At 33.7% G+C, this 57,671-nt stretch carries 46 protein-coding genes and 2 pseudogenes (1 of these 48 running past the window's edge); 33 read left to right on the forward strand and 15 right to left on the reverse strand.

What is annotated here, in order from left to right; genetic code table 11:
• From COJ46_RS24255 to COJ46_RS01275, 9 genes and pseudogenes are all read left to right on the forward strand, one after another.
• Nucleotides 1-1,295 (forward strand): annotated as a pseudogene (locus tag COJ46_RS24255) (peptidase); the annotation flags it as partial.
• 1,044 nt (nt 1,296-2,339) lie between these two features.
• Nucleotides 2,340-2,792, forward strand: coding sequence for a JAB domain-containing protein (locus COJ46_RS01240; RefSeq protein WP_097974404.1), 453 nt, complete (start codon nt 2,340-2,342; stop codon nt 2,790-2,792).
• A gap of 1,142 nt (nt 2,793-3,934) precedes the next feature.
• Nucleotides 3,935-6,169, forward strand: a complete 2,235-nt coding sequence (locus COJ46_RS01245; protein ID WP_286133468.1) for a YhgE/Pip domain-containing protein — start codon at nt 3,935-3,937, stop codon at nt 6,167-6,169.
• 794 nt (nt 6,170-6,963) lie between these two features.
• A complete protein-coding gene (locus COJ46_RS01250) occupies nt 6,964-7,368 on the forward strand; it encodes a helix-turn-helix domain-containing protein (RefSeq protein ID WP_097974401.1) in 405 nt (134 codons plus the stop codon).
• 260 nt (nt 7,369-7,628) lie between these two features.
• Nucleotides 7,629-7,997 carry a hypothetical protein gene (locus tag COJ46_RS01255; RefSeq protein WP_097974399.1) on the forward strand — a complete coding sequence of 123 codons (369 nt, stop codon included), beginning with the start codon at nt 7,629-7,631 and terminating at the stop codon, nt 7,995-7,997.
• On the forward strand, nt 7,998-8,579 hold the full coding sequence (locus COJ46_RS01260; RefSeq protein WP_097974397.1) for a hypothetical protein: 582 nt from the start codon (nt 7,998-8,000) through the stop codon (nt 8,577-8,579).
• 1 nt (nt 8,580) lies between these two features.
• Entirely contained in the window at nt 8,581-9,459 is an 879-nt protein-coding gene (locus COJ46_RS01265) for a ParM/StbA family protein (protein ID WP_097974395.1), read from the forward strand.
• The gene (locus tag COJ46_RS01270) at nt 9,459-9,776 is read left to right on the forward strand and encodes a hypothetical protein (protein WP_097974393.1); all 318 of its coding nucleotides are present in this window, start codon (nt 9,459-9,461) and stop codon (nt 9,774-9,776) included. The genes COJ46_RS01265 and COJ46_RS01270 overlap by 1 nt, the downstream gene beginning before the upstream one ends.
• A gap of 329 nt (nt 9,777-10,105) precedes the next feature.
• Complete coding sequence (locus COJ46_RS01275; protein WP_097974391.1) at nt 10,106-10,540, forward strand: hypothetical protein; 435 nt, start codon at nt 10,106-10,108, stop codon at nt 10,538-10,540.
• Between the two features lie 314 nt (nt 10,541-10,854).
• Here the strand turns inward: COJ46_RS01275 and lhgO are convergent, their stop codons facing one another.
• From lhgO to COJ46_RS01295, 4 genes are all read right to left on the reverse strand, one after another.
• The gene (gene lhgO, locus COJ46_RS01280; RefSeq protein ID WP_097974389.1) at nt 10,855-12,069 is read right to left on the reverse strand and encodes an L-2-hydroxyglutarate oxidase; all 1,215 of its coding nucleotides are present in this window, start codon (nt 12,067-12,069) and stop codon (nt 10,855-10,857) included.
• A 49-nt stretch (nt 12,070-12,118) separates the two neighbouring features.
• Nucleotides 12,119-13,054: a glutarate dioxygenase GlaH gene (gene glaH / locus COJ46_RS01285; protein WP_097974387.1), complete on the reverse strand. Its 936-nt coding sequence runs from the start codon at nt 13,052-13,054 to the stop codon at nt 12,119-12,121.
• A gap of 253 nt (nt 13,055-13,307) precedes the next feature.
• The gene (locus tag COJ46_RS01290) at nt 13,308-13,622 is read right to left on the reverse strand and encodes a DUF3870 domain-containing protein (RefSeq protein ID WP_353615937.1); all 315 of its coding nucleotides are present in this window, start codon (nt 13,620-13,622) and stop codon (nt 13,308-13,310) included.
• A 132-nt stretch (nt 13,623-13,754) separates the two neighbouring features.
• Nucleotides 13,755-14,486 carry an IclR family transcriptional regulator gene (locus COJ46_RS01295; RefSeq protein ID WP_286133461.1) on the reverse strand — a complete coding sequence of 244 codons (732 nt, stop codon included), beginning with the start codon at nt 14,484-14,486 and terminating at the stop codon, nt 13,755-13,757.
• 451 nt (nt 14,487-14,937) lie between these two features.
• On the opposite strand from COJ46_RS01295, the gene COJ46_RS01300 reads away from it, so the two are divergent.
• The 12 genes from COJ46_RS01300 (at nt 14,938) to xerS (ending at nt 31,213) form a co-directional block, all read left to right on the forward strand.
• Entirely contained in the window at nt 14,938-16,737 is a 1,800-nt protein-coding gene (locus COJ46_RS01300; RefSeq protein ID WP_098565622.1) for an acyl-CoA dehydrogenase family protein, read from the forward strand.
• Nucleotides 16,738-16,783: 46 nt separating this feature from the next.
• On the forward strand, nt 16,784-17,974 hold the full coding sequence (locus COJ46_RS01305) for a CaiB/BaiF CoA transferase family protein (RefSeq protein WP_097974382.1): 1,191 nt from the start codon (nt 16,784-16,786) through the stop codon (nt 17,972-17,974).
• A 281-nt stretch (nt 17,975-18,255) separates the two neighbouring features.
• The gene (locus COJ46_RS01310) at nt 18,256-19,524 is read left to right on the forward strand and encodes an MFS transporter (RefSeq protein ID WP_097974380.1); all 1,269 of its coding nucleotides are present in this window, start codon (nt 18,256-18,258) and stop codon (nt 19,522-19,524) included.
• Nucleotides 19,525-19,588: 64 nt separating this feature from the next.
• Entirely contained in the window at nt 19,589-20,461 is an 873-nt protein-coding gene (locus COJ46_RS01315) for a 3-hydroxyacyl-CoA dehydrogenase (protein ID WP_097974378.1), read from the forward strand.
• Nucleotides 20,458-21,663 (forward strand): acetyl-CoA C-acyltransferase, encoded by a 1,206-nt coding sequence (locus COJ46_RS01320; RefSeq protein ID WP_097974376.1) that lies wholly within the window; start codon nt 20,458-20,460, stop codon nt 21,661-21,663. Before COJ46_RS01315 ends, COJ46_RS01320 begins: the two co-directional genes overlap by 4 nt.
• Before the next feature lie 55 nt (nt 21,664-21,718).
• Nucleotides 21,719-22,495 (forward strand): enoyl-CoA hydratase-related protein, encoded by a 777-nt coding sequence (locus COJ46_RS01325; protein ID WP_097974374.1) that lies wholly within the window; start codon nt 21,719-21,721, stop codon nt 22,493-22,495.
• A 104-nt stretch (nt 22,496-22,599) separates the two neighbouring features.
• Nucleotides 22,600-23,811 (forward strand): acyl-CoA dehydrogenase family protein, encoded by a 1,212-nt coding sequence (locus tag COJ46_RS01330; protein ID WP_097974494.1) that lies wholly within the window; start codon nt 22,600-22,602, stop codon nt 23,809-23,811.
• A gap of 659 nt (nt 23,812-24,470) precedes the next feature.
• The gene (locus tag COJ46_RS01335; protein ID WP_097974373.1) at nt 24,471-28,571 is read left to right on the forward strand and encodes a S8 family serine peptidase; all 4,101 of its coding nucleotides are present in this window, start codon (nt 24,471-24,473) and stop codon (nt 28,569-28,571) included.
• Between the two features lie 255 nt (nt 28,572-28,826).
• Nucleotides 28,827-28,949, forward strand: a complete 123-nt coding sequence (locus COJ46_RS24835) for a hypothetical protein (protein WP_286133460.1) — start codon at nt 28,827-28,829, stop codon at nt 28,947-28,949.
• Nucleotides 28,950-29,179: 230 nt separating this feature from the next.
• Nucleotides 29,180-29,584 (forward strand): type VII toxin-antitoxin system MntA family adenylyltransferase antitoxin, encoded by a 405-nt coding sequence (gene mntA, locus COJ46_RS01340; protein WP_097974371.1) that lies wholly within the window; start codon nt 29,180-29,182, stop codon nt 29,582-29,584.
• Complete coding sequence (hepT, locus tag COJ46_RS01345) at nt 29,577-29,993, forward strand: type VII toxin-antitoxin system HepT family RNase toxin (protein ID WP_097974370.1); 417 nt, start codon at nt 29,577-29,579, stop codon at nt 29,991-29,993. Before mntA ends, hepT begins: the two co-directional genes overlap by 8 nt.
• Nucleotides 29,994-30,076: 83 nt before the next feature.
• The gene (gene xerS / locus COJ46_RS01350) at nt 30,077-31,213 is read left to right on the forward strand and encodes a tyrosine recombinase XerS (protein ID WP_097974368.1); all 1,137 of its coding nucleotides are present in this window, start codon (nt 30,077-30,079) and stop codon (nt 31,211-31,213) included.
• A 349-nt stretch (nt 31,214-31,562) separates the two neighbouring features.
• On the opposite strand, the gene COJ46_RS01355 is transcribed toward xerS, so the two are convergent.
• From COJ46_RS01355 to COJ46_RS01370, 4 genes are all read right to left on the reverse strand, one after another.
• Nucleotides 31,563-31,958 (reverse strand): hypothetical protein, encoded by a 396-nt coding sequence (locus tag COJ46_RS01355; RefSeq protein ID WP_097974366.1) that lies wholly within the window; start codon nt 31,956-31,958, stop codon nt 31,563-31,565.
• Nucleotides 31,959-31,961: 3 nt separating this feature from the next.
• On the reverse strand, nt 31,962-33,104 hold the full coding sequence (locus COJ46_RS01360; RefSeq protein WP_097974365.1) for a ParM/StbA family protein: 1,143 nt from the start codon (nt 33,102-33,104) through the stop codon (nt 31,962-31,964).
• Nucleotides 33,105-33,406: 302 nt separating this feature from the next.
• Entirely contained in the window at nt 33,407-33,865 is a 459-nt protein-coding gene (locus COJ46_RS01365; RefSeq protein WP_097974363.1) for a ribbon-helix-helix domain-containing protein, read from the reverse strand.
• Nucleotides 33,837-34,631 carry a ParA family protein gene (locus tag COJ46_RS01370; protein ID WP_286133459.1) on the reverse strand — a complete coding sequence of 265 codons (795 nt, stop codon included), beginning with the start codon at nt 34,629-34,631 and terminating at the stop codon, nt 33,837-33,839. Before COJ46_RS01370 ends, COJ46_RS01365 begins: the two co-directional genes overlap by 29 nt.
• Before the next feature lie 2,142 nt (nt 34,632-36,773).
• Between COJ46_RS01370 and COJ46_RS01380 the strand changes: the two genes are divergently transcribed.
• On the forward strand, nt 36,774-37,604 hold the full coding sequence (locus COJ46_RS01380; protein ID WP_097974358.1) for a hypothetical protein: 831 nt from the start codon (nt 36,774-36,776) through the stop codon (nt 37,602-37,604).
• 1,473 nt (nt 37,605-39,077) lie between these two features.
• Here the strand turns inward: COJ46_RS01380 and COJ46_RS01390 are convergent.
• On the reverse strand, nt 39,078-39,260 hold the full coding sequence (locus COJ46_RS01390) for a hypothetical protein (RefSeq protein ID WP_097974354.1): 183 nt from the start codon (nt 39,258-39,260) through the stop codon (nt 39,078-39,080).
• Between the two features lie 671 nt (nt 39,261-39,931).
• Between COJ46_RS01390 and COJ46_RS01395 the strand changes: the two genes are divergently transcribed.
• The 3 genes from COJ46_RS01395 (at nt 39,932) to COJ46_RS01405 (ending at nt 43,365) form a co-directional block, all read left to right on the forward strand.
• On the forward strand, nt 39,932-41,176 hold the full coding sequence (locus COJ46_RS01395) for a hypothetical protein (RefSeq protein ID WP_097974353.1): 1,245 nt from the start codon (nt 39,932-39,934) through the stop codon (nt 41,174-41,176).
• 174 nt (nt 41,177-41,350) lie between these two features.
• Complete coding sequence (locus tag COJ46_RS01400; protein WP_097974351.1) at nt 41,351-42,148, forward strand: alpha/beta hydrolase family protein; 798 nt, start codon at nt 41,351-41,353, stop codon at nt 42,146-42,148.
• Nucleotides 42,149-43,161: 1,013 nt separating this feature from the next.
• Nucleotides 43,162-43,365, forward strand: a complete 204-nt coding sequence (locus COJ46_RS01405) for a hypothetical protein (RefSeq protein ID WP_097974349.1) — start codon at nt 43,162-43,164, stop codon at nt 43,363-43,365.
• A gap of 368 nt (nt 43,366-43,733) precedes the next feature.
• Here the strand turns inward: COJ46_RS01405 and COJ46_RS01410 are convergent, their stop codons facing one another.
• A complete protein-coding gene (locus COJ46_RS01410; protein WP_141437762.1) occupies nt 43,734-43,994 on the reverse strand; it encodes a DUF4190 domain-containing protein in 261 nt (86 codons plus the stop codon).
• A 575-nt stretch (nt 43,995-44,569) separates the two neighbouring features.
• On the opposite strand from COJ46_RS01410, the gene COJ46_RS01415 reads away from it, so the two are divergent.
• The 7 genes from COJ46_RS01415 to COJ46_RS01440 all read left to right on the forward strand — a co-directional run bounded on the left by COJ46_RS01415 (nt 44,570) and on the right by COJ46_RS01440 (nt 51,010).
• Complete coding sequence (locus COJ46_RS01415) at nt 44,570-45,337, forward strand: hypothetical protein (RefSeq protein WP_097974346.1); 768 nt, start codon at nt 44,570-44,572, stop codon at nt 45,335-45,337.
• 407 nt (nt 45,338-45,744) lie between these two features.
• Nucleotides 45,745-45,861 (forward strand): hypothetical protein, encoded by a 117-nt coding sequence (locus COJ46_RS25180; protein ID WP_176522461.1) that lies wholly within the window; start codon nt 45,745-45,747, stop codon nt 45,859-45,861.
• 357 nt (nt 45,862-46,218) lie between these two features.
• Nucleotides 46,219-46,626 carry a hypothetical protein gene (locus COJ46_RS01420; RefSeq protein ID WP_097974344.1) on the forward strand — a complete coding sequence of 136 codons (408 nt, stop codon included), beginning with the start codon at nt 46,219-46,221 and terminating at the stop codon, nt 46,624-46,626.
• Nucleotides 46,623-47,192 carry a hypothetical protein gene (locus tag COJ46_RS01425; protein WP_097974342.1) on the forward strand — a complete coding sequence of 190 codons (570 nt, stop codon included), beginning with the start codon at nt 46,623-46,625 and terminating at the stop codon, nt 47,190-47,192. The genes COJ46_RS01420 and COJ46_RS01425 overlap by 4 nt, the downstream gene beginning before the upstream one ends.
• A 303-nt stretch (nt 47,193-47,495) precedes the next feature.
• Complete coding sequence (locus COJ46_RS01430) at nt 47,496-48,254, forward strand: FtsK/SpoIIIE domain-containing protein (RefSeq protein ID WP_097974340.1); 759 nt, start codon at nt 47,496-47,498, stop codon at nt 48,252-48,254.
• Between the two features lie 540 nt (nt 48,255-48,794).
• On the forward strand, nt 48,795-50,240 hold the full coding sequence (locus COJ46_RS01435) for a spore germination protein (RefSeq protein WP_176522460.1): 1,446 nt from the start codon (nt 48,795-48,797) through the stop codon (nt 50,238-50,240).
• 569 nt (nt 50,241-50,809) lie between these two features.
• Entirely contained in the window at nt 50,810-51,010 is a 201-nt protein-coding gene (locus COJ46_RS01440) for an alpha/beta-type small acid-soluble spore protein (RefSeq protein WP_097974336.1), read from the forward strand.
• Between the two features lie 385 nt (nt 51,011-51,395).
• Here the strand turns inward: COJ46_RS01440 and COJ46_RS01445 are convergent.
• The 4 genes and pseudogenes from COJ46_RS01445 to speB form a co-directional block, all read right to left on the reverse strand.
• Nucleotides 51,396-52,718, reverse strand: a pseudogene (locus COJ46_RS01445) (IS1182 family transposase).
• 55 nt (nt 52,719-52,773) lie between these two features.
• Nucleotides 52,774-54,399, reverse strand: coding sequence for an amidohydrolase (locus COJ46_RS01450; protein ID WP_097974335.1), 1,626 nt, complete (start codon nt 54,397-54,399; stop codon nt 52,774-52,776).
• A gap of 23 nt (nt 54,400-54,422) precedes the next feature.
• Nucleotides 54,423-55,778 carry an APC family permease gene (locus COJ46_RS01455; protein ID WP_097974333.1) on the reverse strand — a complete coding sequence of 452 codons (1,356 nt, stop codon included), beginning with the start codon at nt 55,776-55,778 and terminating at the stop codon, nt 54,423-54,425.
• 39 nt (nt 55,779-55,817) lie between these two features.
• Nucleotides 55,818-56,759: an agmatinase gene (gene speB / locus COJ46_RS01460; RefSeq protein WP_097974331.1), complete on the reverse strand. Its 942-nt coding sequence runs from the start codon at nt 56,757-56,759 to the stop codon at nt 55,818-55,820.
• A gap of 196 nt (nt 56,760-56,955) precedes the next feature.
• Between speB and COJ46_RS24270 the strand changes: the two genes are divergently transcribed.
• On the forward strand, nt 56,956-57,105 hold the full coding sequence (locus tag COJ46_RS24270) for a hypothetical protein (RefSeq protein WP_176522459.1): 150 nt from the start codon (nt 56,956-56,958) through the stop codon (nt 57,103-57,105).
• A gap of 195 nt (nt 57,106-57,300) precedes the next feature.
• On the opposite strand, the gene COJ46_RS01465 is transcribed toward COJ46_RS24270, so the two are convergent.
• Nucleotides 57,301-57,671: the 3' portion of a tyrosine-type recombinase/integrase gene (locus COJ46_RS01465; RefSeq protein WP_097974329.1), read on the reverse strand. 796 nt of this gene lie beyond the right edge of the window; only the last 371 of its 1,167 coding nucleotides appear in the window; its start codon lies off the right edge, out of view; it ends in the stop codon at nt 57,301-57,303.

Consider the following 57,671-nt stretch of genomic DNA (forward strand, 5'->3'; position numbering starts at 1 on the left):
ATTATAATGGTCTAAATGTGAAGGGAAAGGCTGTAATTGTTGATCGTAATGACGAATTGTCTGGACCTGAGCGTGCTGCAGCAGCATATGCAGCCGGTGCAAAATTATTAATAACTGTAAATGATGGACCAAAAGAACTTAGTGAATTTGTAGGCATAATAAATGCAAATAATTCGCTTTCAGATTCACCTCTTGCGGTCGCTGCAATTAGTGGAACAGAGGGGAAAGATCTGATTGAATCTGTGAAAAATGGAAAGGTGAGACTTAACGTAAAAGGTAATCCTGATACTGAATACGTTTACGATCTTGTCGATCATCATGATAACAATATTCCAAATGACGTAACTTATTCGCCTACATCGAGAGATCTTGTAAAAATAAATTCCCAATATAAATCAGACCGCCCAGCTCAAGGTGCTGAGTTCCGATGGGATATACCGTCATATGCCTCGAATGGAATTGGCTTAACCTTTAAATTATCACTACCATCTGTAAGAACCGAGTGGGTATCCGCACAGGAAGGTACATCCTGGTATCATCAAGCTAGCGTACTCGACAGTGCTTGGGAAGTGCGACAGCCAGTAGCAAAATACAAACCAGGTCTAAATTTAAATGAAGAATGGTTCTCACCAGTAGCACGTCCTCGTTTAGGTGAGGGATTCTGGAAACCATATCGTACAGGAAATTACTTTATAATGAACATACCTACATGGGCTGATTCAGGAATTGGAAGCACGGGTGCAGATACTAATTATCCAGGCACACAATCACTAAAACTCTATCAAGGTTCAAACCTTGATAAAGAAGTAAATGGACAAGGACTCAATTCATTTAATAATCACCCAGTTGAAAACACCGAGTACCGACTTGTTAGCGATGCTTGGCGTGACGCAAAACGATGGAATACTTCCGTTCGTACACATACGGAATGGACATTCTGGTCTAAAAAACATGAAGAAAATAACACAGAACTTCCATTAATATCACTTGATTATAAAGTGGATACTGACATGAGCGGTAACGCAAAATCAGGCCGATGGACCGATTTAGGTTTGAATGCTATCCAGGTAACTGGCGCACCAGAAAACGGGAAAATTAATGGTGCATCTCTAGAAGTTTCATATGACGAAGGTACGACATGGGAAAAAGTAGAATTAGTTTCTGAAGGGGATGGCTGGACAGCGAGAATTGAGAATCGCAAAGGTGCAACTTCTGTTTCACTTAGAGCTAGTGCTTGGGATGATGCAGGCAACAGCATTAAACAAGAAATTATTAAGGCATATGGCCTAAAATAAGTTAGTATAAATATTGTCTACTTTACATGAAATGACTTAATATGAAGCCTTGCTCATTCATTTAAAATTGCATTACAAAGGGAGATTGTCTTTTCAGATAATCTCCCTTCACGCTGTTGAAAAGAAATCTTCAAGAAAAATGCCACAAATTAACAAAGGAAGGGTGAATTTAAACTCGAATAACTAATTACTCAAAGACGTAATCATTGATTTATCAACAATGTGATTAATCCAGCATAACGATAAATGTCCATAAAATGAACCCAATCCAATTCTTCATTTTGAGAGTCATTAGTAGTGGTCTAGGGTAGTTTTCATCATCTTTAAAGCCTTTTTTAAGTTGGTATCCATTCAAGTAAAAAGAACCTTTCTGATTCATTCAAACTCGAAGAATAATATTATCTACTTCTTTAAGGCATGAGCCTTCAAGCAATCTATTTTTATAAGGAATATGAGAAGGAAGAACGTTTAGAATAGAATCTGGTCGGACAGCACAACGGACTGATCAGTAAGGAAAAGTACACCTTATTGTCATTTCCGTACGTGTCGCTTCGGTATTAAATGGACCGATAACCACGGTCTGTACGGTTGTTACCTACATGCCGTAGGTTCCTGTTCCATTTACGGCAAGGCCGCCATACCGAACGAGCCTAGAAACCGTAAAATCAAATGATTAAAAGAATAAGAGATAAAAGGAGAGCAGCCATTACGGCTGCTTTTTGTTTATGATTTTTCCCATTTGCCTTCCGAATCGTAAAACAGCGCAAGCCGACTAACTTTCCTCACCGGTAGGACACCCGAACCTTTCCGGCAGGAAACTAAGTCGGCTAGTCAATCGATCAAGGGGCAAAAAACTTTTTCGACTAACGACGCTTTCGCAACATCAAAAAACTTTTTGTGCTGTTTCCCTTGACCGATTGCCTATGCGTGTTTTTCGTTCTCCTTGCAAAAGGGGAAAAATCCTCCCCTTTTGGGGAACATGGTCGTTTCGTCAGGCAAAAGAAAAAAATGAAGAAAAAAACAAGGGAAAAGGAGTGTTGAAAAATGGAATTAACGTCAATCATTGAAGTGGTACGAATTAAGCAGGAAATTAGGGAAGTATCAGAAACGTTTGCCTTCGGTCGAATTACTTCGCCACAAGATGCTCAAACATTAGCGGCTTCTTTCATCGCAGACGAAGATAGAGAAGTATTTCTTGTCCTCATGCTGAATACAAAAAATGAAGTTGTTGGGTTACATAAAGCCCATGTAGGAAGCTTAAATGCAAGCGTCGTCCATCCAAGAGACGTGATGAAATGCGCCATTTTAAATAATGCGGCTTCCATTATTGTCAGTCACCAGCATCCTAGCGGAGATAGTACACCGAGTAGGGAAGACATAGAAGTTACAAAGCGACTTGTTGAAGCAGGAAAAATCATGGAAATTGAAGTCCTTGACCATATCATCGTTAGTTATAAAGGAAATCATTACAGCTTGAAAGAACACCGGAAGATGTAACAAAAGGGGGGGGATTTTTCCCTCTTTTGTTTAATAAAAAAAGTTTTTATTTAGGATGGAGATCAGAATGGCAATTTTTAACGCATGGTAGAAAAGCATACACTTTTCTTTGAAGAAAGCAGGCATCGATCCTGCTGGGGGCTGCTGCGCATCCTTTTAAAAGGAAATTCATAAGAAGATTCGAAAAAAAGTAATGAAGCAGATTGAAAATCATCAATTAAACAAACGTTTGATTAGGAAGATATGTTTTAATTTTGTTCAAACTTTGATGCGTTTCGGTAATGCTGGATAATAATTTTTTAAGAAGAAAAAATTTAATCAAAGAGTAATAATTACTCATAATTACTCAGTATTTAGCAGGGGAGAGGGGATTCTAACGAAATAAACCGGCCGAACCAGAGATAAGAGTGGAAATTTAAATATTGTTAGAAAAGGGGAAAGAGAATAAAATCTAAATTTGATTATAAAAGATGAAAAAGGACAATCAGAGAGTATGGTTCTTAGTTTGTGTAAGTATTTGTTTTTTACGGATTTCCTAGATAACGGAGTTTACAAAGATTTAGATTTGATAGTCATGAACATTAAAAATGTAAAGATTAAAAGTAAAGAATAAACGGTTGAATGAAGTCAGGAGGTAAAGTGAGATAAGTTATTATTTTGAAATGAGTACCGAGTGAAAAATATAACTTCCAGACCGAACAGAGTGAAGGGCTTAACTTCGAAGAGGGATATGATTATCAGCAATTCAACTACACGATTACTGATGAGATCGTTCATGTGATGAGATGGTAAAAGAGTTTAATCATCATCATTAGTATCAATATAAACGTTGTTAATGTTAAAATTATGAATATTGTTATTATTAACATATGTTTTGATGTTCTCTGGAAATGTTAATAATGCACTTATTGTAGATTTTAATTTAATTTCATCAATACTTCTTTAAATCGTACGGTTATTAAGCAATCTATTTCTTATGGAGTATGACCTGTAAGTACATTAAGAATAAGTATCGGTAATCAAAATGGAAAAATAAAGTATCTAACACTAAAGGATATTATATAGTAAAATTAATCTTTGAATTAAGGGTCCTACAAAATATAATTTGTAACCGGAAACATTGGAGGATAATATAGTTGAATATGATAAAGGGCGAGTGGAGAAATATTTTCAGCCATCGCAAAACTGGATTAACATTGATAGCCATTCTTTTTGTACCGTTGCTTTATAGCAGCATTTTTCTATCTGCTTTTAGAAATCCTTATTCTAAAACTGGAGACCTTCCTATTGCAGTAGTAAATGAAGATAGGGGATCAGCATTTGCTGATCAGAATTTACAGCTGGGAAAAGACTTGGTTCATGATTTGAAACAGAACCACTCGTTTAAATGGAAATTTACCAGTCGTAAAGAAGCGTTTAAAGGGTTAAAAAATGAAGATTTTTACATGGTAGTTGAAATTCCAAATGATTTCTCTAAAAATGGAGCTACATTGTTAGATGAACATCCTAGTAAAATGGGATTGAGATATTACACAAATCCAGGGAAAAACTATACTGCATCAACAATAGCAACCTCTGGAATTAATAAAATCAATGAGAAAATATCAAATTCAATCACAAAACAATATGTAGTCACATTATTTAATCGCATAAATAAAGTAGGCGATCATTTACAAAATGCAAGTACTGGGGCTAATAAAATAGATCAGGCTGCAAACAAAATTACAAATGCTTCTAAAACTCTACAAGACTATTTGCAGAGTTTTGCTACTGGTACCTTATTATTTAAAGATGGCTCACAAAGAATTTACAATGGAACGCAGGAGTTTCAAACGGAAATTGGCCGTCTTTCTAATGGGATACAAAAACTTAATGATGGGATGAATCATTTAGAAAATGGCTTGGGTGTTTTAAACAAGACAGGTGAAAATCTTGCTAAAGGTTCTAAAGAATTAGAACAAGGAGCTAACGATCTAAGTGTAAGCTCACAGCAATCATACAAAAGAGCAATTAGATTTCAAGATCAAATTGACCCACTATTGATTGCATTAGAGGGTGTAAATGAAAAACAGCCTGAAATAGTTAGTCAACTGAACTCTTTACAACAAACAATTCAAGTTCAGAATCAGCTAGTAAATGAACAAAAAGAACTGATTAATAATAGCAAAAGTCTTTCAGAGCAAGAGAAACAAGATTTGCTTTCGAATTTGGATTCTTTATTGTCTCCTTCCAATGCAGGAGCGACGATTGAGTTAGAACAAGGAATCACTGACTTTGAGTCTATGCTGTTTACCGTTTCACAAGGTTCACAGGCAGTGCAAAGTCAACTTGATCAGTTTGTAAAAGGACAACGATTGATGTACGAAGGTACTAAAAAGTTAGCAGAAGGGCAACATGCCTTTAGTTCAAATCTAGGAACATTTAACAAAATGTTAGGTGAAGCACATAATGGTGCTAACAAACTAACCGATGGAACAAGCGCTGTTTCTGACAGTATTTTAAAGATGGATAATGCAAGTAATCAATATGCAAAAGGGATTGAAAAGCTTAACTCTAGTGCCAATCAATTAAGTGAAAGCTCTCAAAAACTTGCAGATGGTTCCGCATCATTATATAAAGGAGCATCCCATCTATCTGATGGAACAAATCAATTACGTTCTTCCTTACAATCCGGTGCTGCTAAAACGAATGAACTGAATATGAATAATAAAAATTACGACATGTTATCTAATCCAATAAAGTTAGAATCTCACAAAATTAGTGAGGTAAGTGATTATGGAGCAGGATTAATTCCTTATATATTGGCTATTGGCTTAATGGCTAGTGCATTATTTTTCTCTTCTACTTATCAACTTAAAGAAACAACTTTAGAACCTTCATCTGGTGCGTCTTGGTTTCTCAGTAAGCACAGTGTAGTTATTATGGTTGGGTTGGTTCAATCAATTCTAGCAGTAACTATACTTATCCAAGGCATGGGCCTAGATGTTAAACATGCATGGGGGTTATATCTTTTTACAATTTTGACGAGTCTTACTTTCCTATCGTTGGTGCAAATGCTCTGTACCATTTTTGGGAAAATAGGACAGATCCTTGGATTCATTATACTCTTACTACAAATTGGCGGTAGCTCAGGTATATTCCCTATAGCTTTAGCACCACCATTTTATCAACATATCCATGCATTCCTTCCAATGACATACGCTATAAAGGGATTTAGGGATCTTATCTCTATTGGAAATGGCCTGCACGATGTATGGAACCAAGTACTGATGTTAGCTGTATTTGGATTGGTCTTTAATGCTAGCACTTTCTTATTTTTTGTTTTTCAATTAAAACATAAAAAAACATCTCAGTCACTTAAGCAAACATTAAATTAAAATGAATGCCCATTATTTCTTTAATAGAGATAGTGGGCTTTTTTATATTGACTTTTTTTCTAATTGATAGAAAATAAAGATTTTAAAAGAATCGATTGCTACATTCAATCATGTTAAAATGCATGTTCGAACTTGGATGTGTAAAGACCAATAATGCTGAGAAAATGATATTTTAAGTGGAAAGATTTTAATTTCAAAGAGTAAGAATTACTAATTTTTACTCACAAATACTCAGTATTTAGCAGGGGGAGGTCTTCTAGCGACATAAACCGACCGACCCAGAGATAAGTGGGGAAATCTTAATCCGATTTTCAAAGATGAAAAAGGAGAATCAGGAGTATGGTTCTTAGTTTGTTTAAGTATTGGTTTTTACGGATTTCCAGATAGCTGAATTTACAAGGATATCTGAGTTAAGAGCGTTATAAATCAAAAGATTAAAAGTAAATATAAACAGTTGAATGAAGTCAGAATATAAAGGACTTAAATTTATAGTAAGAAGGCAAGTGGAATCGTCAAAAAAAGGAGAGTGTATATTTGGTAACGAATAAGTACGTAAAGGACTCATATTTGTTTAAAACATTTAAAATTTTTTCAAAATCGATCAAATAAAAACGCATCGAATAAATAGATATTAATATCCATTTAAATTCGATACGTTTATTAATATTAAACTTTTCTACCTTTTTCAATACTTTCTTCTAATCGATTGTCAAAGTCTTTATCAGCCATAATATACATAAAGTAACACCAACTTTTTTTATTCACATTATGAACAGAAAAGGAGATTTCTATTCGTGGAAATAACAATAAATCTGTCTGAGGAAACTGTTGCTGAATTAGAAAAGTTAGTAAAATACTATAAGCATAATAACCTTTTACATGGGAAGGAGAATGATGCAACAATAGAAGATGTCATTAAAGGTGCAATCGCAATGTACCTCTCATGGTTACCAGCAAAAGGTAGACCGTTGATATCTAATCAATCTTTTATTATAGAGAATAAGATTCAAAGTATATTTGAGAATCAAGGTAAAAACCAAAAAGAGGTTACAGAATTAACTGGTGTAGGTAGAAGCACTATAAGTAATATCTGGAACGGTGCGGTACCTACTTTAGAGAACTTCATTCGAATTTGGCTAGCTTTAGGTAAGCCACCAATAGAGCAAATTTTAACGATTAAACCTGTGGAATCTGAATAGATCCTACAGGTTTTTTATTTTATATTGAAAAAAATCCATCAAACTGGATTGGAATTTTCATTCTAGTGGAATAGGACAAGCACGACAACTAATACATTTTAGCAAAGAGTAAGAATTACTAATAGTTACTCACAATTACTTACTATTACTCACAATTACACAGAATTTAGTAGGAGAGAGGTGCTTCTTAGAAAAAAAAACCGACCGACCTAGGGATAAGCGCAAATTTTTAAATGATTTATAGGAAGGAGAGAGAGGGAATGAATCTTAATCCGATTTTCAATAATGAAAACTACAAGAAAAGACGATCCAATAAGAAAACAAGGTCAGATAAGAAAAGTGACATTAAAATCTACGTTTCAGAAAATACTTATAACTACTTATATAAAAAATCAAGTTCACTGGATATTAGTATGACAGAACTTGTTTCTAATGCTTTTTATGTGATGTTTCGAAGAGGATATGATTATCAGCAATTCAAATACACGATTACTGATTACATGGTTCATGTAAAACTATGCAAACAAGATAATGAGACACTTGGTAGATATGCTGGAGAATGGATGATGAATAAACGTAAAGCAGCGACAAATATTTTTAATAACATTTTGTATATAAGGGGTGTTTAAATGATAACAAAGTCTTATAGTGAAGCTGATTTACTATATTATGATTATTGTAATCGGAAAGGTAAAACGTTTTTCAGAGGGATGAATAAATTATTTGGCGTGGCATTGAATATCGAAATCCCTTCAGCCCATTTTACTAGATTAACTACGATCTGCCGAGAATTTAGAAAAAAAACAGGTGGAGTAATATTCATCAATAAATTAATTGAATTCCTCGTTCAAGATTTTATTGAAGAAATCTCTATGACAGCAAATAGAAAAGATATCTATAGAAGGATTATCAATATGGACCATTCTGTTGAAATTTCTGGGATTACTGAAAATGAAGTTTCAAAGATTCATAGTTTACCAAATTCCTATTTTTCTAACTTACAGTCTACTAGAGTCATATTTAAATATGATGATATTTATCGATTAGAAGTCATCCTAGCTGATTTAGATGTACTACATGAGCATGAATATACAGCTGAAAAATTAATAGGGTACCTAGTATCTGCTTTCGTCATCGATATTCAACAATCCGGCCTAGGAAAGGTAATGAAAGAATTGACTACTAAACTGGATCTAGGGGAGGAATGTTAAAATGACTACACCTTACAACCCTTTAAATCAAATTATTGCGATTGATGCTGGTAATAACGAAGTAAAGGTATGTTATGGGAGTAAGTTAGATAAATTTTGTTCCGCGATAGCCGATTGGCATAAAAGACCACAACAGGAACAACATGGATCAGATGACATGGAATGGGAATACGAGGGTGTGAAGGGGTTCGGAGGAACATTAGCAAAAATAGAATCCGAATTTGGGAGTGGAATGTACGGAGCTTCTAAAAATCACTTCGAAGCGACAATGCGGATTTTATTAGCATTACACCGAAATACAAACGAAAAAGAAGTGTATCTAGCTGTAGGTAATCCATATGATTCATTAACGAAAGAAGTAGCACTAGACATAAAAAATTCCTTAATTAGAACGCATGAAATAAAAGTAAATGGTCACATGAAGAAGTTCGTCATTAAAGATGTGATTGTTGCTGCTGAGGGAGCTGCAGCATTTCATTCAGTACCATACACGACTGAATTAGTTCGAATCATTGACGTTGGAAGTGGAACCGTGAATTTAATCAGTATTCTTAGAGGTAGAATTATTGATATAGAAAGCTTTACAACAGACTATGGAATGCTGACAAGTAAGTATGGTGAAGCGAGTCCATTTGCAATTGCAAGAGGGATTATTGGTGATACGTCTAAGAAATGGAAAAAAGACGATAAAGTAAAAGTGGTAGGAGGACCTGCTGAGATCATTGCACCTTTTATTAAAAATCATTACAGGAACACAGAGATCATTACACCACAGATATGGACAACTGATGGCATTAAGTTCGCTCAACCAATTTTTAGTAATGTTGTCGGAATGTATAATTTGGCTCTGAAAAAATTTAGTGACCTGGTGCAAGTATAATGGGAAAACGAGGGAGAAAAAAACAGGAAACAGCCAGAGTGCAGATTACATTATTTATTTCAAACAAAGAAGATAAGGAAATCTATGAGTTTATCACACAGGCGACCAGTAATAGTGCTGCAGGTAGGGAGTTATTATTAAATGCGTGGAGAATGACTCATAAACAATTTGTTCCAGAGCAGAATAAAATAGATGATGTTGAGATTTATGATCGAAATAATGAATTACGATTTGATACAGTTCCAGAAGGGTTAGAGATTGTTTATGAGGAAGGTTTACAAGAAGATGTTGGCGCAATGGACGATTTCTACTATTAATAAATATAGACGCATTAGCGATTGCTAATGCGTTTTTTACAATGCTTTTTCAAACACTTTATTTTATACTTGCGAAACATATCATACAAACTTTCACTAATTGATGAAAACAGTTGATTAACCTCTCAATATAATAGCGCCTAAACAAACCAGATACCAAAAGACGTCTTCGCCAATCGGTATAATTGTAGAATAAAAAAAGGACATTCAATACATAAACTTGAATTTCTTTAAACGAGAGTTTATTTATATGTCATTGACTACACAGCGCTAGATTAGGTTAAGTAGACTAAACTAGTTTTATATACTTTAAGGGAAGTGATAGTAAAATGATTTATACATGGAATATTGAGAAAATCATTAAAGATACGCTTGATAAGCACAATTTAAATATTAACTATGAATTTTACAATAATCTCACAGTACCAATGAGTTATAATGTATCGACAAATACTATAAAATTTAATTATCTTCAAGTAAACGGTTATATCAGTAATATTAGAATTAAAGAGACAGATGAAAATTTTGTTAAGATTATACTTTACCATGTGATTGGATACTACTTAGATTTTAAGAAAAATAAACATGATTTAAGAATTCTAAAGTATGGTGACGACGAAGAAATAGAAGAGCTTAAATATATAATAGAAGCGAATGCTTGGGATTATGGAAGAACATTGATTTCTGAGGAACTCTTGCAGTCATATGATAAAGTTCGTGAATTAGATAAAGCCTTAATAAGGAGTCGATTAACGAATATTTAATAAAAGCGTGATATGAACATTCTATTTCAATACAAGCTCTTTCTTATTGTCTGATTTTAAGGTTACAGAAAATAGTTTTTTTACTAATAAATATTAAGCTAACTCATTCGTAAGTCAAGAGCATTAGTTAATAAAACACTTTTCTTACGATTCCAATTAATTTTTAGCCCGCATACTAAAAGAGAACTTCACTTGAAGTCCCCTTTACGCTTATTCATGTATACACATTATGATAGCCAGAAAAACTTTAACTGCCATTGTAATCCACTGTGTCAGCTCTTTTTGCAAATTTAAAATTTCATAAATTAAATTAATTATGATATAGAATATACTTTTCCTACTATCGATTCAGGAACACGATCAGCAATCGCTTTCCCAATTTGTATCGACGCGGTTGCAGCAGGGGATGGTGCGTTACAAACATGGATGCAATTTTTGCCTTCTATTAGATGGAAATCGTCAACTAATGTCCCGTCTGCCTTGAGAGCTTGTGCCCGAATTCCTGCAGGAGCCACTTCAAGATCTTCAGCTTGAATCTCAGGAATCAGTTGTTGCAAGCTTCGTACAAAAGCTTTTTTACTAAAGGAACGGACCATTTCTTCCATTCCTTCTTTCCAATACTTAGCGGCAATCTTCCAAAAACCTGGATAAGCCAGCACTTCTGTAAAATCCTTTAGATTAAAATCAGTCTTGTGATATCCTTCTCGCTTAAAGCTTAAGACTGCATTCGGTCCGGCTTCCACATGACCGCCAATCATACGTGTAAAGTGAACACCTAGAAATGGGAAATTTGGATTTGGAACTGGGTAAATCAAGTGTTTAACAAGATGTTGTTTTTCTGGTTTTAATTGATAGTACTCTCCACGGAAAGGAATAATTTTCATATCTGTTTTCATTCCGCCACTTTGAGCCACCCGATCACTCTGCAATCCAGCACAATTAATTAAAAAGGATGCAAGAAACGAACCATTACTGGTTTCTATCTCTACGCCGGTGCTGGTTTCCATAATCTTGCTAACTTTGATACCTAAACGCAGATCTCCGCCATTCTGAACTATAATCGATGCAAATTTATTTGAAACTTGCTTATAGTTCACAATCCCAGCCATCGGAACTCGAATTGCAACTAATCCGTTGACATGTGGTTCAATTTCGAATAACTCTTCAGATCTTATTTTGCTAATTTCTAGTCCATTAGCTAATCCTCGTGCATACAAATTATTAAGTAATGGGACTTCTTCTTTTTTTGTTGCGACAATCACTTTCCCGCATATTTCGTGTTCAATTCCATGTTCTTGGCAAAATTCTATCATTGATTTACTACCATCTCGTGCAAATTTCGCCTTAAAGCTACCGGGTTTGTAGTAAATACCAGAATGAATTACACCACTATTATGTTTTGTCTGGTGAGCAGCCCACTCTAATTCTTTCTCGAGCACAAGTATTTTAGCGTTTGGAAACCGTTTGGTTAAGGCTATCCCAGTTGAAAGCCCTATAATTCCCCCACCAACTATTGCAAAATCATACATTTTTATCCCTCCAATAATACGCCAACAATGCTAAATCCTTAACGGTTACTTATACTTTTGCAAAATAACCTCTTTGTCTCAATAATTCACGATGTAAATTTGGATCCTTCTCAAAAGCTGCTCTTCCATGAAGCCAAAATGTATTATTAATCATGACAAGGTCACCGACAGGGAGTGGTAATGCGATCGTAGCTGGACTGTTTTCCATTGAGTCGGAAAGCTCATTCAAATAGGTTGCTTGTTCTAATGTAGTAGGATAAGCAAATTGATCTATAAAGCGAATACAAGGCTTTCCATTTTGATCATAAAAGGTTTGATTATAAATAGTTTGTTCAACATTTTTACTAGATGGTGCTTTGTACTCGATACGGCAGCTTGCAATTGGGTGATCTGAAAACTTTTCTAAGTCTTCCCAGTCGTCTAGGTGAAGTAACCTTGATTCTCCACCAACAGCATTTTCTTCTGCAAATTTCATCATTAATAGCCAGTCTGTAGGCTCACCGACAAATGTACCATCTGTATGGAGGGTAAATAAACGATATGCTTGGCGCAAATAGGAGTCACTGTTATCTGTATCTTTTACAGTAAATCTAGCATAATAGGTTCCAGACATTGCATCGAAATTTACTCCGCCTAATAAGTGCGTTAGCGCTGTTGAAAATTTGACATAGTCCTGGTCATCTGTTGTTTGATTTTGCATTCCGATCGTAAAACCACCGGACTCACGGTCGTGTAAAATAGAACGCACAGTTTCGGAAAATGATTTACCAAGTACCTCTTGAAGACGTTCTGCTAACACCATTCTCATAAAAGGTACATATTCTAGTTGCTGTGCATTTACAGATTTGTTTTCCGTTAAGAATGCAATTAATGCTTGATTATCAATTTCTATAGAATAAAGGCGATGATGATGTGGGTGCTCTTTGACCTCAAACGTATCATATTTTCCTACAAATGATTTTAAATTTTCTTGAATCAGATTCATTTTTTTTTCCTCCTTTTAAATTTAGGCAATAAAAATAGCCAGTTATACCATTCCAATTTGAAATGATATAACTGGCTATATACTACTTATGGCTTCTTTTGGGAAGTCCGATAGTCTTTACAGTTATTTTTATATTATTTAGTCGCATCAATTACTGATTGTGAAAGGGGATACCTTTCTACAAGTAATTTATAAATCTTATTTTATGTATCTGACTTTCATTTGTCAATAACTTTTGATGATTTTGAATATTTCAACTGTTTTTCATGTGAGCGTAGTGCTTATAGGCATCTTTAATTGCAGCAACCAATGCCGATTGTGCTTTGCCGTAATAATATTTTTCAATTAAATTAAGAATTGGATCAAGACCGTCTAAAAGACTATTTCCTTTTAGTAATTGACCTAAAAAATTCTGTGCATGACCAGTTGCCAACGTACATGAAGCATCAAGAATGACCCAATATTTTAAATCTGTTTCAAGCGTTACTGTCAATGTTTGATAAATGTCACTAGCAGCCATTCCTTGCGGGAGCTTTGCATGGCCGGCCAACATCACTATTTTTTTCAATATCTTTGCCTCCCATTCAATAATAAAAACGATAAAAAAATGTCTTTTATACAAAACCTTATAGATACTGTTTTAAGAATTCTATGAAACTCGTACAAACTCTATTTTAAAAAAAGTCATGCGAATATTGCTTTAATATAAGGATTTTGAAATTTCTTCTGCAGTTTTTAACAATAAAGGGATATATTGTTCCATTGTTTCTTTATTCCAACGAAAAACTGGTCCGGAAATAGAAATGGCACCAATGACTTTTCCTTTTGCACCGAAGACTGGAGCTGATAACGCAGCTACATTCTTAGTAAGTTCTTCTTCATTTATTGAGAAACGGGTATCTACAATCGTGTCTAATTTTGGTCGAAGTAAATTTCTTTCTTCCTCTGGGAGAACGTTTAATACTTGTCCTTGTAAATCTTCACTAAGGAATGCCAAAATTACCCGACCACTTGACCCAAGTTGTAGTGGAATTCTGTTACCCACACCTGCTCTTCTGCTTATTTCTTGTTTACTTTCGTGTTCAACTACACACATCCTAACCATGCCTGTTAACATATACAAGCCGACCGTTTCCTTAGTTTCATCTCTCAAATTAATTAAATGCGGATCAATTAAATTGATAAGGGATATGTCAGTAATTATTTTATTTGCATAATCAATAAAAACCGTACCAAGGGAATATTTTTTAGAGTTTATTTCTTGGAATACCAGACCCTCCATTTTTAAAGTAGCAAGGATACGATGTGTGATAGGAGGGGAGATATTTAAATTTTCGCTAATAGTTTTTATTCCTTGTGGACCGGGTGCTTCATTTAGATAATTAATAATTTTGATTGCACGTTGCACCGTTGTAGAAATCTTTGAGTTCATAAATAAAATCCTCCGAGTAAATTCCATTTCGTATTAAGTATTAAATGTATTATAGCATGCTAAAATAATGAGCTAAACTATAGGGAAAGTCTTTTTTTTGTATGTCATTATTATAATTTGAAAAAAGACGCTCCATAAAGAGCACGAAAAGTGCTCTTTATGGAGCGTCCTTTTTGTTAAATTTTATTTCCACGTATATGTGTTGGTATTTGGTAAAAAATTCAATTTTTCTAATTTAAAAAGTTTGACTGTTCAGAAAATTATCTATATATTCATAATATAGGAATTTGAATTCCGATAATGTTAATTATTTTAGTAGTGAAGGATGTGAATTGAAAATCAAAAAAACAAGTATCTTATAATTTTCTAACTAACTAGCTTGAAAAAGTGATGAATACTACAACATATTTCATTATGAAAAAACTAAAAACATTAATCGGAGGGAATTAAAATGAGTGTAAATCTATTAAATTCTAATCCTACAAAAGCTCATTTAGGTGCAATGCCTGATACAGTAGGATTAAACTTTTTAAAAGAAGATTTAAATCTACCTTTTATACTTAAACGTTATCTTTCTAGTGAAGACTATGAGCGTGCCCTTCCTTTCCTAATAGAATTAGGAGAACTAGCTGGAACGCGGTTAGATGAGTTATCACGCACTGCAGACAAGCACACTCCTGAATTAATAAATTATAATTCAAAGGGAGAGCGTATAGACAAAGTTGAATACCATCCTTCCTATAAAGAAATGGAATATTTGGGATATAGTAAATTTGGTTTGGTCGCTATGTCACATAAGCCTGTGCTAGGGTTCTCTACGAAACTACCACATGTACTTAAGTATGGTTTTTGGTATCTATTTGTACAGTCCGAATTCGGTTTAGCTTGTCCAATGAGCATGACTGATTCTGCTGCACGAGTCTTAGGAAAATTCGGCAATAAAGAATTGCAGCAAACTTATTTAACTCGTATGACTAGCACTGATATGAACGAATTGTGGACAGGAGCCCAATTTATGACAGAAAAGCAAGGAGGTTCTGATGTTGGTGCCAACACAGTAATGGCAAAAAAAGTTGGTGACCAGTGGGAGCTTTGGGGAGACAAGTGGTTTTGTTCCAATGTTTCAGCAGATGTTGCTTTAGTTTTGGCACGCCCTGAGGGTGCTCCTGAAGGTACAAAAGGTCTTGGAATGTTTTTAATGCCAAGAAAATTACCGGATGGATCTCTAAATAAATATAGAGTCAATCGTTTAAAAGATAAGTTCGGTACGCGAGATATGGCTTCGGGTGAAGTAACGTTTGAAGGAGCAACCGCTTATGTTGTAGGTGATATTACTACAGGATTTAAACAAATGATGTCGATGGTAAACTCTTCTCGATTATCAAATGCCGTACGTTCTACAGCAATGATGAGAAGAAGCTTTCTAGAAGCACTCGTTTCAGCTCGAGGACGTGTTGCATTTGGAAGTTCGATAGCTGATAAACCACTCATGAAAGAAACACTTTTTGAATTATTACTAGATTCTGAGGCTGCGGCAGCGATCACTTTTTACACAGCATCTGTTTATGATAAATCGGATCAGGGAAGCAAAACTGATGAAAAGCTATTACGAATTTTAACACCTTTATTAAAAGGATACATTTGTAAACGAGCAAGATATGTTACCTCTGAAGGAATGGAAGCTAGAGGAGGAAATGGATATATTGAGGATTGGGTTGACTCGAAAATTGTACGTGATGCGCATGTAGGTTCGATTTGGGAAGGTACCACAAATATCGTTGCCTTAGATGTTATAAGAGCACTAGTGAAAGATAAAGCAGGGGAGATCTTCTTTAGCACAATTTATAATCTCAATGAAAATATCTCAGATTCTTTGGCTCACCAGGTTAGAAGTATCCTTCTACAAATTATCAATAAAATTGAATCACAATCGAAAAAAATAATGAATCTCCATGAGCAAGAGAGAGAACTACCTGCTAAACAATTAATGAACCGTATGTACCATGTATTTGCTGCCAGTCTTTTACTAGATGAAGCAGATGTGCAAATTTCAGAACAAGGGAGCTACCGAAAATTATACATGACTTTACAATATATCCATCGTTATTTGCTTTCGAATGGTTTGGATGAATTTAGTTACTCAGATCAATCATTATTACAATGGTTTGATGCGATTGTTGATTGGGAACAAGTTCCAGAAAAGGCTGTAGAAAGTTTGTTAAAAAATGTGCAACAATCCACAACACTCTAAACAAACAGTAGTTGTATAACAACGATATAGAATAGAGGAGAGTTCGATGACTAAAGCATTAGACGGAATTAAAATTCTCGATTTAAGTCGGGTGGTAGCTGGTCCGATTTGTACTAGTATGTTAGGGGACTTAGGAGCAGATGTCATTAAAGTGGAAGGTCCAGATATTGTAGATGAAACACGGACTTGGTTTCCACCTGATGTTGAGGATATAAGTTTGTATTTTATGGCAGTTAATCGAAATAAACGGGCAATTACAGTGAATTTAAAGACAGAAGAAGGAATCCGGATCATTAAAGAAATCCTCAAGGATACAGATGTTGTTGTAGAAAATTTTAAAACAGGGACCATGGAACGATTAGGATTAGGGTATGAAGAAATGAAAGCGCTAAATCCTAAATTAATCCACTGCTCTATCACAGGATTTGGGCATACGGGACCTTATAAACAGTTGCCAGGATATGACTTTCTTGCTCAGGCAATGAGCGGATTTATGAGTGTTAATGGATCACCAGACGGGGAACCTACAAAGGCTGGTATTGCTATGGCTGACTTATATACAGGTCTTCATGCTGTTATAAGTATTTTAGCAGCTTTACAGGCAAGAAATCACACAGGTTGTGGACAACATTGTGATATCTCCCTTTTAGATTCAATGGTAGCGTCTTTACTCAATATTGGGACAGGTTTTTTAAATACAGGAAATCTACCTATTCGTTATGGGAATCAACATCCAACACTAGTTCCTTATCAAAATTTTAAAACAAAAGATTATGAGATTATTATTGCAGTAGGTAACGACAGACAGTTTCAGCGTCTTTGTTCATTATTAGAGGTTGATAATCTGGCCTATGATGAACGATTTGCAACAGCTAACGCACGTATCATTAATAGAGACATATTAATACCTCTAATACAAGACGGTTTGTTGTTAACAAAAACCGCAGATGAGTGGCTCACAATCTTCCAGGAAAACAATATACCTTGTGGGCCAATTAATACATTAGATCGAGTGTTTGAAAATAAGCATGTACTTGAAAGGCAATTGATACAAAAAGTAAATCATCCTTCAATTGGAACTGTTAAACTATTAGGTTCACCTATAAAACTTTCTGATACGCCTGTCACGATTGACAGACACCCTCCTTTACATGGAGAGCATACTGAAGAAGTTTTGCTAGAGTTAGGGTATGACAGCAAAAAAATCAAAGTGTTCAAACAAGAAAAAATCATTTAATAATAAATTGCATTGTTCCACATCTATTTTGTTTAGTAAAGAGAGGAACCCTACTGAAAATGCATTATTTTTAAACGAAAATCTTTTAAATACCGAATAATTAAATGGCAGTTAGTAATATACGCATAATCAAATATAAAATTGGAAAATGTAGCTGTGATCTACGAACTTATCATACATTCCTATTATGCAATAATTCCACCAATACACAGCATTTACAAAGAACCTTATTAACTTAAGGGAGTTTTAACAAATATGTGTAAAAAAAGGCGGTGTTTATAATGGGTAAAAGTACTTCAGAACGAATTTGGATTGTAGTATTTGTTGCTTGCTTTCTAGCTCTATTGGTAGATGGAATGGACTTAATCATGCTGTCAATAACGATGCCTAGTCTGATGAAAGAGTTCAATATTGGTAAAGTTGATGCGGGCCTTATTGCTACATGGTCCTTAGTTGGTATGGCGATCGGCGGTATCGTTGGTGGTTGGTTATCTGATCGATATGGTCGCGTACGGATGGCAACTTGGATGATGGTTCTATTTTCTGTCGGTACTGCATTGCTTGGGTTTGCCCAGACATACGAACAATTTATTCTCATTCGACTTATTTCTGCTATAGGCATAGGGGCGGAATATACCATATGTACGATGCTAATGGCTGAATATGTACCTATGAAAAAAAGAACAACAATCTTAGGGACACTACAAGCAGCTTATTCAGCAGGATATTTATTAGCAGCTTTATTGGCAGGCGCAATCTTACCAATTTACGGATGGCGACCTCTATACTTTATTGCGATTATCCCAGTGATTTTGGCAGTTTATATCGGATACAAGATTCCGGAACCTAAAGGGTGGAAAGATAGAACGCAAAAACCAAAGGTAGATAAGAAAAACGAATGGATTATGATTTTCAAAGAACCAAAAACAAGATCAATTTTCATATTCTGGGCTCTAACTTCTACCTTCTTACAATTTGCTTATTATGGCATTGGTACTTGGCTTCCAACGTATATTGTATCTGATTTAGGTTTTGATTTTAAAAAGATGACAGGATATATTGTCGGAACGTACGCAGCAGCAATTTTAGGTAAGATTATTACAGGTTGGCTTGCTGATCGATTCGGACGACGTACGATGTTTATCATTGGTGGGATAGCCACCGCAATTGTTTTACCTATTGTTTATCTTTATAATTCACCGACAAATATTATTGTATTACTAACTATACTTGGCTTTCTCTATGGTATGCCATATGCGGTGAATGCTACATATATGAGTGAGAGTTTTCCTACTCATATTCGTGGTACAGCGGTTGGAGGGTCGTATAACGTTGGTAGAGTAGGGTCTGCAATGGCTCCATTTATAATCGGTGTGATTGCGGAATCCCAATCAATCGGATTTGGTCTAGCTTCACTAGCGATTGCCTATGTTTTGGCAGCAGTTATACCCGCACTGTTCATCCGAGAAAAAATGTATGATCCATTTGAAAGTAAAGAAAACGCTTTCTTCGAACAAAAAGAAGGCGTTCGTGATATCAGTTCTATGTAGGTTTATACTAATTGGTTTATCAATTTATTAATATGAATCAACATGATTAGAATTAGGAGGAGAAATAATGAAAAATTTGGTTGTCGTTGGTTCAGGCGTTATGGGACGAGGAATTGCATATACCGGAGCTGTTAGTGGTTTGACTGTTACTTTAGTTGATATCAATGAAGCTGCAATTAAAAATGCTGAAGCTGAATTGAGTACTATATTTGAAAATGCACTTTTAAGAGGAAAGCTTACAAAAGTACAGGAGCAGCAGGCGAAAGTGAACCTATCTTATTTGACTGATTTGCAAAAAGCAGCTTCTACTGCTGATGTCATTATCGAGGCGGTTACTGAAAAAGCTGAAATTAAAAAACAGGTGTTTGAAACGATCGAACGATTCGCACCAGCTCATTGCATTTTTGCAACGAATACTTCTACAATGAGCCCAACGGAAATTGCTTCTTATGCAAAACGTCCCGCTTTGACCATAGCAATGCACTTTTTTAACCCAGTACATAAAATGCCGCTAGTTGAGATTATTCGCGGCCTTGAAACGAGCGATGAAACTGCGGAAGCTATCAAAAAATTAGCAGAAGAGATGGGAAAAGAAACGGTTGTTATTAATGAATTCCCTGGATTTGTGACAAGCCGAATTAGTGCACTAGTTGGTAATGAAGCCTTTTATATGCTTCAAGAAGGACTAGGTACACCAGAAGAAATTGATAAAGCGATTAAACTAGGGCTTAGGTATCCGATGGGTCCCTTTGAATTGGCAGACATGGTCGGTCTTGATGCACGTCTGAATAATTTAAACTATCTACATGAAAAATTGGGCGAAAAATATCGTCCAGCTCCTTTACTTGAACAGTATGTAAAGGCGGGGCGTCTTGGTCGTAAATCTGGTAAAGGTGTATATGACTATGCGAAGAAAGAAGAGTTGGTTGGCAAATGAGAGAAGTAGTGATTATAGATGCTGTTAGAACGCCAATTGGAAGGTACAAAGGTGCGTTAAAGAGTGTGCGTCCGGATGATTTGGGAGCAATCGTCATTAAGGCACTAATTGAACGAAATCCTAATCTACCGTCAGAACAAATTGAGGATGTAATTTTTGGTAATGCCAATCAAGCTGGTGAAGATAATCGCAATGTAGCGAGAATGTCAGCTCTACTTGCAGGACTTCCTGTGAGTGTGGCCGGAACTACAATTAACCGCTTATGTGGTTCTGGACTTGATGCTGTTATGTACGCTGCCAAATCCATTGCTGCAGGAGAAGGCGATATCTACATAGCTGGAGGGACGGAAAGCATGACGAGAGCCCCTTATGTCATGGCAAAACCTGAAAGTGATTTTCCGCGAGGATCATTGGAGCTTATGGATACAACGATTGGATGGCGTTTTACAAATAACAAGCTAGAAGAGATGTATGGAACAGACTCAATGCCGCAAACAGCAGAAAATATTGCCAAGAGCTTCTCTGTTTCTCGAGAAGATCAAGATCAATTCGCATTTCAAAGCCAGCAGAAAACAAAACGCTCAATTGAAAATGAACGATTCGCAAATGAAGTTGTCCCTGTTAGATTTACGGACCGAAGAGGGAACGAGGTAGTTTTTGATCAAGACGAGCATCCTCGCTCGGATACAACGATTGAAAAACTCGGAAAACTGAAACCACTTTTTGAAGATGGTACTGTAACGGCCGGTAATGCTTCTGGGGTGAATGACGGAGCTTCCGCATTACTATTAATGAGTGCAGAAAAGGCTAAGGAACTCAGATTAAAGCCTCTAGCCAAATATGTAGTCGGAGCAGTTGCCGGTTTGGAACCATCTGTTATGGGGCTAGGTCCAATTTATTCAACCCGCAAAGCATTAGAAAGGGCAAATTTGAAAATAGACGATATTGGACTTATTGAATTAAACGAGGCCTTCGCTTCCCAATCACTTGAATGTATCCGCCAATTAAAGTTAGATCCAGAAAAAGTTAATGTAAACGGTGGTGCAATTGCATTAGGTCATCCGCTTGGAGCGAGTGGAGCACGTATTTTAACAACATTACTTCACGAGATGAAAAAGCGAAATGTCCAGTATGGACTAGCTACCATGTGTGTCGGTGTTGGACAAGGCATATCTGCAATCATTGAAAAAACGGAAGATTAAAAATAAATCTCGGTCCGTTAAGGGATATTGTTTTAAGTAATAGGAGGGAATTCTCATGACCAACGTACTCTTTAAAGTGGAAAATAATATCGGTTATGTCACAGTAAATCGTCCTGAAGTGTTGAATTGTTTTAATTATGAGACTCTAGTTGAACTGCAGGAAGTAGTAGATGCGATTTATACTAACGAAGGTATACGTGTTGTTATTTTCACCGGAACGGGCGATAAAGCTTTCAGTGCTGGAGTGGATTTGAAAGAAAGAAAGTCGTTAGATGAAGTGGAAGTAAAAAGAAATGTCAAAGCAATTCGAGAATTGTTTAATAGTATTGCAGGACTTCCTCAGCCGACAATTGCAGCCGTTAATGGCTATGCACTAGGTGGAGGTTTTGAATGGCTATTGTCGTGTGATTTTTCCATAGCAGTCCCAGAAACTTTAGTGGGATTAACGGAAACAAGTTGGGCAATCATCCCAGGCGCTGGCGGTACACAGCGACTACCGAGGTTAATCGGTGAAACAAAAGCAAAAGAGCTGATCTTTACTGCTAAAAAGTTGACAGCAAAAGAGGCACTTGATTTAGGCATCTTTTTAAAAGTGGTCCCGCGTAACAGTCTAAAGGCTGTTTGTGAAGAATTGGCGGCAGATATGATGAAAAATGGTCCGGTTGCATTAAAACAGGCGAAATATGCCATCACTCATGGAATGAATACAGATTTGCAAACTGGACTTGCTATTGAGGCCAAGGCATATGAACTTACGATTCCCACAGTAGACCGTATAGAAGCTCTTAGTGCGTTTAGCGAACGGAGAAAACCACAATTTACGGGGCAATAAGCCTGTTTTAATATGAACATATCTAGACTATTTTGTTGTATTTAGAAAATTAAATAATAAATAATTCTTTATTTAAAATAAATTATCTGGAGGAACTTAGCATGTTGAATTTTTCATTAACAGAAGAACAAGAATCCGTAAAAAAAATGGTCCGTAAATTTGTTGATCGTGAGATTAATCCTTTTATTCAAGAATGGGATGAGAAGGGACATTTTGAAAGAAATGTCTTAAAACGATTAGCTGATTTAGAGCTGATGGGTGTGTGTATTCCAGAGAAATATGGCGGTGTCGGAATGGATTATAATACCCTTGCGATTGTTTGTGAAGAGTTAGAACGTGGAGATACCGCATTCCGTACTGCAGTTTCGGTTCATACAGGTTTAAATAGTATGACATTGTTGCAATGGGGCAATGAATTTCAAAAAGAAAAATATCTAGTTCCGCAAGCTCGTGGAGAAAAAATAGGAGCTTTTGGTCTAACTGAGCCGAATGCAGGTTCAGATGTTGCGGCAATGCAAACTACAGCAAGACGAGAAGGTAATCATTATATCTTAAACGGTTCTAAAACCTGGATTTCCTTATGTGATGTAGCAGATCATTTCTTAATTTTTGCCAAAACGGATAAAGATAAGGCGCACCATGGTATTAGCTGCTTTATTGTTGAGCGTACTTTTCCAGGTGTTACAACAAAGGCGATTAAAGGAAAATTAGGAATTCGTGCAGGAAATACGGGTGAAGTTTTCTTAGAGGAAGTACACGTACCGGCAGAAAATTTGTTGGGCCAAGAAGGTGAAGGCTTTAAAATTGCAATGGCTGCGTTGGATAATGGAAGATTTACGGTTGCAGCAGGTGCTTGTGGTCTAATTAATGCGTGTTTAGAAGAAAGTATTAAATACTGTCATGAACGTAAGACATTTGGAAAAGAAATTGGAAAACATCAATTGGTCCAACAAATGATTGCCAAAATGTCTGCAAATCTGGAAATCTCTCGCTTACTTGTTTATCGTGCGGGATGTTTGAAAAATGAAGGAAAACGCAATACACAAGAAACCTCACTTGCTAAATGGATCTCATGTGATGCTGGATTTGAGGCAGCGAGTGATGCCGTTCAAATACATGGTGCTTATGGATATTCCAATGAATATCCGGTGGAAAGATTCTTACGAAATGCAAAGGCACCAGTTATATATGAAGGAACTAGGGAAATTCACACGATTATGCAGGCAGAATATGCTTTAGGGTATCGAGAAGATAAAACGATAAGCAAAATGCTTCCGTCGTGGCCATTTGAGGAGAAATTAGAAAGTGTTAGATAATATGATCTAATATTTTTGATTCCAATCCAAAGACTATTTTAGACATTCATGGAAATTATTTTGATTGCTCATAATAAAGTAGATTCCTTTCTTGGTAACTTGTAAAGATGAAATCTTCAAACAAAAAAAGCTGTCAGCCTTGTAAGGCTGACAGCTTTTTTTAATTAAACTGCTCAGGTCGTAATTCAGATAAACTATAAACTGCTTTTGGGAAATGGAGCATAATCCTTAGAACTATTTAACAAAGTCATTCCTTGTATAAAAGATTATATTATACAAAGTTTATAAACTTTCTCCGAAAATTATGTCGAACATCGTTGAGAATTTGGATTATTCCTCTAAATACTCTCTAAATACAAGAATTTTATAACCCAATTGAAAAAATTCTGAATATTCTTGATAATAGGTTTTGTAAAGTAACTTTTTGTGAAGGATTGAGTATGAACATTAAAAATTATATTTAATAGATTCATATAAGCAGTCGTCATTAGATTTTACTTGCGTTAAAGGATACTAGGAGGAGAATGTAAAATGAAGGGGAAACTTCGTCGAAAATTATTTAAACGGTTGATTTAATAGGACATGAATACCTAGAATGAATGAATATTTAGAATATTCGATAATAAAAGTGGTTTTTTTAAAAAAATAGGAGGTAGAAAATGGGAAAAAATATTTCTAGAAGCAAGATTGTCAAAAGCTTTTCAGTGTTAGCGTTATCGTCCAGCTTTATTCTTGGCTCTTTAGGTCATGTAACAATCTCATCAAAAGCTGCAACTTATTCGAAAGTAGATGAAATGCTAGCGAATTTATCACCAGCCGAGAGGGCAGCACTTCATCAGCTTTCAACGAGTAATGAAACGGGACTTCAAGTAAATCCTGATATCGATTTAGATTCTACTACCCAAACGAGTGTAATTGTTGAATTTAAGAATAAACCCGCAAAAATTGCACATGTTGAATCAAGCTTAAAAGGCCAGTCATTAACAATGAACGAAGCGTCAAATCTAGTTGATCAAGATCATTCAACTTTTGTGAATGACTTAGGACAAGTATTAACAAATGACAATAGTAAAAATGTAAATTATAAAGTTAAACGTTCATTTAAATATGCATTTAATGGTGTTTCAATGAGTCTTCCAGCAAATCAAATTAAAAACCTATTAAAATCGAAAGCTGTAAAAGCAATATGGAGTAATGAAGAAGTACATGCCGAAATTGATAATACACAAGAAGAAATGCAAACTGGAGGATCGAGCAATAAATCAGCTCTTTCATTTCTAGGGGTTGATAAACTTCACCAAGAAGGTATTACTGGAAAAGGTATTAAAGTTGGAGTTATTGACACTGGTATTGACTATAATCATCCAGATTTAAAGGATGTTTATAAAGGTGGATATGATTTTGTTAATAATGATAACGATCCGATGGAAGCAACATATGAAGATTGGAAAAAATCTGGATGGGCAGAATTTTTCTGGGCAACAGGTGCACCATATTATACTGAACATGGAACGCATGTAGCAGGAATTATCGCTGGACAAGGGAAAAATGACGGTGACATCAAAATGGAAGGTATCGCTCCTGATGTAGATTTATATGCTTATCGTGTATTAGGACCTTATGGTGGGGGCACAGAAGAAAACGTTCTGGCAGGTATCGATAAAGCTGTAGCAGATGGAATGGACGTCATTAATTTATCCTTAGGTGCAGGAATTAATAATCCTTTATATTCTACTAGTATCGCAATCAATCAAGCTGTCCTAAGCGGAGTTACAGCAGTAATTGCTGCTGGTAACAGTGGAAATGATATGTACACATTAGGCTCTCCTGGTACGGCAGCTCTTGCACTGACTGTTGGTGCAAGTAATGAACCAAATAATGTATATACATATAAGAGTACACTTCAATCAGGTACCGAAACAATTTCTGCCGACTTACAAGAAATGGCTAAAGGATATACTGATCATCCGGAGCAATTAAATGGTCAAACATATTCAATCATAGACGTTGGTTATGGTGCATCGGCTGATTATAAAAACAAAGATGTCAAAGGGAAAATTGCATTAATAAGTCGTGGAAATAATATTGCTTTGAGCGACAAAGTAAAGTTTGCTAAACAAAATGGTGCAACAGCTGCTCTACTTTTCAATAATAATCCAGATGAAGGGCTAATACCTTCCTATTTAGGTGAAGGTTTAGATTATATTCCAACATTCACATTAACGAACGCGCAAGGATTAGCATTGAAATCAAAAATCAACACAGCAAGTACTTTTACTTTTAATGAACTCGGACAAATTCAAACTAAAGCAGACGAACTAGCGGATTTTAGTTCACGTGGGCCAGCTCGTGTTACGTACGATATTAAGCCAGAAATTACTGCTCCAGGTGTTGGTGTATTTTCTACTGTACCAGCTTATATGATTAATAAAAATACGCCGAACGATTATAAGTACGCATATGAACGTCTTTCAGGTACATCAATGGCTACACCTAATGTCACAGGTATGGCAGCACTTTTACTCCAAGCAAAACCAAGCTTACAACCAAGTGATGTTAAGGCGATTCTTATGAATACGGCTGATCCATTAAGTAAGGACTATAGTGTATTTGAATCGGGAGCAGGTCGAGCGGACATATATAAAGCGGTTCATTCGTCGATAGAAATTAAAGTTCAAAATCAAACGCCAATGATAAAAAATGAAAAAGAAAAAACGATTAAAGATGAAACAGGTGCACTTAGCTTTGGTTCAGTCGATCTAAGTGCAGATGTTAATGAAGAACGTAAAATTGTAGTTAAAAATTCAGGTGATGAACCAAAAACATTTGATGTAGCAGTTAAATTTCAAACAGGGCTAAGAGGAGCTAAAGATGCTGAGAAAAATGGCGTAAAGGTTACGATTGAGCCAACTATTAAACTAGCTGCAAATTCTCAAAAAAATACAAAGGCTTCCATTTTTATACCAAAATCAGCAGAGAAAGGTAATTATGAGGGATATGTTGTTTATACAAATGTGAATGATCCTGGGGAAACATATAAGATTCCTTTTGCTGTACATGCTGTTGAGGAAGGGATAGGAGTATTTGAAACGTCATCACAAGGCTTGTCAGTAGACCGAGATCGAGATTCTTATTCAAGCCCGAACACAATTAAAGGATTAAATGTTCAAGTTCAAATGAAATCAAACGTTAGAAATATTGATTTCATTTTGGAAGATGGAAGAACAAACCAGGAAATAGGTTATCTTGGAACAGTAAATGGATTTAGCATAAATGAAGGCGATTTAGTTAATTTGAGTCTTTTTACTGGTACCTATTACCCATTCGATAGCTCCTCTCCTTCTGGTATAAGTTCAACCCGTGTTGTAGCGGATGAAGGCTTTTATAAAATTAAAATGCTTGCTACAAGTGACACTGGTAAGCAGTTCACAGAAACTCGTGATTTAGAAATTGATAATAGAAAGCCTAAATATACGATCGATGGACCGGTAGGGGATATGATTGAATATGAGGAAGGGCAAAAGTCAGTTACAATAACTGGATCAGTATTTGACCAGAATATTGAGGATTATAAAGCAGAGGGTATGAATATTGACCAGTCTGCTAACAAGGTTTACGATACAGCACAAGGAGAAGTACCGATTGAAATACCTGTAAATAAAGATGGTACATTTAAATACGATGTCCCGGTTGGTACTGGAATAAAAGTTGTTAAATTAGTTGTAGTCGATCCTGCAGGTAACGGTAGTGTAACACCCAAGACAATTAAAATTGTGAAAAAGGGTACACCATACATGGTTGCAATCGTAGATAAAGATAATGCGAAACCCGATGATTTAGTTAAAGCGGAAATCGTATTAAAAAATGCTATCAATTTTAAAAAGGGAACTGTAAACTTAAGTGTTGCTTCAGACTACTTAAATATTGAAAACATTGAAATACACCCAGACTCTAGTAAACTAGGTGAAATGAAATTCACAAAAACTTCAGCAAATAGCGTAACACTCGAAGCTGCTGATAGTAATACACAAACTTTAAATGGAGATATTCCATTAGCTGAGGTTAAGTATAGAGTAAAAGATTATAATTTTGAAATAAGGCCTGATAGTTCTCTTGTTTTTACATCCGGCTCATATGTAGACCGATCAGGTAAGAGCAATTTTCTTCTCACAAATTCACCATTTGTTGATTTTGTTCCGACTTATTCAAAAATGAAATCTGTTTTATTTGCTGAAGGTTTATTAACAAGTAGTGGACAGTTTGATAGTAGAAGAGATTACAGTTTAGTGGGAGCAGATGTTTCAGTCCAAGATGCTAATGGGAATCCGTATAATCAAATCTTTACTAAGTATGGAAAAATTGAAGCTTTACATTTAGCACTTACTGACAAACCTCTCCGAATGACTGTAAAAGTTCCGGGACACTTTAGAAGTTTTTATGATTTCAAAATTGGCATGCTAAGTGATTCCGGAGAATTGATGGGTCAATATAAAAAGATTGATCTTCCTAAATTACTTGGAGGAGACGTTAATGGAGACGATGTAATCGATGTCATGGACGCGCTATATATTCAGACATATTGGGGAACAAACAAACGAAATGCAGACATTAATATTGATGGTAAAGTAGATGCAAAAGATTTTGCATTCGTCGAAAAGAACTATTTAATGCAAAATCCTTCAATACAAGATGCACCTAAACCTATAAGTAAATATAAAATGAAAACGCTCGAGATTGTAAAGAGTGAACTAGGGTTGTAATCTAACATTTATTAAGAATTTTAAAAGAAAGTGACTCAAAAGGTAGTGTGGGCGACCATGCTACCTTTTTTCATTCAACCTATAGTATTTTAGTTGAATAAGTAATGATGAAGTTAGAAAATAGTTCAAGCGTTAGGTTCGGGGTCACATAACTATGTAAAAATTACTGGAAAAGTAAGCTCTGGAAATAATAGTAGAACTCTCGATAAGTTTGAAGGATATATTGATGACTATGAAAGTGCTTTAGTAGGGAGCATGAATAAGCCTTCTTATCTAAATGAAGTAGGTGCATGGTCAGCTGCTGTACATAATGGGGCTGCAACTGTTGCTACCTTGGCTTCTTTACAACTGCCGGCTATTCAACATATAAGGAAGTAAAAATATTGTTTTTTCTTGATTACAAGTATTTATTCGTCCAAATTCTATTGAAGTTTTACGGCTAAAAGAGAGGGGAGTACTACAGCAACTCTCCCAATCGTTAAATTATGATTATAGATAATAATAAACAACTCCGCATATAATTCAAGTTAAACGCGAAGTTGTTTATTGAGTATATAAATGTGGTATAATAAAATATATAATTTACATAATTTAGGAGGTAAATCTGAATGATCCCTCAAGAATTGCTACAAAAAATAACAGATACATTAATCAAAAAAATTAATCCATATGCTATTTTCTTATTTGGTTCTGCAGCTCAAGATCGTATGCGACCTGATAGTGATTATGATATAGCTTATCTTAGTGATTCTAAATTAAGTAATTATGAACGATTTTTATTATCACAAGAACTAGCTAATATTATAAATTACAACGTTGATTTAATAGATTTAATCAATGCTTCAACAGTATTTCAAGCCGAAATTATACATAATGGGAAAGTAATATACTGTGCAGATGATGAACGGAGAATAAATTTTGAAATGAAAACCTTAAAGATGTATGCAAAATTGAATGAAGAAAGAATCGAAATCTTAAAAAATATCAAGAAAAGAGGTTCAATTTATGAATAATCAAGTAATTTTAAATAAAATTTCTACAATAGAACGTTGTATTTCTAGAATAAATGAAGTTTATGACAATAACCCATTGAATCTTAATGATTTTACTAAGCAAGATTCTATTATTCTAAACATACAAAGAGCTTGTGAAGCGTGTATTGATTTAGCTATGCATTTAGTGGCGGTTAGAAAACTGGGAATTCCACAAACAAGTCGAGATGCGTTTGATTTATTAGTAGCTAACTCCCTGCTCTCTCAAGACCTTTCAACGAAATTAAAAGCAATGGTTGGATTTCGAAATATCGCTGTGCATGATTATCAAAGCGTTAACCTTGATATTGTAGAAAAAATAATTGAGAATCATCTTGGAGATTTTAAATCATTTACACAACATATCATAAAAATTTCAGACACTTTTTAATCATTATATTATGTAAATAAGTACGCTTATAAAATGGATTATATGCGAACTTTGTCGAAGAAAGTAAGATAAGGAATGATACTATGCATCATATATCAAAAACACTTAAGGATATTGAGCAATTTGAAGTGAAAACGAAAAATTTACAACAAGAAAAACATCTTCATCAATTAAAAGCTCTGCTACCTTCTCTTCCACCATACGTGTTTAAGTACTTTCAGAAAAATCGTAAACGATCAGCTACTACTCTATTTAACTATGCTAATGATTATAAGTTATTTTTCAATTTTTTAGCCGATAATACTTGGGTATTAGATAAACTAGATAAAGATGTTATCTCACCTGTTGATATACCTATATCGATACTAGCTGAACTTCCTCTAGAAGAAGCTGAAGAGTATCAGGGTTATCTTGATGGTAAATACGAACCAAGAACTGTTAATAGACGTATTAGTGCACTTAAAAGTTTATTTAATTATTTAACACAAAAATCAGAGGATCCAATAACGAAAGAACCATACTTTTATCGAAATGTTTTTGCAAAAATAGAGACTACTAAAGTAAGTTCAGATCCCGCGAAACGTGCTGATTCTTTTGAACATAATATCTATAAAGGAAATGAGGATTTACGTTTTTTGGATTTTGTTGCAGCTGAATATGAAAAGTCCCTTTCCCCTATCCAATTAAGATTTTTCCAAAGGGATAAATATAGAGATTTGGCCATCCTATCGCTCTTTTTAGGCAGCGGATTACGATTGTCTGAATTAACATTTTTACAATTAGAAGATATAAATTTTGAGGAAAACTTATTAGGAGTTTATCGTAAGGGGCAATCAGGAAAAGTATATGTCACTGTAAGTCCAAGAGCTATGGATGAATTAAAAGAATACTTGCATACAAGAGCAGAAAATTATGGTTGTGCTACCGATGAAAAACATGTATTTTTCACTAAATATAAAGGAAGTTACTCACCCCTTTCTACTCGATCGATTCAGGATCTAGTAGAAAAATATTCGAAAGCATTTAATGTAAATAAACGTTTAACACCACACAAGTTACGTCATACTTTCGCAACGAAGCATTGGACAGCAAATAAAGATTTGATTGGGCTACAAACGCAATTAGGGCATACATCAAGTGAAATAACCTCTAGTTATACCCATGTTGGCAAGGAGAAACAACATAAAAATCTAGAGAATATGGATAAACTTGAAGAATAATATTATATGTATAACAATTTAATGTTAATAATATTATATATGTATATCTTTAATACATAATATATATTAACATATATGATATTCATCTTGATATATAACGATCAGAAAAACTTATGTTTGAAGATGAAAAATGCCTCAAGTAAGCAGTTTTAATTTCCGTCAATTGCAGTCGATTGCTGAGTTTAAAAAACTTAAACATTTTGGAAATAATCTTTAGTTAGGGCTAATTTATTTGTTTTCTATGCTCTTGTATTCCTTACAATTCAAATTATGCAAAAATGACCGATTACTCGGTCATTTTTGTAGGTTTCAATATTATTTTCATAATTTTAATTTCTTCAACTAGTGTTTACTCAAAATCTAACATCCCTGCAAAGTCAGAAAAATCTTCATCCGTATTCTTTTTGTTGGTATTCTGAGTAGGATTAGTTGGATAAAGCCTTAGTGTTTGAATGGTATTTTTACTACCAAGTAACATGGCAACGAATGCAGAAATGGATTTTTGAATAACCGGATCATCTAATAACTTTCTGTCTTCAAATGTAAGTTTATAGTCTAAACTTATGTTTATGTTGTCACCGATTGATTCTTCATTTGCTTCTTTTGCTGCTGCTTCAATTAGATTTAATATTACTGAATTACGTTTATCTAATTCATTTAAAAAATTTAGTGTTTTATCACTTATCTCTACTGGGAGTTTAATAGAAAATGTTTTACCAGGTGCTAATGGTTTTTTATTTGACACTCATTATACACCTACTTTTTGTATCTCTAATTCAATCCCTTTATTTTTAGAAGCGATGTAGAGGATTTTGAAATATGCTTTTGCGATGCTCCAAATACTCTCATCTGCTTCTAAAAAATGTAATTCATACCCTTTACTTTCTTTATTTAAACCTTCTAATTGTTCCCGAATGATAGCTGCTGAACCACCTACAATGTAAATTTCATCTAGATCGCCAACTTTATCCCATGTGCTAACAATATCGTTGTATTGCAATTGAGCGTATGTTTGTAGATGTTTATCAACAGTCGTTTTAATTGAAACAGGTTTACCATCCGGCTTGATAATATATGGATCGTTCTCGCGTACAATGTTTTCTACAAGTTGACGTCTTGATTTGAAAATGGTTTTTCTGTATTCACGGTCTAAATCTTTATTTATTAAATCAAGGTAATTACCGATCCCAGCAATATCCCCTTCAGAGCTTTCATTATCAATTTTACCGTTTCTAATAATCGCTTTATCTCTAGTGTTACCACCAATGTCTGTGATTAATATATTTTTAGATATTAGTTCAGGATTCTTCTTATTAAAATGATCATCCATCATTAGATTGATCATTGCTGCATATCCCTCGATACTTACAATAACGTCTTCAAACTCAATTCGAACTGTTTTTCCTTTTAACCCTCCAGGTGTTTGTTCGAATTTTACCTCATGCATACTCTCCATCAGTTTTTTCTTAAAATTCGTCCTTGCATTTTCATCATCTTTTACCTCATCTAACGGTAAACCTGTACTCAATAAGTATTTTACATTAATTACATCTTTATCTGAATTTTTAGCTGCATCCAGTGCAAGTGCTGTAAGAAGAAGGATGATGGTTTGCTCAGAATCCCCTTTTTTAACACGAGAAGATACAACATCGTTATTTACTTCTTTCGCAGCTAAATTACCAACTGCATAGATAGCAGATTCTTTTAAAGCCCTAGAAGTGACATGGACATGAAGTTCTTCAATTGGTTCATTTTCATCTGACAACATCGAACGTGTATCCATTCTTTTTATGACATTAGGTATGTAAATACGATTTTCCTCAGAAAGTCCTCCAATAAAACCTTTTAAACTATCATTTCCAGCATCTAGTGAAGCAATCTTAAATTTCATTTACAATCATCTCCTGAATTGGATTTATTTACCTTATATATAAATAATAACACTTGAGTAATACTTTTTCAATTATAAAGTAACACTTAAGTAACACTTATTGTGAGGCTCAATTATTATTATAGAACTTGGAAAAAAAATCCCGAAAACTCTCTGAACAAAATTGAGAAAATAAAAAAAGCTGATCTGTAGCGATCAGCTTTTTTACCGACTGAGTTCATTCGTAAACTCAAATCATTAACCCCTCTAGTACATATTAATTGAAATTAGTAAGTTACAGTTTTCCTCAGTTTTTAATTAAACTACAATACGCCATAGTCTTCTAATAATTTTCGTAAAGCCTGGTTAATAAGTTTTGATTTGTCCCCTTTTTGACCTCTAGCGGCAATCTTATCTACTTCAGTGGCTAAGTCGGGATCCATATAAAAAGAAGTAAAGACTTTCTTTTCTTTTTTCTTCAACGTCTTTTTCCCAGAAGCAAGATTACGAAGATAATCATCATCTTCATCTTCAATTTTATCATTAACAATAACATCATTGTTAATGTTGACATATGTTTTGTTTTCTATGTCGTTGTTTTTATTAATGATATCAACGCTTTTAGTGCTATTTTCGTTTATACTACTGTTCTCAGTTTCTTGTTTGATATCGGCTTTGCTTTCGGTCTTCTCTTCAATTGTATCTGTTTCATATGAATTAAAGAAGGTTTGAGTAGCATTCGGTTTTTTTATTTTATCTTTGAGACTGATTTTGGTAGACACGTTCCTTCAACTCCTTAATAAATGGAATATAGTATTCTAGGGCTGCTTTTAATTCTGCATTTTCTTCAAATCCAGCGATTGCTAAACGTCTAGTCGCAGCTTTCCTTCGTATGATAGAATTGAATTTCAGTCCAGGGTAGTCTTCATCAATGGCTTCTTCCATCACTTCGTTTTCTTTAGCCCTTGCATCGATTAAGGAGAAAAGAACACCGGCTGTTTCTAAGGTTGGATTGTATCGTTCTTTTGCACCGTCAATGATTTCTAAGAACTTTGGAATCGCGTAATATGCAAACATTGATCCGTCAAACATGACAACAGCGTAGCTACCTGCTTCTGAGAAAGTACTTAACGGTAAGACAGTTTGTTCAGATAAAGCTGGCGGTGTATCAATAATGATCCAGTCATAGTCCTCCATAACAGGTTCGAGTGCTTTTTGTAATGCGTCTAATTTTAACCCCTTTTCATACATTCTTCTAGGTAACGTTGCGAGAAAATCATTTGCCGGGATTAAGTCTAGGTTCTCTTTAATCTTAATTATGTAAGAACGGGCATCTTCATTTAAAATTGCTTCTAGTATACTCTTCTCTTCAAAGACGCTGCAGATGTCATACTCTCCAGTCAAGAAACTAGTTAAGTTTCCTTGCCCATCCATGTCAATAGCCAAGACTTTCTCATCTTGACTTAATAGATAGGAGGTTATTCCACTACTAGTCGATTTAGAGCAACCACCCTTACTTATACCAAATGTGACGATTTTTGCTGTCAAGATTAACACCTCTTTCATAAAAATAGATGAGTAATGTAATGGTGAATGTTGATTATCTATCTACGACAAATAATATTAAGATCAATAATCTAGCATATATACGATACACATTATAACATATGTCATTATATATAACATCGTATATGATATATTTAATGTTATTGCAAATTTATTTAATTCCTATTAATTAATTAGAAGATTTCTAGGTTTATAGACAAAATCCTGTCTTCTATTTGATATTTTTTAAAAATATCAAATGGATCAGTAAGTATCAAACTGATATAGCTTTATGTTTCAATTAGAATAGAATTATGTATGTTTAATCTATAATGATAATATTAACATTAATAATATAATATTTGTAGATTTTAATATAAATATATATGACATCATATATATTATAGTGAATAACGTGTTGATTATATTTTGGTTGTAAAAACGATAATGATGTATATGTCGTTGTTAATAAAGATATATCCAACATATATATTGTCATAAATGTTGTTTGAATTGTAAGATTTATAATGAAGTATATTAATAGTTCGATAATAATGTCAAAAATGATAATGTTATATATGTAGAATTTAACATAATCAATGTTATCTAATATTTATATTGTAAAATTTATAATGATGTCAAATCTGATAGTGTTATAAATTTTGAATTTATTATAATTATATATGTTATTGTATATGTCGTTGTGTACAGTAATGATATTATATATAGTCACATTATTGATAACGTTAAAATTAAATTGTAAGTATNNATACTTACAATTTAATTTTATATAATGATATATGTGTAATTTATAGTGCGATATATAAGGCATATAATGAATATATATGTTAAATATGAATTATTTCATGACATTATTAATGTTTAACCATAGTTTAGATTTTAATATTATTAGAACGAAAGTGTTGTCAAAAAACTGCCCAGATTTAGTTGTCATTATAAATAGATCAATATTACTATTGTTAATTTATTTATCTATATAGGAATAAAAAAATCTGGATAAAAATGCTATTCTTTAAATAATTCATACTCGAATATTTGTATTATCATAAACAAACAATCTACATGTATGTTATTAATGATATTGTTAACATATATGATAACAATAAATATAATTATATGATAATGATGCTAGTAACGATGTTATCGATGTTAGTAGCGTTAAAAGTTTAATATGGCTTACCTAGTTACTATTCATAAAGGTTTATAAGAACTTGCTGAATTATAAGTTAAACCGTTTTTAAAGGAGATTTGTCTTTTAAAATTACTTGTAATGTTATTGAAATTTAGAATCCATTTTCTAACAAGATATTGTTATAGTGAAGGGCAATAACAAATGGATTAAAAGGTTCATTACACTGTTGAGTGACGATAAAGTTGTTCCGTTAAAGGGTTATTTTATAGATAGACTGGCAAATAAATGGATATTTTATGTTATAAAAGTAATGAGATTGTGAAGGAATGTACTTAAACTAAATGGCAGTTTAGTTCAATAAGACATAAATTACCAATAACTATAGTTGTTAAATTTTGAGATAATTTAAGGATAACGTTATCGAAAATCATCGGAATTTTGAAGAGAATATTGGAGGGGAATTTCTTGAATGCTACGCCAGCTATAATAATTGGATTACTAATGGTAGCTTATTCTCTTTTTATGCTAAAAAAGTAATAATGTGTTCTTGTACAAAGAAATTGAATTGATATTTGAAATAAAAAATAAAATTTTTATTTATAGGGAGATATTTTTAAGTGGAAAGATTAGACCGTATATTTCATGGAGATCATAGACATCTTTTTTATTTCATTACTTGCGTGATTTTAATTAATATTGTTTCAATAATTTATAGTGTAATAAGAAGAAAACCTATTTTAGTACAGAATTGGAAACAATTCTTTATTACGATCGTACTTGCTGCGATTATAATATTTATTATATTTCAGACCATTTAGACAAAGTAATTAATATATGGGATTTCCTTATTCAACTAAAGGATGCATGAGTTGAATAACAGCTACCAATTCAGGTGGCTTTTTTTATTCGACTAAATGGCAGGTTAGTTGAATAAGAAACTCAGTATATAATAGATATTATTAGATAAAAATGAACTTCTTAGGAGAGTGAATATGAAAAAAAGGCTACGAAAGAAAATGTCAAAGAATGGGAAAAGGATACTTAGAATAAAGAAATGTACGGATTTAGTTAAATGGCTTAATGATAACTTCAATTTCGAAGAAGGGTATGTTTCAGATATAAAAAAGATTGACAAAAGAACAGTTAGAATGTGTATTGGTATTCAAGTAGAAGGGAATTACGTAGCTGGAACTCCAAAAGTATTAAAGGAATATACCATTATTGCTAAAGGTGTAAGAAATTTTAAAAATAATTTTCAATATGACCCTGATCACCTTATTGAGGGTTTATTTCATATTGAAACAACAAAAGGCATAGGAATTGATGTAGATTTGCCTGAAATTGTGCAGATATATTGTAAAGAATTGTGGGTTGAAGAACCTAGATATATTCGGACTATTACTAAACCCTGGGTAAGTGAGTATCAATTATATGCAAAGGTACCTAATTTAGAGTTACCAAAACCACTTACTTGGATTGAACAGCTTGAAGCAAAAGGTTTTATTGTTTCTTGGAGATATGGTGGTAGTGAAATAAAGTTACCAGAGCAAGTTCCTTATCCAGACTACTCAGGTTGGTTTCTTCAGGAAACTAATAAAATCCAATATACACAATTTGGAATTTTTATAAGAGGCGTACACCCTGAATATAATTGTTTTTCTATTATGATAGAAAACTATAACTATGAAGCTGGAAAAGATTTATGGATAGCATTAACACAAGTAATTGCAGGGTTTCCAGATGTTGAAATTCGCATAGGCAATTGTGAGCTTACAGGAACACAATGGAATAATTATATTCATTCAGGAGAATTGCCATATTAACAAAATGGAGATGAACAATTCACTTGAGTTTTTTCTCTATTAATTAGACTGTGAATACAAACCTTATGCAACTAACTAATGCGTAAGTTGAATAACATTTTGGAGCTATGATCGGCTCTTTTTTATTCAACAAAATGGCAGAAGAGTTGAATAAAAAGATTTGATAATGACCTAATGGTGCAGTAAACGAAAATGTGAGAGTTTGTCAAAAACCATATTTAAGATTTCATGATTAAATAGAGCGAGGATACCTAATGGCAACATCAAAAAGCAAATAATCCAAATTAGCAGAGCTAGGAATGGATCGTATTCACTTACATTCATTTTCCAGAAGAACCATCCTAACGGAAAAAATATAAGTCCAATTATTATAAGAATTATCGCTCCGAACATAATTTTTCACCAGCCTTTTTCTTATCATATTTTTTAACAGCTTGGTAGATGAATAAGAAAAAGTACATAAATTATGATTTTGAAACAAACAAAACAACTAAGTCTGTTTTTGTCAGTGAACAATACAAGAATAGTATGAAGGTGAGAAAATTCTTATAGAACTAACGCATGCGTGTGCGGCCGAGCATAGGTCGTATCATATAACGGGTGGGATTCCCGTCGAGTAAGAACTAGCCATTCACTCGTAGCGAGTCTTGGAGGATTAAAGGTAACTTTAATCTTTAAGCGTAGACAGTTAGGTTGCGGGCCGAAAGCCAAATGGTTGAAGGGATTGAGCTTCGAAATGTTAGTAAATCGAGAGGGCTGATGCCTTACGCATAGCAGAAAGCAACATTTTACCTTTCGTTAAGGCAAGAAGGGTAAAGCCTCTCCGGAGTCAGAGACCTTGGCACGTAACACATTGATATGATACGGCAACTCGGGAGACCCTACCGGTCTTTTCATTTAATAGAAGAGTATGGTGTACAAGCGATAACAAGTAAGGAAACCAAATGCCGATGTAGGGAGTCGGATAGCAGCGTAGTACCTATGAAGTTGGGTAATGCCGATGGAGGAAAGGCTGCTACCAAAGTATCACCCTTAATAGGGACACATTTACTACACACAGAGGTAGAATAAATGGAAACAAAACTACTAAGGATAGCAGAATAGTAAAGTCTGTTAGAATTTAGAAGAGTTCTGTGAATGATAAGTTGGAGGAGCCGTGTGCGTTAATAGCGCAAGCACGGTTCTGGGAGGGGATGGAGTTCGATTTACCGTAAGGTAAAAAGACTCCTTTCTACTCGACTAGCCATCCATGAATTCTCAGATTCACAACAGTGAATGGAAGTTTATATTGTACTCCCATGGTAGTTCTATAAGTTATTTTGCTTTATTTTACAAGAACATATCATTTCTTTTTTCTTGTATAAAGTGAATAAGCTACCAATAGAAATCCGATTATTACAGCTAATGTAGCATTCAAGCTAATTCCCCTCCAAAATTCCGTTGTATTCTATAAACGAGTCCGGTGGGTAAGTCTTATCCTTCAGCCTTCTTATTTAAAGCAAAGAAAATCAAAAAAATAATGACTAAATATATTAATACTTGACCAGCTGCATTTTCACTAAGAAAATTGTGAATACCATTGGCACGAAGCATGGAACGAATAACAACGGAAAGAATTACAGCAATGATTGTAGAAATCATTAATCTTTTTCCCATAAAATTTTACTTCCTCTTTTATTTATTTTAATAAAAAACTGTAATTAAGCAGTTTTTGTCTTTATCCAAGGCATTGCGTTAGTTATTTGTTTTATTTATCTATTGGCTTAACTATGATTTTTGGTTAATCACCAATATAGGGATTGTAATAAGTATTAATAATATCCAAATAACTCTGGTTAACTTTTTATTTTGTCGGACACTTTTCGTATTTAGACTTAGCATAAAACATAATTCCGCAACCATTAAAATATTAAATGCCAAACGCATTTCAATTCCTCCATTTTAAAATTCTTAATTAATTATACACTTCATACGACTTAGATAATATGGAGGAATTTTACATTTTTCCATATGAAATCAGACAATCCTTATTAAACTAAACTGCCATTTACTTGAATAAGAAAAAGCTACCGAAGCAGCTTAAAGGATGTTCAACTCATGCATGCGTTAGCCATCCATGAATCCTCAGATTCACAACAGTGAATGGAAGTTTATTTCGTACTCCCATGGTAGTTAGATTAAAAGATCGACATTTACGTCGATCTTTTTTTATTGTTCAATCATTATGATTTTGAATTAATGACTGCCTAACAGGCGGATTTTATTGTAGGAATGTGAATACGGGGAATAATAAATCAATTGTATTAAATAGGTGGGATAAAGATTTCATGAAGAGAAAGGTTATTATATTTCTTTCAATATTTATATTATGGTTTCAACAGTGTTCTTTTGTTGCTGCGGAAACAAATAGCAATTTAAAAGCTGCATTTTTAAAAAATGACGATTTGTGGATTAAAATCGAAGAAAGTGAAATGAGAATTACAAACAGTAAATACGTGAGGTTTCCAAAATGGTCCTATGATGGCAACTGGATAGCTTATATTAGCGGAGTCAAAGAAGAATATAGCCCATTATTTAAAGGAGACCTCTGGATTTATCATATAAAGACAAGAAAACATTTTAAGATTTCTTCAAATGTAAGTAATAATTTTCAATGGGCACCGAATCAAAATTCCCTCGGTTTTCAATCCGATAATGAATTAAAGATGATTGATGTTAAATTTATGAAACAACAGCATAAGATTTCTTCTGGAGTTATCGAGTTTTCATGGTTACCTGACGGGAGTGGATTTTTAACCTCTACTAAAGTAGGTGAGAGTGTTTATTCGGACATAGATTTATCTAAATTTATTCTTAAACATAACAATCAATATGAGCACCAACATTTTTATACAATACGAGTTGCAGAAAATGATCATTATTATGGAACAAGTCAGTTTAAATGGTCCTATGATCATAGCTGGATTGCTTTTCTGTTAGTTCCTACTGCATCTTTATCTGCTGATAGTAATACAATTTGTGTTCTATCAAATGATGGAGCTAGTTTTCATAAAATTAATGAGATGTTACCTTATGAAGAATGGTTTGTTTGGGCAAAAAGTGTTAATTTTTTAGCCAATATTAAAGGATTTAATCGAGTTTCGACAGTAAATAAGAAGATAGAAATTATAAAAATGTCTAATGATACTAAGTTTACCTTCACTCCAAAAGGTTATGTAGATCGTGATTTGATATGGAAAACTAATAATCAAATTTATGTATCACGATCAGTTGAAAGTGATCTAATCGAAGTTGAACAGAGACCATTGCCTAGCATTTATCAGATTAATCTCCAAACTAAGAAACAAAAGAAAATCACCTTTCCACTAGCAAATGAAGGAGATTTTTATCCTTTAAGTATAAATAATGGTGAAAAATTAGTATGGATAAGAACGAACCGAAAGCAAGCTAGCGTTTTGATTGCAGGAAAAAATGGCAAAAATCAGAGAATCTGGATTAATAATATAGATTTGGGGACCTGGTATTATGAACACTGGAATTGGAACGAAGTTTTTAATTTATACCAATCTTAATTTTTTTGATTTAAAACAATTATTGTACAACTAACACATGCTTTAATTGCATAAGGAAATCTAAAAAGGGGTAGGTAAATGAGATCGTATGAAAAGAAAATAAGCGGCATTCTTCCAAAGGATAAATTTAAGGGGTAAAATAAAACAAAAAATGAATGTAAAGGAAAGAATATTATGCATCGAATTGCTTATGGAGAAAATAAAAATCAATTTGGAGACTTAAGGTTGCCTTTAGGTAATGGCCCTTTTCCAGTTGCAATTATTATTCATGGAGGTTTTTGGCGAGAACAATTTAAGCTAGATCAATTCGATAAATTTGCAGAAGATTTAACGGCTAGAGGTATAGCCACATGGAATATTGAATATCGTCGGGTTGGGCAAGAAGGAGGAGGTTGGCCAGGTACTTTTCTCGACTGTGGTCAAGCGGTGGATTTTGTTAGAACTCTTGCTGATTCCTATCCGCTTGATTTACAGAATGTTTTCACGATCGGACATTCTGCTGGTGGACATCTAGCCCTATGGACCGCTGCAAGACATCAGCTTCCTCAAAATAGCATTATAAAAAATACCAAAAATCCATTGATGTTGAAAGGTGCAATTAGTCTTGCAGGAGTAATCGATTTGTCCCTTATGTACGAAATTCATCATCTAAAAGAATTGATCTCAGAAGTTGGAGAAAATCCAACACGCGATCTAATGGGTGGACCTCCAAATGACCTTCAAAATAGGTATAAAGAAGGCTCACCAATTTCTCTTTTACCCATTAGTCTACCACTTGTCCTAATACACGGCTCCCTTGATATGCATGTGCCGATTCGTATTAGTATAGAGTTTGAAAAAGCTGCAAAAGCTGCAGGTGACAATGTTATTCTTAAAACCATCCAAGACGCGGACCACTTTCATATCATTAATCCGAAATCGGATGCATGGCATGTAGTTATAGAATCGATATTAAACTTGTTAAATGAATGACGAGTCGTAAAATAATGCATGGAAAACTAACATAAGTTAGAATAAACAAAGCTTAAAGTCTTGGACATAAAAGACTTATAATGGATACTAGAGTGTGAACGAACACATACTTTAGTTGAGCAAAGAAATAGGAGCTGACTGAATAATCAGCTCCTATTTCACGAATTGGCAGTTTATTTAAATAAGGATTATATGCAATTCTATGGAAAAGGAAAAATTCTCCCAAACTTAAAAAAGGCTGTTTCGGTATAATTAACTTATAAGTGTTTAAATAAATGATAATTGGATATTTCATTCTATTTTTGAGGTGCGAGAACAAATGAGGGTAATAGGGTAATTCTCTTTTGATTGGTTTGTTATTTTTATATGTTGGGTTTGTTATAATAAAAAATCACTAAGGCAATAATGCTGTGCCAGATGGAGATTCAATAATTGGTGTAATAATAGTTATTGTAGTTGCATTTATATTAAGGCTATTGCCGTATAAAGTTACCAAACAAATATAGAAATTTTTATAAATTTCCAAAGGAAAACTCATAATCTATGATACTATCATATTTCATCGGAAAGAACTTCCTCTCAATTTGCACCAATTAATCTGGTGTAATCAATATATTTTTTCAGTTATTTCATCATAAAATGCACCACATAATCGTTATTACATCAGGGATTATCACTTAATGAACATAATACGCACCAAATACTACACAGGTTCCGCTGAAATAGTTAAAACGCACCATTAAGGTTACAGATAGAGCTAGGTAGCATGTGGTCAATTTTTCATTAGTGGGTTATACAAAAGATGAGTATTATCTTTCAAAAAACCTACTCTTGGATTTACTGATGATACTCTGTACCTTTTTAACTTTGTTTTGTAGGCATTGGTGGTAAAAGTAATTTAATATGTAAACTGGATTCATTAGAGGTTACACCTTCTAAACTTCGACTTTAACGGCTCTGTTTAGAAGGAATAAAGTCGCTTTATGTAGAATGGTTAAAAAGAGGTGATAATGATGAAGATAGAAGTTAATTATTTGATTTTTAATCGTTCTGGAAATGACTATGTTGCTGAAAATGTTAATAGAAGCACTATTATTGAAGTAGCTTTTTCAGAAAATGAAGTCGAAATGGATAAACTTATTCAATCAGAATTATCAAGTGATATTAATAGACCGATCAATGAGTTTAAAGTATTAAGCAGAAGAAGAATACTATAAAATTAAAGTGTGTAAAATTTTAAAAGATTTAGATAAAGGAAGATAATTTAATAGTTACCCAGGAAGGGTCTGACATTAAGCATTCACAAAAGTGAGTGTCTTATTTTATTCCTATGAATTGTTACCAAAATAACTTCATTACTTTATTGAGGAAAAAGTGAAATTTCACATACTGTAACTATATATAAATGAATTTTAAAAACTGGCCTCTAAGGGATTCTAATTAATGAATTACAAAGAACATATTTAAATAAAAGGCTCTGTTAAATTTAAATGTTGATTTTTGAGCAAATGAAAAGACCACAAAAATGTGGTCTTGCTTTTTATATAACTAACGCATTGCGTTAGTTGTATAAGTCACTACAAAATTATTTAGTAAAAAAGTTAACACAGATTGCTATTAGACCAACTAATAAAGCAAGACCGTCAATAAATATATATACAATGCTAATGATCTTTGCTGAACGAGCTAATCCTTTCCCTTTTTGATTGAATTTTTCAATCTCTTTCAAACTTTGATTTGATATAACTATACTAATAGTAGCTAGTATTAAACCTATTATTGGTATTATAAGTGACACTATTGCCAATATTAACGCTACTTTTGATTTTGCGTTCGTTATTTCCATTAAGTTCCAACCTTTTTCATTTTTATTTATTAATATTTTCTTACATTCCACAACAAGAGATTTTAACACCAAATTTAACCTTATTCTACAAGTAAAATTCCCCAAAAGTTATAAACTAATCTGCTAGTTAACAACAAAAAAAAGACTACGAAAGCAGCCTTCTTGATACTGAACTAACGCATGTATTAGTTCTATAAGATTGTTTTAAGAATCAATTAGATGTAGAACGGAGTTTATAATTAGAATCGAAGAAAAAGATGACTTTGTAATATTAGATGGATATGAAATAGAAGGTTTTATTGAGAAAACGCAAGGAGTGCTTTGAACTAATTCCACGTTATCAATTCTTTTTAGCTCCATACTCTCTTCCCCTCATAACGCAATAAAATGAATCTATAATTGGTTTTATTATAAGGAAAGAAAAATAAGACTATCTTTAAAAGTAAAACATTACCAGTTGAGTAACGATAAAAATACATTCTTGAATCGGTTAATACCGTATAAAATCTAAGATGAAGGACTTACAAGGAAAGTGACTGGGTGAGAGGCCGGTAATAAAAATAGGGGGAACATCAATGACAAGTGTTATTATCGTTCTATCAGTATTAGCAATACCAGTTCTACTAGTTCTTGCAATTATTCAATTATTTAAAAAGAATAAAATGAAAGCGAAAAGATTCGCATGGTCATCATTGATTTCATTAGGAATTTGTTTAACTACAGCAATAATTTCTTCTCAAATTGATGCTCATAAAGAAGCGGCTGTCGAGAAAGCAAAGATAGAAGCATATCATAAAACACCCGAATACAAAGCATTAGTTGCCAAAAAGAAAGCTGAAGAGCTTGCAAAGAAAAAAGCTGAAGCTAAAAAGAAAGCTGAAGAACTTGCAAAGAAACAGGCTGAAGCTAAGAAGAAAGCAGAAGCACAAAAAGCGGCAGATTTAAAGAAAGCACAGGAGGAAAAAGAAAGAAAAATAAAAGAGACTAAAGCAAAGGCCATAGCAGAAGCAAAGAAAAAAGCTGAAGCTAAAATTCAAAGCGATTTGGACACACTTAAACAGTTCTATAGTGGGCTAGCTAATGTGTATATTGACAGAGACGATAAAGCATTTTTAGTAGAACATTCTAACGATATTGATTTGATTAATTCGATGTTTCAATTAGCTAGAGGTGGAAATGAATATGCAGACGCACAGCTAGATACTTACCGACAATCGGCACTAGATGCATCTACTTATATTAGCAAAGATTGGAAAATTAGAGTATTAAACACTGAAATGGCGGACAATGGGCATTACTTTTACTTTTTCACTGCTCAAGCAGGGCATAAGGTTAAAAACTAATAATAACTTTTAAGGACTTCCCTTTATTTCGGAGAGTCCTTTTTTAGTGACCGTATAACGCGTTTTTAGGTAATTTTTGATCACTCCATAAATAGGTTGATGCAAAATATAAGAAAGTGACAATAGTGCATAGGTTGATAAAAATATTTTTAAGGAGCATTTTTGCCTACGCTCGTTTACTATAATAAGGTTATATTCAATGAAAGCGACAGCTGAATTTTTTCATCTAGTGCGTTCAAAAAAGTGATGATTAATATAGTGGAATAATAATGAGTTTGTTTATCCTTTTTAAACGTAAATGGTATAGCGTAAATAATGGAAAAAAATTTAGGTAATGAAATATAACGTTGACTTCAGTTGGAGGAGTTAGAACTAAGCTTTGTAATTAGCTTTTAGGTAAATCATGTATGGTTACTTGCTTAATTAATGAGAACAATTTTTTATATGAAAATGAAAAATTTGTATTAAGCAAAGATGGAGCAAAAATCTTTATTAATGAATTACAGAATTCTATAACAAAATAAAAAAAGCTAGAATTAGGAACTCTTATAAATTCCTATTTTCTAGCTTTTTTGGTTTTCTTAGATACTATTTTAAGGCCACTCTTTTGATTTTTTAATTCTGCAAATGCTCTTGCAAGTTCTTTTGAAACTCCTTGTTTTGCTACTGAATTCATTATGGCCACCTCATTTAATATTTTTATTTAGTATGCCCATTGTAGAAAATTTTCATTCAATTTAGCAACTTTTCTTCAATTTAAGTTCTATCTTGTCCACTACTATCGTATAAATTTCACAAGACACTATGACATTTTGACCCGATAACCCTAACTTAAATAAAAAAATAACACGAAAGTTTGCTTAATAGAGAGGGGGAATTAAATGGTCTCATTTAATCCAATGTTTAATGATCGGAAAGAAAAAAATATAAAAACTGAGCCCGTGCAAGCTCAACAGGTTCGAAAAGTTCGTAAAGTAAGGAGTGATAAGAAGAAGGACATTCGTATCCCGTTAAGTTTAGAAGCGAAGCAGCTAATAAAAAAATTAAGTTTTCAATATAACACTTATCCTACCGTCTTAACAACCGATATCCTAACAGAAGCATTATATCGAATGAATGAATTTGACGACGTTGAATACCCACAGTCTTCTCATAAAGTAGTAGCGAAAATTGACCAAGAAACTTTTATTCAGTTGCAAAATTATTGTATTCAATGGGACTGTAGCATTCGTAAAGCAGCTCATCGGGTAATCGTAAATAGTTTAAGGAAAGAAGGCCATTTGATATGAGCAATATTTATAGTGACTACGATATCATTGGTACAGAATTAGATTATCTTGAAGGGAAAAAACTCGGATTCTTTTCTTTTAAAAAGAGGGTCAAATTATATAAGGAATATCCATTTAAATTTGAGATACCATCAAAGGACTATTTACGAGCAAAAGTATTTTGTTCAGATGTCGAAGAACTAGCTGAATATAAATTTTCAATGGAAGATTTTATCACAATTTTATATGAAGACTTCATGCGTAATATTAGAAAAAATAATGGTGATCTACTGAAAATGTACAAGTTAATATCAAGCAGAGATAAACGATTACAATTACTTTCAGGAGGGAAACAAAAACATCTAAAAGATGAATTTGTAGTGGAGGTTTCTTGTACGATTCAGAGGGAAGAAGCGCTAAAATTTGAAGTTTTATTAATGGAGATTGAAGAAATTTATAACGTCTTTTATTCAGTGGAAGATGTTTTAGAAATTTTGGTTTCAGACTTTATTTATGAACTAAGTATTGGAAATTTAAAATCAATTATGACCAAAATCGTAAAGTATTGGAATACTCCTAATGAATGACGATTTTGGTTATGGAGGGATAAAATTCACTGGCTGATTTTATTATTTTCCATAACTGCCTATTCGGTATGTTCAACGGAAAGTAATCGACGTAATAAGTTGTAGTGAAAGAGCGCTATTAGATGGAATGGAACTTAAAGCAACTAGTGCACTTTACCGAGTCTGTATTACATTTTCTTGTTCTCCAAGTCTATTTCACCGATTAGAGAAATTATTAGGAGACTGGAAAGTGAAGAAAGTAAATGAACCTTCCAGTTTATCCTATATTCATAGCAATATCATGTCTGAATACGAATTAAGTCAATGGCATATCTGGTTGAACGAGTCATTACAAAATCTGAAGAAGCAATCAGTTTATTAAGTTCGTTAGTTCAAGAAATGGAAAAACGATATGAATTATTTAAAAAAGAAAAAGTTCGCAATATAAGTCATTATCGTAAGAAAAATCATACTATAAAGAACATCGTTGTCATAATTGATGAATTTGCAGACTTATTTCTGTACGATAAATCAGTTGAAGATTACGTCTGTTTATTAGCTCAGAAAAGCCGAGCTGCAGGTATCTTTTTGTGCATTTGTACTCAAAGACCATCGGTTGATGTGGTGTCAGGTTTAGTCAAAGCAAATCTCCCTAGTCGATTGGTATTTAGACTTACTAGTACACATGATTACAAAACCGTACTTGATGGTAAACCACCATTTAAACTAATAGGGAAAGGAGATAGTGTTGCTCAATTAGAAAGTAAAGAAAACTTTATGCGTCTACAAAGCTGTCTAGTCGCCCCAACAGATAGTGAAGTAGATGAAATAATTGAGCAACTTACCACTTCAAAAACAAATAGTGGCAAAGAAAAATATACTTTACCAACTTCAAATTTACCGCCTTCAAAGAAGGAAATAGTTTGGAATTTTATTATTCAAACAAATGATACTAGGTTACGTTCTATCTTGAAAGAAGTTTGTGGCGATATGGGGGAACTAGTCCAAATCATGAGAGAATTAGTAAGTGAGGGTAAGTTAGCAGCTCCTTCCGATAAGGAAAGAAGATATAAAATAATTTAACAAATGAGAATGAGCTGTAAAGAGTCAGCTCATTTTATTAGAACCATTCATAACACCTGCTTAAGATTGATATCTTAATTATACGATGAAAAAATCCCCATTCCTCAAAAATCATGAGGAATGGGGATTTTTTATAGGGACTTTTTCAGTGCCCTCGTTCAATTCAGAGATCATCTGCTTAAAGTTGCATAGACTTTTTTAAAATGTCCTTTACAATGGGTACACTTTAATTTTTGCCCGGTTTTTCTTATAATATACTATTTTGCTAGTATGGTGAAAACTTCCTTTAATATAACGTATTAGAAATATTTTCACTAGTTTTCAACAATAACGGTATATGTTGTTCCATTGATTTTTTATTCCAGCGAAAAGTGGGGCCTGAAATGGCTGCTCAAACCATAAGGTTTGAGTATTGAGCATTTCTTTGTTTTCTATTTGTTAATTTTTTAAGGTTAGAAGATAAATTGGTGAATTTAGGTCAACTACATAATATGGAAAAAACTGCTCATACTAACAAAAAAACGTCATAGGAGCAAGTATGTGAATAACTTAGAACAATCAACTATTTCGGTTAGTTTAGATAAGAATATTCAGTATTTAAAAGAAAAATTCAATTTTTCTTCAGATCTGAAAATTAGACAGTTTACGGTTAATGATGAAATTATTCGAGACTCTGTCATTATTTATTTAGATGGCATAACGAATACACAAAACATTCAAGATAATATCCTTACACCTTTACTAAGAATCATAAAATTTGAAAGTATTGATGCTATCATTTCTCGTCACCTTTCAATTGTCGATGTAATCAAAATTACAACTTTTGATGAAATATTGGCTGGTTTAACCAAAGGGAAGTCATTAGTATTAATTGATGGTTATCCTGAGGGGATTTTAGCAGATACTTCTGATTGGCAAATGAGATCCATCAACGAACCTGATACTCAAAGGTCGATAAAAGGTTCATTAGTAGGTTTTAATGAGCAAATAAAGGTGAATGTCAATTTACTCAGAAACATGGTACAGTCACATAAGCTTAGTGTTGAAAATTTACAAGTTGGTAATGAGACAAAGACGGATGTAGCCATAATTTATATGGACGGATACGTTGATCAAACCGTTTTAGATGAAACAAGAAAAAAAATAAAAGAGATTGATGTTACTTATTTATTAGAAGCACGAGTTATTGAAGACGCTTTAGAAGGGAAAAAAACATTATTTCCACTTGTTTTTACATGTGAACGACCTGATGTCGCAGTTTCGGCATTATATGAGGGGAGAGTTGCCGTTCTTGTTAATGGTATTCCTTATACACTTATTGTTCCTACTCTTTTTCTTCACTATTTTCATCAACCAGATGAATATAATTCAAAATCTGGACGATATGGAAACCGTTTTTTGCGTTTTTTTAGCTGGTTTTTTTCAATTATTTTATTGGGAATGTATATAACGATTGTTCGATTTCATCATGAATGGGTTCCTGACCACTTCGCAAAAATATTTTTCGAAAAATCGGATACACTTCTTCCTGCAATATTGGAAATTATTTTCGTAATGATTATATTTCAATTACTGACAGAAGCGTCCCTACGTATACCAAAATCCACAGTCATTATTGTTTCACTGATTGGTGCAATTGTAATAGGACAAACTGCGGTTACTGCAAAAATAATTCATTCAATTACTTTAATCATTGTAGGAATTAATTTTTTATCTAGTATCGCAATTGCTGCTGGTGGTTTATATGGGTCGGTTTTAACATTGAGGATTACCTTTCTATTTTTGGGTTTCTTTTTTGGCTTAAAAGGTATCATCATTGGATTAGTAATCTTGTTAATTTATATGGCGTCACTAAAATCATTAGGCGTTCCATATTTAGCACCATTCATTCCATTTCGTCCAAAAGAGATGAAAGATGCGTTTATTCGTGGAGATTTACGAAAGTTAATTAATAGTAAGCATACATATCCTCACAAAAAAAATTAAGTGACAAACAACGAAAATGAGTTTGATGTTCCAAGACCGGATTGTAGTTATCAGAACGAAAAGCATGTTCAATTAAATCTATTGTATTTAAATCTATTAATAACATATTGATGAACTTGGCGCTAATACATATGAGACGGTCATAAAATAATTTGTTAAGTTGATCGTCTTTTTTTAGAAAAGAATGAAGAACACCCTACCACGTAATCAAGCTATTACTTTTCCATTGCACAAAAATTGCACGGACTTACTAGAAGCAATAGAAATAACAGACTAACGGTGCATAAATTTACATCGACCGCTTGATTAAATGGACTTAAACGACCTAAAATATTCAGTAATACTGAATAATCCTCGTACTCTGTAATTGACAGGGTAGGGGTCGCAGGATCAAGTCTGGAACATACTCTAACCGCTTGTATTTCAAAAGGCGGAACGTTGTAATAGCTCATTTTTTCTATTTATGGGTAATTTTAATTAATTTGAATAGTTATTAATTTTAGAGCAATACTAACTCCAATCTGATAATCTCTTATCAGACAAACTAATATTAAAGGAGCTAAAATATCATGGCAAACAGATCTTCAAATCAATATGCTGCACCAAATGCTCAATCTGCAATTGACGGAATGAAAATGGAAATAGCTACAGAGTTTGGAGTACATTTAGGACCAGATTCAACTGCTCGTGCAAACGGTTCTGTTGGTGGAGAGATTACAAAACGATTAGTTCAAATGGCTGAACAAAGCCTTGGTGGGTATACAAGATAAGTATTAAGATATTAGATAAAGTTGAGAGACTCGTACAGAAATGAGTCTCTTTTTTTATGTCCACTTTCTAATACAATTTAGGATAAAAGAACTAATTAATTAGGTGTTTTATCTTAAAATATATAGTTTTTGGATAAAATGGTTAAAAGTGGGAATGAAGATGGAAGTATATATATCGTACTTTAAATTTATCGTAAATTCACATTAAATAGACAGCTGTAGATTATAATAACTTCATCCTTTTGACATAAAGTTTTCAGAAAGAAGGCTGACTAATTGAAACCTCTTAAAAATAGTTCAGTAGATGAACTGCAAAAAGTTGAAGCAAACCTTAAGAAGTATAATTGGATTTTGATGTTAGATGCAGTGATTACTATTCCATTTATTATGCTATTTTTGGACCACTCCAAGTCGAGGTGGCCATCTTTTTTAAATTCATGGATGCAAAAGTAAGCATCGCCTGCATCGACAATTTTTTAAGTCCCCTTAAAGTTGTCCATCACATGCCATGCTTTTCTTTCGCATCTGCGAAAACACGTTCAATCGTTTCTTTTCGCTTCGCATAGATTGGTTTTACTTCTTCATGATGACGCAGATGCTCTGCTTCCTCGATGTATTCTTGCAAAATGTGACGAGTCACCACTTTTTGATGATCCTTGCTCTCCGTACATTGTGCTAAAAAAGGGCATGTCGCACAAATCTTTTTAGGTGATTTGTATTCACGATAACCTTCTTTCTTAGTAGTTGAATATTTCAAAACTTCTCCTGCAGGACAAAGGTAACAATGCTCATCATAAACATACTCTTGTTTTCGAAAAAAACCTTCTTTTGTTCGTGGTCTTGTGTAAGGTAAAGCTGGTGTCATTTCGTTATCAATCAAGAATTTCGCAATAGCTGGTGTTTTGTATCCTGCGTCTGCCGTAACCGCAGCTGGTTTTCCTACTTTGTCAACTACTTTTTTTACTAATGGTTCCAAAATTTGACTATCATGTACGTTCCCCGGAGTCACTATACTTCCTAAGATAAAGCCATTTCGGTCTGAAGCTGCATGAAAAGAGTAGGCAAATTGTTTGGTCCTTTCATCTTTTACATAATAGTCACTTTCCGAATCAGTTGTACTCTCTTTGATTTCTTTTTCTTCTTCTTTCTCAAACTTGTCCGGGGGAAACGGCTTTTTTCCATGGTCTTCACGATCTTGATTTATTTCTGTTTGAAGCTGTTCCTGGTAAGCTCGGGTCTCTTTACGAACGACTTTCTTTTCGAATTTATGCTTATTCGCACTCGCTTTCACATGGGTAGAATCAATGAAACGCAGCCAATTTCAAAATACGATAGAAAATCTGTTCAAATAAATCGGAATCTTGAAAGCGACGCTCATAGTTTTTACTAAAGGTTGAAAAGTGAGGTACTTTATCGTAAAAGCCATAGCCTAAAAACCAACGATAAGCCATGTTTGTTTCCACTTCTTCAATCGTTTTGCGCATGGAGCGAATGCCAAATGTATATTGAATAAAAGTTAACTTAATTAAAATAACTGGATCGATGCTTGGACGACCAACAGGAGAATACATGTCTTTCACCAAATCATAAATAAATGAAAAATCAATTGATGATTCTATTTTTCGTACTAAGTGATTGTCGGGTACAAGTTGATCAAGTGCAATCATCTCTAATTGATCTCTTGAATTGAATGATGTTTCGAAAGCATATATCTCACCTCAAGAAATTTTTACTAATTCTATTTTAAAACAGAGCTAATTTTATTATTTTATTGTAGAGAGAGTTTTATCTTTTAAATAGACAATTTTTCCGTCACTAATTGTCATTTGAACTGAAGCTTCAAGAATTTCTTCTTTTTGCATCTGAAACAGATTTCGATCTAGCACAACAATATCAGCAAGTTTTCCTTCTAGAATTGTCCCAAGTTCCTGTTCTCTTGATGTACCAAAAGCAGAGCCGTATGTATAAGCTTTTAATGCATCTGATAGGGTGATACATTCTTCAGGAATCCAAACTGCCTTGCCACTACTATCAATTCGAGTAATAGCTCGATAGATTTGCAGTAAAGGATTAAACGAATCAATTGGGAAATCAGTTCCAAAAGAAAGTTGGGCTCCCGTCTTTTTAATTGAATTAATGGCAAATACATATTTTTCGCGTTTAGGACCTATTCGTTCAGTATATGTCTCTCTCTCTGATAGGGCAAAGTGATCTGGTTGCATCGAAGCAATTACACCTAATGTAGCAAATCGTGAAATATCATCTGGATGAATGACCTCAATATGTTCAATCGAATGACGTGAGTCTCTTTTACCGTTTATATTTTGTGCATTTTCATATGAATCAAGCGCCAAACGGATTGCAGCATCGCCAATAGCATGAAACCGAATATTAAATCCATGATAATCTGCATCAACAACCCAATTTTTTAAATCTTCAATTGAATGTGCAGGTAACCCAAAAGTTTCAGGAGAATCCGAATATGGCTCTAACATAAAAGCTGTGCGGCTAGTCACGACACCATCTATAAATTGTTTTAAGCCGGAAACTCTTAATTTATCAGATTGATATCTTTCCCTTAAATGTAGGGCTTCTTTAATATCTCCGTTCAAAACAGGATAGAGATGCATTCTTACTGGAAGTTCATCTTTTAGTTCAAATTCTTTAAAGATTTCAAAGTCATCTAATAGACTCAACGTTTCAGTGCCATATAAATTATTTACTGAAGTTACACCATTACGGCTAGCTTCTTTTAGGAAGCCTCTAAATAATTCTCTTTTTTTATCTTTTGTAAAATCATATGCATATTTTGTAATGAGTGAAGAAGCTTCTTCAATTAGAATTCCTGTAGGCTCTCCATTGGAAGACCTTTCAATGATACCGTTTGGCGGGTTTTTAGTCTGTTTATTTATATTAGCGATATTTAAAGCTTTAGAGTTCACCCAAGTATAGTGACCCTCAGCATGGAATAAAACAACAGGACGATTTGGAAATACCTCATCTAAAGAAAAACGAGTCGGAAATTTTTTGTTTTCCCAATAGCTGGAATCCCACATAAAACCAATAATCCAGTCATTTTCAGGAATAGATTTCGAAAATTCTTTAACGATCTTAACAGCTTCTAATTCTGAGCGCGCACTAAAAAGATTGACACTTTCTAATGAGAGACTCCCCATCATTGCATGAACGTGAGAGTCGTGGAAACCGGGCATAATCAATTGATTCCCAAAATGTTGGATAATTGTATGTTCGCCAATAAGCGTATTCATCTCTTCAATAGGTGCGACTGAAATAATTCGGTTTTCTAATATAGCGACTGCTAAAGGTCTTGGTTTATCCTCAAGCCCAGTAAAAACAGCTTCGCTAGATAGGACAATATCAGCTTTCATATTAATCTCCTTATCTGGTAATTTTACAATTGAACATCTAAATTTGTTTCATTAAAGTCTAATTCAGGGGGCCGTTGTCTGAAAAATTTTGTTAAGTAAAGTAAATAAATTAGACCAGTAGTTAGCCAAATACTACCTAATACCATCGAATGAATATCTAATTTTGACCAAAATAATGCAGTGATGGCTGCACCGATGAACGGAATAACACCATACAATATCATTCCTTTAAGATTTCTCTGTTTTTTTCTACCTATAAAATGATTAATCACTGAAAGATTAACAAAGGTAAATGCGAATAGGGCTCCAAAATTAATAAAGGCAGCTGCTGTATCTAAATCTAAGAAAAGTGCTGTCAATGAAATACAACCAATTATAATAATATTGAAAATTGGAGTCCTATATCTTTGGGAGATATAACCAAAGATACGATTAGGAAGGATATTTTCACGACCCATCGCATATAAAACTCTAGCACCACTACCACCCGAAGCTACAGCAGAGGAAATAGCAGCAGTGACTGTCACACTTAGGAAAAAGGAATTTAATATATTTCCACCAACATACATAAATATGTCTACTACTGCTGAGTCAGGATCTTTAAAAGATGTAAAGTTCGGATAAATGCTTTGAGCAAAATAAGTAGAAGCAATAAATAAAATGCCACCGATGATTGTAATCAAATAGATTGCCTTAGGTAATGATTTTTTTGGATTTTGAGTTTCCTCAGCTAAAGTTGTTACAGCATCAAAACCTAAAAAGCTAAAACATAGTAATGGAACAATCGATAGCAGATTTGAAAAATGAACTTTTGGATCAAGGAATGGGGTAGTCGATAATAAATCTCCTGTTCCTTTCCCATCGATTAATCCTTTTATACTAAAAAGACAAAACAGAACGATGAAAAGAATTTGTAGTGCAAGTAATATAGCGCTTACATTTGTAGCGAATTTTATTCCAAGAATATTAATAAGCGTAACGGTGATTACAAATATAAAAATGCAAATAGAAACAGGAATAATCGGTAAATAAGCATGAATAAAAATTCCAAATAATAAAGCACTAATCATTGGGCTAAGCAAATAGTCTAATAAAATAACCCATCCTACAAGAAATCCAACTGATGGATTTATTCCTTTTTGAACATAAGTATAGGCTGAACCAGTCGTAGGAAACTCTTTCACCATTTTTCCATAGCTGTAAGCAGTAAATAACATAACAACAAGTGAAATTAAATATGCTGTTGGAATCATTCCATTCGTTGTTTTAATTGCAATACCATAAGTGGTAAAAACTGTGATGGGTGCCATAAATGATAGTCCGAATAAAATTACGTGTCCTAAGGAAAGTGAACGTTTTAATATTGGAGAATTATTCATTCAATTTATCAACTCTTTCCAAAAGTATAGTTACCATTTTTATTTGTTCATTTTATTGATTCGCAATGTAGCTAAGCTAGCAAATTCATGAACAAGAGTAGCTGCTAATAGTGATGTAATTTGAGTGGGATCATAGGATGGAAGTACTTCAACTAAATCAAATCCAATAAAATTGAAGTCAGTTAATGATCGGATCATTTTTAAAGTCTCCATACTATTGTATCCGCCTACTTCTAGTGTTCCAGTTCCAGGCGCACAAGAAGGATCGACAAAATCAATATCAAACGTTAAGAAACATGGAGTATCACCAATTACTTCTTTCAATTCTCTTAAAATATCTTCAAAACCTCGTTCATACATATCAGGAGTTGTAATAACATTGTAGCCTAACTCATGACTAGCATCGATATCTCCAGGATGATTCAATGTACCTCGAATTCCTAATTGGAAAACCTTGTTTGGAATGAGTAATCCTTCTTCATGAGCTCGAATGAAAGGAGAGCCGTGCCAGTATTTTTCGTCATAATAAGTATCCCAAGTGTCAGTATGTGAATCAAAATGAATCATTGCAACTGGCCCATGCTTTTTAGCTGCTGCTCTAAGGTTTGCAAGCGTAATCGAATGGTCACCACCTAAGGCGATTGGGATAATATTTTGATCCATTAATTTAAACAACGCATCTTCAATTATTTTATAACTACGGTGGATATTATGCGGAATAACGGACACATCTCCAATATCGATTGCATTGCTATCATCAAATGGATATACCTTGTGAATTGGATGATATGGAAATAGGGTCATAGAAGCTTGGCGAATTGCTTGAGGTGCAAAACGAGCACCCACACGAAACGATGCAGCCGTATCAAAAGGCATACCAACGATTGCTAATTTCACATTTTCTTTTGCAGACGGTAATCTCATAAACGTTCCAGTTGTACAAAACTCAGGTTTTACATCAGGGGAAAGTGGATATTTCATAAAAAATCATCTCCTATTTTTTTGTTTTTAATATTAACTATCGGTAGTTAGTTTAATATGATTATAGATTGTTAAATCTGAATAGTCAAACTATTTTATATTCAATTAGGAATTATTTTTTAGCTCAAATTCCCGGATATAACGACATTTATTGTAAATAATAAAATTGTTAAACAATTAATAAAGGAGGGATTTTATGCCACAGAATCAACAAGGTAAAGGGAATATGGGTACGAATATGAAATCAGGAACGAATCCGCAAAAAGTAAAACAACAAATCCAAAATGATGTAAGCCAAGGACAAGGAGCAATGACTTCTCGTGAGGCAGGGGCAATGCGTGATTAAAAAACCACTTTAAGTGGTTTCAGACTGTAGACAACAGTATTTATACTGTTGTCTTTTTAACTAATCCTTTATCAAAAGTTTTGTCTTTAGTTACAATTATTTTTTCAATTAAATTTAAAAAAAGAAAGTATCTTAAACACTTACTTTTTTTTAGGTTTATTCAGTTTCTTCTATTATATATGTTTAGAATGAAACTCAGAATGTAATATTATTCTTCCATACTAAACCAACATTTGTATCTCGTTTTTCATGTTTTGCCAGGTAAATCTGGGTTGTTTTTATATTTTCGTGGCCGAGTGACGTTGAAATAGAGTAGATATCTGCCCCATTTTCTCTGCTGAATATAGCATAGAAATGACGAAAAAAATGGGCCGAGATTTTTCCGTGGCGTGTATGATGTTGTAAGAACGGCAACTTTGTTCGACTGATCATTTCAGATACAAACTTAGATAAATGATTTGGGCTATAAGGTTTCATTTTACTAGTTAAAATTAAATAGGAATCATCTAACGAATCTAATTCTATTCCTAATCCCTTTCTTTTTCTAAATTCTACTAGTGCATCAA

The organism is Bacillus sp. AFS077874, assembly GCF_002566505.1.
GTDB lineage: Bacteria > Bacillota > Bacilli > Bacillales > Bacillaceae_G > Gottfriedia.

Bases quoted from the DNA above. Each gene is read 5' to 3' on its own strand.
- lhgO (WP_097974389.1), bottom strand. From the start codon at position 12,069: ATGTATGATTTTGCAATAGTTGGTGGGGGAATTATAGGGCTTTCAACT.
- mntA (WP_097974371.1), top strand. From the start codon at position 29,180: ATGATCCCTCAAGAATTGCTACAAAAAATAACAGATACATTAATCAAA.
- COJ46_RS24835 (WP_286133460.1), top strand. From the start codon at position 28,827: ATGAATAAGCCTTCTTATCTAAATGAAGTAGGTGCATGGTCAGCTGCT.
- COJ46_RS01390 (WP_097974354.1), bottom strand. From the start codon at position 39,260: ATGGGAAAAAGATTAATGATTTCTACAATCATTGCTGTAATTCTTTCC.
- COJ46_RS01420 (WP_097974344.1), top strand. From the start codon at position 46,219: ATGGTCTCATTTAATCCAATGTTTAATGATCGGAAAGAAAAAAATATA.
- COJ46_RS01260 (WP_097974397.1), top strand. From the start codon at position 7,998: ATGATAACAAAGTCTTATAGTGAAGCTGATTTACTATATTATGATTAT.
- speB (WP_097974331.1), bottom strand. From the start codon at position 56,759: ATGAAATATCCACTTTCCCCTGATGTAAAACCTGAGTTTTGTACAACT.
- COJ46_RS01255 (WP_097974399.1), top strand. From the start codon at position 7,629: ATGAATCTTAATCCGATTTTCAATAATGAAAACTACAAGAAAAGACGA.
- COJ46_RS01320 (WP_097974376.1), top strand. From the start codon at position 20,458: ATGAGAGAAGTAGTGATTATAGATGCTGTTAGAACGCCAATTGGAAGG.
- COJ46_RS25180 (WP_176522461.1), top strand. From the start codon at position 45,745: ATGGTTACTTGCTTAATTAATGAGAACAATTTTTTATATGAAAATGAA.
- COJ46_RS01455 (WP_097974333.1), bottom strand. From the start codon at position 55,778: ATGAATAATTCTCCAATATTAAAACGTTCACTTTCCTTAGGACACGTA.
- COJ46_RS01430 (WP_097974340.1), top strand. From the start codon at position 47,496: ATGGCATATCTGGTTGAACGAGTCATTACAAAATCTGAAGAAGCAATC.
- COJ46_RS01295 (WP_286133461.1), bottom strand. From the start codon at position 14,486: ATGAACTCAAAGATTTCTACAACGGTGCAACGTGCAATCAAAATTATT.
- COJ46_RS01410 (WP_141437762.1), bottom strand. From the start codon at position 43,994: ATGGAAATAACGAACGCAAAATCAAAAGTAGCGTTAATATTGGCAATA.
- COJ46_RS01440 (WP_097974336.1), top strand. From the start codon at position 50,810: ATGGCAAACAGATCTTCAAATCAATATGCTGCACCAAATGCTCAATCT.
- COJ46_RS01305 (WP_097974382.1), top strand. From the start codon at position 16,784: ATGACTAAAGCATTAGACGGAATTAAAATTCTCGATTTAAGTCGGGTG.
- glaH (WP_097974387.1), bottom strand. From the start codon at position 13,054: ATGAATCTGATTCAAGAAAATTTAAAATCATTTGTAGGAAAATATGAT.
- hepT (WP_097974370.1), top strand. From the start codon at position 29,577: ATGAATAATCAAGTAATTTTAAATAAAATTTCTACAATAGAACGTTGT.
- COJ46_RS24270 (WP_176522459.1), top strand. From the start codon at position 56,956: ATGCCACAGAATCAACAAGGTAAAGGGAATATGGGTACGAATATGAAA.
- COJ46_RS01310 (WP_097974380.1), top strand. From the start codon at position 18,256: ATGGGTAAAAGTACTTCAGAACGAATTTGGATTGTAGTATTTGTTGCT.
- xerS (WP_097974368.1), top strand. From the start codon at position 30,077: ATGCATCATATATCAAAAACACTTAAGGATATTGAGCAATTTGAAGTG.
- COJ46_RS01450 (WP_097974335.1), bottom strand. From the start codon at position 54,399: ATGAAAGCTGATATTGTCCTATCTAGCGAAGCTGTTTTTACTGGGCTT.
- COJ46_RS01325 (WP_097974374.1), top strand. From the start codon at position 21,719: ATGACCAACGTACTCTTTAAAGTGGAAAATAATATCGGTTATGTCACA.
- COJ46_RS01405 (WP_097974349.1), top strand. From the start codon at position 43,162: ATGAAGATAGAAGTTAATTATTTGATTTTTAATCGTTCTGGAAATGAC.
- COJ46_RS01395 (WP_097974353.1), top strand. From the start codon at position 39,932: ATGAAGAGAAAGGTTATTATATTTCTTTCAATATTTATATTATGGTTT.
- COJ46_RS01425 (WP_097974342.1), top strand. From the start codon at position 46,623: ATGAGCAATATTTATAGTGACTACGATATCATTGGTACAGAATTAGAT.
- COJ46_RS01270 (WP_097974393.1), top strand. From the start codon at position 9,459: ATGGGAAAACGAGGGAGAAAAAAACAGGAAACAGCCAGAGTGCAGATT.
- COJ46_RS01265 (WP_097974395.1), top strand. From the start codon at position 8,581: ATGACTACACCTTACAACCCTTTAAATCAAATTATTGCGATTGATGCT.
- COJ46_RS01380 (WP_097974358.1), top strand. From the start codon at position 36,774: ATGAAAAAAAGGCTACGAAAGAAAATGTCAAAGAATGGGAAAAGGATA.
- COJ46_RS01400 (WP_097974351.1), top strand. From the start codon at position 41,351: ATGCATCGAATTGCTTATGGAGAAAATAAAAATCAATTTGGAGACTTA.
- COJ46_RS01300 (WP_098565622.1), top strand. From the start codon at position 14,938: ATGAGTGTAAATCTATTAAATTCTAATCCTACAAAAGCTCATTTAGGT.
- COJ46_RS01360 (WP_097974365.1), bottom strand. From the start codon at position 33,104: ATGAAATTTAAGATTGCTTCACTAGATGCTGGAAATGATAGTTTAAAA.
- COJ46_RS01245 (WP_286133468.1), top strand. From the start codon at position 3,935: ATGATAAAGGGCGAGTGGAGAAATATTTTCAGCCATCGCAAAACTGGA.
- COJ46_RS01240 (WP_097974404.1), top strand. From the start codon at position 2,340: ATGGAATTAACGTCAATCATTGAAGTGGTACGAATTAAGCAGGAAATT.
- COJ46_RS01335 (WP_097974373.1), top strand. From the start codon at position 24,471: ATGGGAAAAAATATTTCTAGAAGCAAGATTGTCAAAAGCTTTTCAGTG.
- COJ46_RS01415 (WP_097974346.1), top strand. From the start codon at position 44,570: ATGACAAGTGTTATTATCGTTCTATCAGTATTAGCAATACCAGTTCTA.
- COJ46_RS01275 (WP_097974391.1), top strand. From the start codon at position 10,106: ATGATTTATACATGGAATATTGAGAAAATCATTAAAGATACGCTTGAT.